Raw genomic sequence first — 57,671 nt, forward strand, 5'->3', positions numbered from 1 at the left:
TTATAGTTCATATCGGTCACCTCGAGTCAGATTTTGTGCACCTAAATCATGGCACATTGCGATGCCGAGGCCGAGGTGACCATCTCAGCAGCCATATCTTTTTGTGTTTTTTAGCTTCTTTGACTAGGCTTTAAATTATCCTGATTTTGTCTGTGTGGAGTTTGCAATGACTTCGGCCAGAAGACAGCTAATTGATGCTAATGCAACGCCCTTCTATCATGTGATAAATCGCTGTGTCAGAAGGGCGTTTTTGTGTGGTGAGGATAAGCTCTCGGGGCGTAGTTACGAGCATCGACGCGGCTGGATTGTGGATAAAATCATAGCCTTGTCCGCGATATTTTGTATCGATATTTGTGCCTAAGAAATATTAGGACAGCCATATCTTTTTGTGTTTTTTAGCTTCTTTGACTAGGCTTTAAATTATCCTGATTTTGTCTGTGTGGAGTTTGCTATGACTTCGGCCAGAAGACTGTTAATTGATGCTAATGCGACACCTTTCTACCATGTTATAAATCGTTGTGTCAGAAGGGCTTTTTTATGTGGTGAAGATAAGCTCACTGGTCGCAGTTACGAGCATCGACGTGGCTGGATTGTCGATAAAATCAAAGCCTTGTCGTCGATATTTTGTATCGATATTTGTGCCTATGCGGTGATGAGTAATCACTATCATTTAGTGCTTAAAATTGATGTCGACAAGGCTAAATCGCTAACGCAAAAAGACATTATCAGTCGTTGGTGCCAAATTACTAAAGGTCATGCAATTGCTACTAAGTATATGAATGGTGATGCATTAATCGACGCTGAACGCATGTTGCTCGATGGCTTAATTACCGAATGGCATGAGCGATTAAGCAGTATCTCCTGGTTTATGCGCTGTTTAAACGAAGAAATTGCCCGTAAGGCTAATCGTGAAGATGAGTGCAAGGGCGCCTTTTGGGAGGGGCGTTTTAAGTCGCAAGCGCTGTTAGATGAGCAAGCACTACTGGCCTGTATGATGTATGTGGATTTAAATCCAATCAGAGCAGGCATTGCCGATTCTTTGCAATCCTCTGATTTTACATCGATTCAGGAGCGAATTAACTCGCTAGATTCACCCAATCGCCCATTAGCTATCTCAACGCCACAAACTGACTCAGCAACCAATCAAGCTCATATTCTCCGCAAATCGTTGGTCCAGTTTGATGGTGCACTACACCAGAATGCGCAAGCGAGCATTCCGTTTCATTTTGCCGATTATCTCGAGCTGATTGATTGGACGAGCCGCGCCATTCGCCTTGATAAAAAAGGCTTTATTGATAATCAGCGGCCCAAACTGCTCAATGAATTAGGCATTGCGCCCGATGCGTGGCTCACGTCAGCCAAAGAATTTCGTCGTCAATACAGTGGCATAAGTGGTCGATGGGATAGCATGTGCGAGTTTAAAAAGCAGCATAACAGTGGCAAATGGTGTAAAGGAAAAGCCTCAAGCCAAGCGTTACACCCATAGGCTCATCACTGCTCAGGATTCAGCGCTGAGGATTATGTTTATTTATCCGAAATGAAGACGATTCCACGAAAAACGCAGCACGCTTTTGTCCCAAAGTGTGTTGCGTATGTCTTTAAATCTACAGATTACGCGAATGCACGAAAGGTGAGCAATGGCTCTCGTTCATAAGCTCAAAAAACCTAGGTTTCTATTCACCGTGTCGATGAGTGAATGACATGGCAAGCCTTTATGAGTGGATATCAGCAAACGATAAGCTTACAACATCAAAGTGATAGGTCATTCAGAAGATTTTTCCAACACCTATCTGTTCCCAAAGCGTTATCAAGCTCTACGCTAAAACCACTCAAAGCTGAGACCTAAATACTGATTGTTGGGATTGGATATAGAAACAAAAGGCAATAAAAAAGTGCTTTATTTTTCAATAAAGCACTCATTTTAAGCGACTCAAGCACTCGTTAACCTACTGAACAGACTGCTGATTAAAGTACCGATCAAAGTACGATGTAGAGTGGCCAGCCGAGGAGGCCGACGAGACCTTCATTGTGTTCGAATCTTTCTAAGCGTTCGGGTGAAGCGTCGCTGAGTAAGAGTTCGCGGTAGCTTTTCGCAAAGTGCAGGGTACGCAGTAGGGCGGGGACAAAGTTTTTGCCGAGATCTTTACTGATGGTTTCAGCGAGTTCTGCGGGTAATTCTGCTAACGCTTTCTGGGTTTCCAATTCGATATGCTCACGGGTAAACCACTCCTCTTTTAAGGTGATTTTACCGATACGCTTTTTTAAATCCTGTCTGACTTTGGCGCCATCAAACAACAATCGATACAGTACCGCTTCGGCTAATACACTCTCTAGATTGAGAAAATCTAGCGGGTCATAGCTCGATTGCGCGTAAAATTGCGCGAATAAAGCTCCAATTGACTGTTGGCGCTGATGCTCAAGCAGGGCATCTTGATAGGCTTCATAGCCTAACCATTCTTCTGCATCTGGCGGGCTAGACACTTGTTCAAGCAAGAACTTGTCAACATCACCGTACAGTGACTTGCCGTTGACGAGTTTATGCTTGCTGACAGTGCTGAGCATGCTCCAGCCTTTTTGAAAGCATTTGACTACGCCATCGGCGTTGAGCAATAAACGTATTGCTTGCTGCGGATTTTGGCTGGATAACTCCAGCAAGCCAAGACTGACTACGCCAATCACATCGTGCGCTGCTTGTTCGAGCAGGTGCATTTTGTATTTGTTGTAAAATTTATCGGCCAGTTTGAGGCTCATCAAAATAGCTTTGGATTTGATTTGTGACAGCTGTTCACCGCTCAGCGTGTCGTCTGCTTGGCCTTGGGCTAATACCTTGCTCAGGTAGGGCCCTTGATCTACATCACGCAGTACCAATTGCATCAAATAATTCCTTAATCCAAAAAGCTAAACATATCATCGACTTCAGCGTATTCATCCGTCACTTGGTTTTTCTCTTTGGCTTGAATAACCAGCTCGTTGACAAACTTGCTGATGATCATTTCCCAACCTGAGCTTTCGTTACGCAGCAGACTCTTAATGGCTTTTTCAACATCGGGCGCAAGTTCATGGATCAAAGCCATTAGGCTGCGTGGGTCGTCTATGCTGAGGCTGTGTGCATCTTCACTGGCTACGCGACTGTCGTAGCCGATGGTTTCAGTGTCTTCTTCGTCATCATAGAGATCGGTGTAGCCGTCTTCGTCTTCATGCTTCTCGCCTAACATCATTTCGATGAACGGGATCGATAAGTAGAAAAGGCCCGCAGGATCGTCGGCGATACATTCTAAAATGGCAGTTTGTTTTTCTTCGCTATCTTGGATACGAATTAAATAGGTCAAAAAATCAAAGGTATGCTGAATCAGTTCTTCGGCATTATTTTTGATTTTTTCTTCCCAGTACAAAGGCTGCTGACAGACGATGTCGCGAATTTGTTCTGGCGTCATGAGTTCAGACATGATCGAAGGGCAGGAGATATCATGGTGACTGTTGATTTGTGTCAGCGTGACGATATCCATGTGTTCGATCACTTCGACTAATTGCGCGTCGCTCATGGTATTGGCGATGATTTCAAAGCGTTTGCTCGCTTGTTTTGGCTCTACGTCCGCTAACTGCTTAATTTCAGCGACGGTAATCTCAATGAGACTAGTGTTCATTAGCGGTCCTCATCATCGTAGTGATCGAAGTAGCCATCTTCTTCTTCGCCTTCATCATCATCGTCGTTATCGGACGTGCCAACATAGTCGTTGTCATCATCTTCATCGTCGTCGTGATGTTTTGCTGCTGGTGTGGCTTTACCTTGAGTTTCAAGTAAATACAATACTGCGCAGCTTTCTATCAATAAAGTTTCAGAGTAACCGCGTACGGCCAACACCAGAGGTAAATCGGCATTGTTAAAGCCAATAGTGACTTTAAATTCATCCCATTCGGGTTGAGTTGCCGTGTTTATCCACTGTGCCCACTTGAGTTTGGCTTCAGCGGGAAACTTAATTCGACCGTAAAGTGCGACGGGCAGGTACTCAGGCACAGTATCGAGTATCTTAGGATCGGCTTCTAACACCTTTTTGATTTGGCTAGTAAATTGCTCTAGCGCTTTAGGTGTATCAGGATCGTCGTAGGATTCGATATTGTCGTAGGCATTATTTTTTAGCTCATTAATGCGTGAGATATTCAGTTTTTTAACCATTTGGCACTACTCTAGAAAACGCTCAAGGATAAAATTGGTCCCACAGCTCGCGCATGGCGCTGGCGGGATCGGTCACTATTACGTTATTGAAATCTTTGATAAACGCATTTCGTCGCTTAGGATCTGACAACACATCATAAGCATTTTTAACGCGTTCAAGTTGTATGGCAGCTTGCTGCTTTTCCTCTTCAGAGGCGCCTAACAACTTGTCGGGATGATATTTGTTTGACAGCCGTCGATAGGCTTTTTTAATGTCGTCTTCTTTGGCACTGGGTTTTATGCCAAGCACACTAAAGTGGTTAATCATGCTTATACCTGCAAGGCGATGGTTCTGATATCACAAGATAAAAAGGGTTTGACTCCGATTATCTTTAAATTCGTGGAATTCTATCAGTCAGCCGTGGATCATAGCAGAAATCCCTACTCAGCGGCAAACGCGCGAGCAGGAATTTATGCTTTAGTGGGAGGTAAAAATTCTTTTAACTTTAATCTGTTGCGACTCATTACTTTAGCACGCTGTTATGCCGCTTAAATCTGTTATGCAAGTTAGAATTCCCTCTAAGGCTAACTTAAGCTCGACACTAAACGTAGGTTCATCCCAAGGGTGAGCATTTGCTTTTGTTCACGCTGTAAATCTTTCATAAATAGGTTAATTTTTCGCTTATGGCTTGGTAGCACTAGCATGAGTCCATCAGGAATGACCTTAATATGATCTAAGGTCAGCGTTTTGGCGATACGACCAAGATTGAGCAATACTGCGAGTCGTAGTAAACACAGTAGTCGATTTAATGTGAGTTTATGGCTGGGCTCAAGCTCAGTGAGCATCAATGCGCGGGGCTTTTTTCTATGGTTGCTGATAAGCCGTGCTAAATCTAATTGTAATGCTTCACTAAACCCAGGTAAGTCACTGTTACTGATGATATAACCACCGTGTTTGTGCAAAGACTTTGAATTAATGTGTAGCCCAATTTCATGTAAGGTTGCGCTGTAGGCGAGTAGGCGCGCGTGCGGCCTTAATTGCCATTCATGGGCCACCTGCTCAAACAGCGCCATAGCGGTATCGCGCACCTTAGCGGCGTGGGCCATATCGATATGATAAAGCTGGGCAATACTATCAACGGTGCGGTGGCGAATATCTTGATACTGACCAATTTTTGCCAGTTCATAAAGTACGCCTTCACGTAGTGCACCTGGGCTAAATTCCAGTTTATGTATCGGTAAGCGCCTAAAAAAGCTGATTAAAATAGCTAGGCCTGCGGGCACTAAAGGCGTGCGTTTATCATCAACATGGGCAAATTTTATCTGGTTAATATGGCCACATTTTATCAACTTGACCTTGAGTTTTTTTAGCCGTGACAGTGTGATGGTTTCATCGCCGTGTTCTTCTTGAATCGCTTCGCAGATGGCTTTGACGGTACCTGAGCTGCCTAAGGTGAGCTCCCAGCCGCCGGCAAAATATTCCTTTGAGAGTGAGGCAAACTGTTTATCGGCCGCGCTTTGTGCATCACGAAACGAAGCTGAGGTAATACGGCCATCGGTAAAAAACCGTTCATTAAAACTCACGCAGCCGCAGCGCAGGCTCGATAATTGTGTTGGGGTATTTTTATGACCGATCACAACCTCGGTAGAGCCGCCGCCTATGTCTATGACTAAATTGCTTTTTCCAAGCACTTGGCTTTGGGCAATGCCATTATAAATTAAGCGCGCTTCTTCATGGCCCGAAATCACTTCTACCGGATAGGGCATAATAGCGAGCGCCGCTTGGATAAATTGTTCGCGATTTTTGGCAATTCTCAGGGTGTGGGTCGCGACTAAGCGTACTTGGGCTTGGTCGAGATTAGAAAATCTTTGATTAAAATCCCGTAGGCAGTTGAGGCCACGTTCAATGGCTGCATCGTCAAGCACATTGTGTGCATCAAGCCCCGTTGCGAGCTGAACCTGTTGTTTTTCTTTGTGCAAAATTTGCAAATTGCCATCTTGCTCGCGGGCAATAATGAGATGAAAACTGTTTGACCCCATATCAATGGCGACAAAATGGTTCGAGGCTGATTGTGTCAACATGTTAACTGGTGACTGTGTTTGCGAATGAGTAGCGCCCAATCAGATTATCCTTAAGCAATGGCAGTGAAATAAAGTCAGCATTTAGCCAACGTTGGCCTGTAACGCTTGATTTATATCGGGCGCAGCAGGGTCATCTTGCTGAGCATTCTCTTCATGGGCTTGCAGTTGTATGGCATTAAATTCTTGCTGTTGACGCTTTTCATAATTAATCAAATACTGATAAATGGCAATTTGAGAGCGTACTTTTCGCTTGTTACCGCGATTACGATAAGGATTACTTTGCTCCTTATTGATGATGCGAGCCTTAGTGTTGTCATTGAATTGTAGTGATAAAATATCCATAACCATCTGTTTTAAGTGCAGATCATAAATAGGGACACTCACTTCAACACGATTATCAATATTGCGGCTCATCCAGTCTGCGGAGCAGAGAAAGAGTTTATTTTCGCCGCCAGCATGGAATAACATCACGCGGGAATGCTCAAGGAATCGGTCTACAATACTGTAAATTTCGATATTATCGCTGATCCCCGGAATTTGAGGAATGAGCGAGCACATACCGCGAATCAGTAGCTTGATTTTGACGCCAGCCGCCGATGCTTCATACAGTTTTTGCACTAATGACTCATCGAGTAAGTTATTTAATTTTAAGGTAATCGCTGCTTTGATATGGTTTTGAGCATTAACGATTTCATTATCAATCAAACTACTGAGTTTTTGTCTGGCATCGTAGGGCGATACAATTAAATGCTGGAAGTTATCACGGCGATATGGATGCTCAATGAGATCAAATACTTGTTCAACCTCTCGGGCAATTTCTTGATTGGCGGTAAATAGCGACAAGTCGGTATATACTCGCGCCGTGCCTTCGTTAAAGTTGCCTGAGCCGACGTGACAATAGAGTTTAATTTCTCCTTGTTCTTCGCGGCCAATTAAACACAACTTAGAATGCACCTTCAAACTGGTAATCCCGTGGTGAACCTTTACGCCCGCTTCGGCCAAGATGCGTGTCCACTCAATATTAGATTGCTCATCAAACCTAGCCCTGAGCTCGATAACCGCCGTAACCTGCTTACCGTTTCTCACTGCATCGACAAGCGATTGCACTACATGGGATTTTTTTGCCACTCGGTATAAGCTAATGCGAATAAAACGTACCGCAGGATCGTATGCCGCTTGGCGTACCATTTCGGTAAAGTGCGAAAACTTATGATACGGATAGTTAAGCATAATATCGCCCATCCGAATGGCATCGAAACTGTTAGCACTGCGGCCAAAACCTGCACTATTAAGTGCGGGTAGCTTTTCATTTTCGAGATAATCGCGGCTTGGGTTGGGGAAGGCGATAAAGTCTTTAAAGCTGTGGTAGCGCCCACCGGGGATCAAGCATTCGGTTGAGCTGATATTCAAATTGTCTTTGAGCATCACCAACATATGTTCGGGCATTTCTTTGTCATAGACTAACCGTACAGGCTCGGCGGTGAGACGTTTTTTAAGGCCTCGGGTCATTTTTTCGAGCTGGGTTTGCTCTAGCTCATCGGTGATATCAAAATCTGCATCACGGGTTAATTTCATTGAATACACTTCAATGGCATCGTACTCGAAGAAGGGGCCGAAGAGTTCATCTACACAATGGCGAATAATATTGTCGAGTAAGATTAAATACTTTTTTGTCTTACTCTTTTCAGTAGGTAACTCGATAAAGCGCGGCACATTTTTAGTGGGCACTTCGACTAGAGCGTATTGGCGGCGCGCTTTAGTAAATAAGCAGACACACAGATAGGTGGCATCATCGTTGATTTGTTTAACTAAATCACGGTTATTATTGACAATAAGCGGGGCAATATGACGTTTAAAATGGTCTCTAAAATGCTTTTTTAGCCAGTTGCTGTGAAACTCGCTTAGCTGTTTTTCATTGATTAATAGAATATTACGCCGTACAAGCTCGCGCATTAAGTCCGTGTATATGCCGTCAAACCTTTCTTGCAGCGCCATCACTTTAGATTGAATTTTAGCCATTAAATGGCGGCTATTACTACGACCTTCCTGTAGGGATGAAAGCAGCATTGAGCGCCTAACCGAAGCCACACGCACCCTGAAAAATTCATCCATATTATTGGAAAATATGCCTAAAAAGCGCACTCGTTCCACTAACGGCACATTATGATCGCAGGCTTCTTGCAACACTCGCTCGTTAAAAGATAGCCAAGAGAGTTCTTTATCAATCGAAAGTTTATCGGTATTGGGGGGCACTGCACAGCTCCTTTAAGCAAGCGTCATGGCGCAATATACAATAACATTCATCCGTGTTTGTGCAATCAGCTTTAGGTGATTAAATTTGCTGTGGTATTAACGCCGTCCCTAGCTTTTGTTAGGTGAAACTTGATGTTGTTAAGTGGCTAACCGCCCATGTTAACTCCTTGGGCATTATTGCAAACTATGCTATTGTGCTCGGCTTTTTTATCGCGGGAGTAAAGGTATGTTTGTTGGATTTGATTATGGAAGTGCTAACTGCGCCGTAGGGATTATGCAAAATGATGTTGTGCAGTTATTGGCTTTATCAGAGCAATCAGCTTATTTACCTTCGACCTTGTATGCGATGGACAGAGATCTCATCGCCGAAGCGGTTTATCGCAGTCTTCCTGCTGAGTTTAAGGCCGATTACGCTAACAAACGTGCCGCTCAAATCAGTCGCGCCCGTATGGTGCGCCATGAATTAGATCTCGATGCAAATACCCAAGCCGTTTTTGTTGGTGAGCAAGCGGTAAGCGCCTATTTAGACATGCCGGAGGAAGGGTTTTATGTCCGTTCGCCAAAATCTTTTTTAGGGGCAACGGGCTTAAGACCCGAACAAGTTGCCCTGTTTGAAGATATTGTTACCCTGATGATGATGCATATTAAAGTGCGCGCCGAATCGGTATTGGTCGAAAAGGGTCTTGTTCAACCAGGCGCTGAGGCGATGATTACCCATGCAGTGATTGGTCGCCCAGTGAACTTTCAAGGTATAGGCGGCGAAGAGAGTAACCGTCAGGCAGAAACCATTCTCACCTTAGCGGCAAAACGTGCGGGTTTTATCGGCGTTGATTTTTTGTTCGAGCCGTTAGCGGCAGGAATGGATTATGAAGCGACCTTGACCGACAACAAAACTGTGTTGGTTGTTGACGTGGGCGGTGGTACAACCGACTGCTCAGTGGTCAAAATGGGGCCAGCTCACAAACATAAAGCGGATCGCAGTGAAGATTTTCTCGGCCATAGCGGCCAGCGTATCGGTGGTAATGATCTTGATATCGCCCTTGCAATGGATGCTTTTATGCCGCATTTTGGTTTAGGTTCGTTAATGACTAATGGCAAACCTATGCCCAGTAAAGCATTTTGGAATGCTGTGGCGGTCAACGATATTAGCGCCCAGCGAGAGTTCAATACGTTAAGTAGTCGTAAACTAATTGATGAATTGATTAAAGAAGCCGAGCAGCCGCAGCTATTGAGCCGACTGTTAAAAGTGCAACAGCAGCAGTTAAGCTATCAGTTAGTTCGCCAAGCAGAGCGTGCCAAAATTGCGCTGTCAGATGCTGAAAAGACCGATATTAATCTTGATTTTATTGAAGTGACGCTGCATGCGGGTGTGAGTCGCGACTTGTTTGATAATGCCATTGAGTCTTCGCTAACAAAAGTGGAAGCCTTAATGCACCAAGCGCTCGCGCAAGCGGCACACACCTTGGCGGCAAAAAATGTGGCGGCTACCAATGCGTTGCCACAGGATATAGCTACTGTAAATATTGAACAAGAATGTAAACCCGATGTCATTTACGTGACGGGTGGTACGGCGCGAAGCCCAGCTATTTACGCTAAAATTACCGGTATTTATCCTGATACTCCGGTCGTGGTTGGCGATCATTTTGGCTCAGTGACGGCGGGGCTAACCCGCTGGGCACAAAAGCTATTTGCTAAGCACTAACATATAAGCACTTATATATAAGCAGCACTAACGTAAAAGGATGTATGTATGAGAACACGACTTAAGTGTGCGTTTGCGGTAACGGTAGGTTTATTACTCGCTGGCTGCGGTGACGATGTGGGGAAGGTGAGCCTAGGGCTTTTTACCACCAAAGATGTAATTATTGATGCGAAACAAGATCCTAAAATCCCAGGCGTAACTTGTCATATTAGTCGTATTGAGGCCAATTTAGATTTTGCCGATCCCTCAGATATGAGTATTAGTTGCCGACAAACAGGGCCAATCCATGCAGCCGATCTCGCTAAGATAGATATGGGCAAACACGGCGAAGTGATTTTTACTGAATCCCTGAGTATTTTGTTTAAGTCATTAAAAGTGCGCCGGATTTATGATGCGCAAAACCAGACGCTGTTGTATTTGTCCTATTCGACTAAAGAGACTAATGGCAGTCATAAGCATGCACTCTCAACCGTGCCGCTCTATGGCTCGGCGGCGTGGATCGATCCTGCGTTAAACGTGGGTAAAGCGAATTAATCGAGGCTCATTGAATAGGTAGCTTTTTTATTAGCCTAAATATTTGCAGTAAACAGAAATAAACAAAGGGGCGGAATATTGATTCCGCCCCTTTGTTTTTATACGCGAGCACTTGCTACTAAACCGCTTCGCTACTTAGCTTTAGCCGCCAGTACCGCGTTAAAGCGTTCAAAGCCTGCACTGAGATCGGCAATTAAATCTGCCGGATCCTCTAAGCCAATATGCACACGGATTAATGGTTTGCTTGCATCCCACTTTGTTGCTGAACGGATTTTATCAATGCCGAAAATACCGAGGATTAAACTCTCGTAGCCGCCCCAAGAGAAACCCATTTTAAAGTGATGCATATTTTCAACCAGTGCGGTAACCGCATCGGCATCGCCTTGTTTTAATACAAAAGAGAACAAGCCGTTTGAGGCACTAAAGTCGCGTTTAAAAAACTCGTGGCCAGGACAGGTGTCAAAGGCGGGATGTCGTAGATGATCAACTTCTGGGCGAGTTTTCAACCAATTAGCGACTTGCAGTGCATTTTTTTCATGTTGCGCCATACGCACACCTAAGGTACGCAAACCGCGGGCAGCTAGATACACATCGTCTGGTGAGGTGGTTTGCCCCATTAAATAACTGTGTTCACGCAGTTGCTGCCAGTATTTTTCATTGGCGGTGGCGGTGCCTAACATCACATCCGAGTGACCAACGATATATTTGGTGGCCGCTTGAATAGAAATATCCACGCCCATTTCAAAGGGCTTACTATTGATGGGTGAGGCCCACGTGTTGTCTAGCATAGTAATCAGCCCATGTTCGTGGGCGATGCGGCATAAGGTTGGCACATCTTGCACTTCCATAGTGATAGAACCGGGAGACTCTAAAAATAGTACCTTAGTATTGGGGCGGATAAGATCGCCAATGCCAGCGCCAATGAGCGGATTGTAATAGGTCGTTTCAATACCAAAACCGCCGAGAATATGCGTACACAAATCTCGCGTTGGCTCATACACGCTATCGACCATTAATAGATGATCGCCCGTTTTTAAAAATGATAGCAATGCTGCGCTTATCGCCGCCGCGCCTGAAGGATAAAGCGCTGTGCCTACGCCGCCTTCTAATTCGGCAATCGCCGCTTGAAACGAAAAATGGGTTGGGGTACCGCGGCGGCCATAAAACATCTCGCCATTAGTTTTGTTTTTAGCAGCGTGGCGCATCTCTTCCATCGTTTCAAACACAATAGTCGAAGCGCGAAAGACGGGCGGATTAATCACGCCCTTGGTCCATTTTTTATCTCGACCTAAGCTGACAATTTGAGTGGCTTGATGATGTTGATCTGTCATTGGAGAATTACCTTGGCATGTAGGTTAAACGAATCATTTAGGCAAGTTTTGAAAAACACTTACGCTTAGAAAATACTTACGTTCACAGAAAAACGACTGTTCAAAGAACAGCGATCAGAGAGTGTAATCTGTTGTTATGGCGGTCATCTTAGCATTTGCGCGCAAAAATGACAGTTGGCGCAATGATGAGTTTGACTCATGTTATCGCTTCTATCGAGTGTGATTTTAAGATGAAAATCTATCTTACCTAATTAAACACAACACCCGCTTATCAGTGTTGGCATGGAAGTTTACTCCATGCACTGCCATTTTTAGCTTAGGGGCAGTGTCACAAGAATATCTACACCATTATGTTCACTTCGGTTACGGGCGAGGATTTGTCCCTGGTGAAACTCAGCAACCAGTCGGGCGATATACAGCCCTAAACCAAGATGGGGTTTGTCTTGGACTTGATTTATCCGTACCGACACCATGGAATCAAAAATCTGCTCCGACATATCAACTGGAAGTTCAGGTCCTAAATTACTGATCAGCAATGTTGCTTGCTTGCCGACTTGGGTGAGCGTGACTTCGATGGCACTGTCCTGATGGCAAAACTCAATCGCGTTGGCGATAAGCTTGTCCATCAACTGCGCTATGTATTCCGGCACGCCTTGCATCATTAGCGGCTGTTCGGGCACTTTTACACTAAAGCGCTGTTCTGGATAGGTCATTTGATAACCTTGCATACAACCACTAACGACTTGGGAGAGCGGAAATTTAGTAATGTCAGCCTGAATTAAACTCTGCTCTAAGCGCGTCGCTTCGCTCATATTATTTAAAATCATGCTTAAACGACTGACGCCTTCTTGGGCACGGTCGACATATTTTTGGGTGTCGTTATCTAAGGTCTGTAGGTTTAAATGCTCAAGGGATGAGCGCACAACGGCTACGGGTGTGCGTAGCTCATGTGACAAGCGTGATGACATATTTTCTAAATAGTGGGTGTATTGCCCTAAACGTCCAACGATGCTGGAAAAGCTGCGTGATAGATCGCCAATTTCATCCCGCGCCTTAGATGGCTTGAGGTTATTACGCACTCGACCTTGGCTGTCGATGGCATTTTCAGCTTCATCGCGCAGTTTGCGGATACGGTTTGAAATACTCGAAGCGAAGAAAAATAGCGCTAAAGTGCCCATGCTCATAATGGTTAAAATCACGTTAAACAGTTTTTCTAGCGCACGGTTACGTAGTGAGCGGATGCCGTGGGTGGTTTCTTCGGCGACAACGGCGCCCATCACATTGTTATCAATCCAAATTGGACTGGCGGCAGTGAGTACGACGGCTTTATTGTCTGGGGTTAAACGCCAAGTTGAACCTTGCTGACCCGCGAGCGCCTTTTGGATATGACTACCGTCAAGTTCGGTGGAGTCTTGCAAGGAATCGATAAAATCTTTGGGCGGTTTTGTGAGGATTTTATAATACAGTGGATGCAGGTAATCGCGTTTGAAGGTTTCCCACAAGGTTGTGCTTTTTTCATCTTCTAAAGTGCGGGTCCACACACTGTCATTAGCACGAATGTCGCCAGATTTAGCCAATACGCGGCCGTGTTTATCGACTACCCAAATACGTGAGCTGTTGTGGCTCATGCCTTTGATTATGCTTTCAATTTCAGGTGATGGTACCAATACAGTACCGAGATTATCGACCGTATCTAAAGCAGAGGTACCGACAACCGCAACCATATCGCGGTATTTACTGTCGTTCACATCGGCAATGGCAAATCCGAGCTTACTGCCGACCATGTTTAAGGGGATACGCAGCTCAACATTATAACCTACATCGGTAGTTGCCCATTGTCCTTGAATGCGCACCTCGGGGGTGACGGGCACCGTTTGTTTGGGGTTAGCGGGTAATTCAAAAGCACTGATCCAACCCGGTTGCGTGGTGGCAATAATATAACGTTTGAATTTATTGTCCGGTGACAGGGTCGCAATCGAGAGGTGATCGTTTCTATCGACACTTAAGGCATTTTTCCCACGGAAAACGACGCTTGGGTCAATGACTTGAAAAAAAGCATATAGATAGCCATCGTACTGGCCAACCATGTGAGTAAAACTTAAGGTGAGCGGCGTGTTTGGATTGGCACGCATGATTTGATGTGCCTCACCGTATTGTAGAAATCGGTGCTGATATTCCTGCCATTCGTTAAGTTTACCATCAAGTAGAATCGCCCCTGCTAATGGATAAGCATACAAATCACGGCTTTTCTCAACTTGTTTTAAAAAGCTCGCCTGTCCATCAAATAATTTGGGCCGCTCGTGCAGCGCAGTAGCCAGTGCTTGAGTTGTGCCCTCTAAGGTGCGTTCTTGGCCGTAGCGTAGATACTTCTCCATTTCCCACACATATTGATACCCCAACCAAGGTAGGCAGAGTAAGAACAGACTAAGGCCGATGACTTTAGTGCGAAGGCCAAAGGGGAAACGTATCATCATTTAGGTATCAGCATTTATAGAATCAAAGGTTATCTGTCTATCTTTATCCATTATATCAATGGTCTAAATAGTATGTGGCGTTATGCCCGAGGGCTTAGTCTATGGCAAACGAGTCTAGGCTAAGCTGTCCCAGCGATAACCCATACCATAGACAGTATCGATACAGTCAAACTCGGGCGCATTAGCAATAAATTTTTTGCGAATGCGTTTCACATGGGAGGTGATAGTGCTGTCATCGACAAAGATTTTAGCTTCTTGCATTAATTCATGGCGGCTACGTACATGGCCAGGATGTTTGGCTAACGCATGTACCATCCAAAACTCGGTAACCGTGAGCTCAATTGGCAATTGGTTCCAGTAGACCTGCATGCGGTTGGCATCAATCGTCAGTGGCCCACGCTCAAGCAGATATTCCTGTGGTGTTTGGCTTGCTGCGAGCTCAGAGCGGCGAAATAAGGCGGCTAAACGAGCGGTTAAATGAGGGAAACTCACTTCTTTACTCAAGTAATCATCGGCGCCTAAACGCAGACCACACACAGTATCAAAGTCACTGTCACGGGCGGTCAAAAAGATGATGGGCACTGTGCTCGACATCGCACGCAGTGACTGACATAGCATAAAACCGCCATCAATCTCATTGCCTAAACCGATGTCAATAATGGCTAAATCCGGTAAACGGGTGTTAAAGGCTAACATGGCCGAGGGTCTGTCGGCATAGGTTTGCACGCTATAACCGTGTTGTTGCAGCACGTCCTTGTAGTTTTCACGAATGGCCGCTTCATCTTCCACTATAGCGATACGCTTCATAGAGCCATATTCCTATTGCCTTTGGGACTTAAGTTTTCGTGACTATACAGGATTTTACCCGAGAAAAAAGACCACAAATACAATTGCCATATTGTTGCCACAATTGATAGTTGCATTGCCATTTTCTATCCCTGCTCATGCCATTCCACTTGTGTTTAATAGCCTCATTAGTTTTGCACCTGTTTTGACCTGATGTGGTTTTAAATTTGATATTTCAGGGATGAGTGCAACATCGAGAATAATCAAAAAGGAATGGATGATGAAAAAGACCCTAATTAATCTGTTGGTGTTAAGTCTATTAAGCGCGCCCGTGGCAAGTGTTTCGGCACGGGTTTCATTGAAAAACCAAGCGCTTGGGCAAGATAAAACCCTAGAGCATGATGTCAATGTTAACGATATGGCCATGGACGATGAATATACCAATGAAGATGACGAAGCTGAAACCTTAATCGGCCTAGGTGGTGGGGCATTAGTTGGCGTATTGGTTGGCGGTCCTGTGGGCGCCATTATTGGCGCTCTTGCTGGTACCTTGATTGGCAAATCCGTTGGCGATACTGATACGTTGCAAATTCAGCAAACACAGATAAGCCTGCAACAGGCCGAGTTATCAGCGTTGAGTGCAAAGCAGCAGAAAACTGAAAAACAGGCAAACGAATATGCCATGGTGCAGCAAGAGCTCAATGAACTGTTGTCAGCGCAGCGTCAATTACTCAGTGAATTAGCATTAGGGCTTAACGTGCAGTTTCGCACGGGTTCTTCTGAGGTTGAAGCGCACTTTTTACCCCAATTAGAAGATGTGGCCGAGATAATGAATCTATCGCCTGAGCTTAACTTAGAGCTTAAGGGGTATGCCGACCGCCGAGGTGACAAGAGTGATAACCAAGCGCTTTCTGAACAGCGTTTATTGGAAGTACAAGGTTACTTTATTCAGCAAGGTGTTGCTGCACAGCGTATGACCACCCAAGCCTTTGGGGCGTTATCGCCATTGCAAGCGCTGCAAGATAAAGAATCAGATGTGTTCGATCGCCGCGTAACGCTAACGCTGCAGCCCGATACGACCTTAATGGTACAGCGCACAGCCCAATAGCGGCGCATATTACGCCGTTATTCTTACATGGCTTAGGTTAAACAGCCGCCAACCTCAGTTTATATTTGTTAATAGAAGGAAGTCTTTGTGATGGCCACAGGGAAAAGGGTAAAAGAAGTCAGTGAAGCTATCGCGATACTGTTGATTAGTGCTGCAATATGTTGGTGTTTGCCCTTCGTGGCATTGGCTTCGCCTAATAGTATTGACACACTGCCTGAGCTACAGAATATGGCCTCGGCTCAGGTAGAACAAAAAACGATAGAGTCACAAGCCATTAATTTTGATGATATTACCCAAGGTATGTTGCTTTACCGTCAGCAGAGCGGTGCTTGGGCGCCATCCTTACCACTTGATACCCAAGTGGTAATGCAAGTCTCTGGATTAAGTAACCGCGTCAGCGTGAAACAAGTTTTTCGTAATAACACTGAGTTTGTATTGAATGGGCAATATTTGTTTCCGCTGCCGAATGAAGCCGCGGTAGATTCGCTGCGATTACATATAGGCCAACGAGTTATTGAAGGGCAAATTCATCCTAAGGCTGAGGCCAAGCAGATTTTTGAGCAGGCAAAATCGGAGGGTAAACGAGCCAGTTTAGTTAGCCAAGAGCGGCCGAATATGTTCACCACTGAAGTGGCAAATCTAGCACCTCAAGAGGAACTGATAGTGGAGATTAGCTATCAGGAGACCATTAAATATGAGGATGGTGTGTTTAGCCTACGTTTTCCGCTGGTGGTCGCGCCTCGTTATATTCCGGGCTTAACCTCTGACGCAAGTGGTGGCGATTCAAATGATCCTACAGCACAGAGAAGCCAATCGAGCCGAGTAACTAGCTCGCAGGTATTTGATGCCGACCGCATTATTGCGCCAGTGCGAGATGCGGCCAGTAGGCGCGATCCTGTACTTAATGCAAATATTCAAGTGCTACTGGCAAAGGGCGTCGATGAAACGTCAATTAATAGCCCTTATCACGACATCAACCTTAATCAAACCCATAGCGGTGCTGTTGATGTGTCGCTAGTTAAAAGCGTGCCCGCTAACCGTGATTTTGTGTTGCAGTGGCGGGTAAAGCAAGGCACAAGCCCCATGGCTTGGGTGTTTAATCAACAAGGTAAAACTCACCAATCCGATAGCGATACCGTGTCTCAAAATACGTTTGAGGCAAGCAAAGACAAGGAGGTAAACAAAGACAACTACAGCCTATTGATGGTGCTACCGCCTAGGGTTGAAAAAAGTAACCAGCTGAGTTTGCCCCGTGAATTAATTCTAGTGATTGATACCTCGGGCTCGATGGCGGGGGATTCTATCGTGCAAGCTAAAAATGCACTGTTGTACGCATTAAATGGACTTAAACCGGAAGACCGCTTTAACATTATCGAATTTAACTCAGAATTATCTCAGCTATCAGCAACACCACTCGCTGCGACCTCGTCTAATTTGTCCCGCGCCCGTCAGTTTGTGAGCCGTTTACAAGCCGATGGTGGCACAGAAATGGCATTGGCACTGGATGCTGCATTACCCAAATCAATGGCTAATGAAGCGACAGAATCATCGCAGCCTCTACGCCAAGTGATTTTTATGACAGATGGTTCGGTGGGTAATGAACAAGCCTTGTTTGACTTAATTCGCTACCAAATTGGTGAGAGTCGCTTATTTACTGTTGGTATAGGTTCGGCGCCCAATTCACATTTTATGCAAAGGGCGGCGGAGCTTGGCCGTGGCACTTTTACTTATATTGGTAACGTGGATGAGGTCGATGAGAAAATCAGCGCCTTGCTGAGCAAAATTCAATACCCTGTGTTAACCGATATTCAAGTACGGTTTGATGATGGCAGTGTTCCCGATTATTGGCCGTCACCGATTGCTGATTTGTACCGAGGGGAGCCTGTGCTCGTTAGCCTTAAACGCGGTGCCCGTGAGCCGCAGGAGTTGGTGATTTCAGGACGTCAAGGCCATAAAAATTGGCAACAGTCATTATCATTGCAGGATAACGCCGCAGGACTTATTACCCATCAAAGCGCGGGATTAGATTTGTTCTGGGCCCGTAAACAAATCTCTGCATTGGAGCTCAGTAAAAATGGCGCCAATGATGACAAGGTCAAACAGCAAGTCACAGCGTTATCGATGAACTATCACTTAGTCAGCGCCTACACCAGTTTAGTGGCAGTGGATTTAACGCCAATCGATGCAACTGCGACCAGCCGTGATGCTGTGGTGCGTCAACACTTGCCATTAGGGTGGCAACCGTTTGGTGTATTACCGCAAACCGCCACTTCAAGCCGTTTGGATATACTGCTTGGTGCACTTACGTTGCTACTAGCCTTAATGCTCGTAAGATCGATTCAGCGGCAAAGACAAGAAGACAAGGCCGCCTTAATGACATTGGCTTGTGAACAATGAGTTACGAGCGATGAGCAAAGCGAGAACGCAGCGATTTTTAGTGGTGGGATTATGTTTAATTGGCGCAACATTATTAGGAAAGGGACTCTATATGCAGGCTAAAGCACACTTTGCCCAGTATTTGATTGAACAGGCATGGACTAAAACATTAGCGGATGGACAATCTCATAAGCCTTGGTCATGGGCGGATACCTACCCAGTAGCAAAGCTGTCGATTTACCGCGAACAAGTGGCGGCTAACAGTGATATTGAGACCGAGTTGAATGACAGTTTATATGTCCTAGCGGGGGCTTCTGGGCGAAATCTAGCCTTTGGCCCAAGTCTAGTGTTATCCAGTGCGCCAGCAGGACAAACGGGTAACACTGTGATTGCCGGCCACAGGGATACACATTTTGCGATACTCAATGGTATGGCGGTCGGTCGCCGCTTATCATTGCAAACGCTAAAGGGAAATAACATTGTTTATGAAGTGGTTGCCACTCAAGTTGTGCATGAAACTGAAACCCAATTTATGGCGCCATCCGATGATAATCGTTTAACCTTGATCACCTGTTACCCCTTTGATGCACTTCAAGGCGGCGCCGAATTGCGGTTTGTAGTGCAAGCCATACTGGTCGATGATGAGTTGATGCAAACGCGCAATGCGGATGTATCCGCAGTAATTGGTAATGGGTTGCAAGGACGCGCCGTAAAGGTGTCCCACTTTAGGCATTAATATTAAAGGTAAACCCTAAGCCCTAGCCTAAACCTGAGCTACTTGGTTGAGGTTAGGGTAGCGGTCAGTTACTGATTGGTAATACTCGATTTCGGCCTAAGCGCTTTGCGTCATAAAGCAATTTATCTGCCGCTTCAATCAACTGCATGCCCGTTTGTTTATCCTGCCATTGGGCAACGCCAAATGAAGCACTAATATTATTAATACGCTCATCTTTGCGTCTGTCTTTCAAACTGAGTTTTTCAAGTCCACGGCGCATGCCTTCGGCTAGTTGTCTGGCGACACGTAACTGACTTTTAGGAACAATAATCGCAAACTCTTCACCGCCAAAGCGATACAGTTTCACGCCATCACGACAAGATTCCTGCAAACGTTTAGCCACGGCGCGTAATACTTGATCGCCTAGCTGGTGGCCATAGGTATCGTTAAATACTTTGAAATGGTCAATATCGGCTAAAATCACGCAGGTGCCTAATGGGGCTTGGGCCAACATACCAGCAAAATCGATGTCGAAAGCGCGGCGATTAAAGCAGCCCGTTAAGGCATCGTAGAGGACATCTTTTTCAGTTTGTTCGAGTTTTTTCTTTAGGGCATCGATTTCGGTTTGAGCTTTTTGTAATTGTCCGGTAAAGAACTCAGTGCTCGAACGAATATTGTCAGACTCTTTCACTAAACTGCGAACTAAATCGAGTACTTGTTCGACACTGTAGCCTTCATCTTCAATACGGTTTAGTTTCTCAAAATTACTATTAATACGCGATTGGAAGTCATTCGCATCCAGATTAGTGTCTTTGAGCGATTGGGATAACTCAGTCACCATAGCATCTAGACTCTGACGCATTTCTCTTACATCAAGTTCGACAGGATCAGCAACATATTGGCGGTATAAGAGTTCACTACTGACGGGAGGGCAGGTATTGTACTGGGAAATCACAGTGTCGAGTTGTTGATTTAACTCGGGATTTTGCTCTCCAACATAAGTGTACCAAAGTGCATAGTTAACCGGTGTGGTCGGAATTTTATGTTTGAGCATCAGAGGCACTGCTTTTTTGAGATTTAGCGCCGCAATTTGTAATAACTCTAACGACATATTGTTACCTTACTCAATGAAAATACACGGATATTGTAATTTCGCTATTTTATTATTTTGCTATCTATTTAAGGCTCACTACAAGAATATCCCTTCGATGAGGGTGTGAGCGCTGTTGCGTTAAGACTGCCATCATAAAATAAAGATGATATGGTAAAGTCTATCCTTAAAATCAAATAATGATAATAACTTAGGAGAAAGTTGTGAAAAATATCATCTTAGCCACGAGCCTGATGGCCACTATCTCATTTCCGGCCTTTGCAGTAACGACATTTGTACAAGGCCTCGATCTCGCGCAATACCGAACCGATGTTAAAACGCTAGCAAGCGATGCCTTTGGTGGACGCGCGCCCTTATCTGAAGGTGAGACCTTAACTTTAGACTATTTAGTTAAAGCATTTAAAGAAATGGGTCTCAAACCCGGATTTGGCGACAGTTACTTACAAGCGGTTCCTTTAGCGCAAATTAGCGCAGATCAACACATGCAGCTTGATATCGGTGGACTTAAGTTTACCAATGGCAGCGAGTTTACTGCCAGAACCCAAAGAGTCTCCGAAAAAGTCAGCTTAAATAATAGCGATATGGTGTTTGTTGGCTATGGTATTAATGCACCAGAATATGGCTGGAATGATTATCAAGGGGTAGATGTAAAAGGCAAAACCGTTATCGTGCTCGTTAACGACCCTGGCTTTGCGACTCAAGACCCTGCGGTATTCAAAGGCAATGCCATGACCTATTACGGCCGCTGGACTTATAAGTATGAAGAAGCCGCGCGACAAGGTGCAGAGGCTGTGTTTATTGTGCACGAAACAGCTCCGGCAGCCTATGGCTGGGGTGTGGTGCAAAACTCTAATACGGGGGCTAAGTTTACACTGGTTGATGCCAATAATAATCAAGGACAAGTGGGTATTATGGGCTGGGTTCAGCACGAAACTGTGCAAAAAATCTTTGCTAAAGCAGGGTTAGATTTTGATATTTTAAAACAGCAAGCAGCAAAACCAGCCTTTAAGGCAATACCGCTTAAGCTCACCGCACAACTTACATTAAACAATAAGATTGAGCGCGCACAGTCCCATAACGTTGCAGCATTATTACCGGGTAAAACTCGCCCTGATGAGGTTGTCATGATGCATGCCCACTGGGATCATCTGGGCACTGTGATTGAAAACGGAAAACCTGAGGTTTTAAATGGTGCGGTCGATAATGCCAGCGGTGTGGCGGGTGTTCTGGCATTGGCTCGATACTTTAAGCAGCAAGCGCGTGCTGCACCATTAGAACGTTCTATTCTTTTTAGTGCTTTCACAGCAGAGGAAACCGGTCTGATTGGCGCGCAGCATTTTGCTCAGCACCCCAGTGTGCCAACAAAAAATATTGTCGCCTTTTTAAATATCGATGGCATGAATATGAATCAAGGCGTGAATTACATCTTGCGTTATGGAGAGGGAGTGTCTGAGTTAGAACAATACTTAGATAAAGCCGCTAAGGCACAAGGCCGCTCGGTAAAAGCCGATCCAAGACCGCAGAATGGGTTAATGTTTAGATCCGATCACTTTGCACTGGCCCAGCAAGGTGTCCCAGGACTGTTATTTATGAGCCTTGGAGATACCGACCCCGATTATATCGCCCATAAATATCACCAAGCCGCGGATGACTATGATCCTAGTTGGTCATTAGAAGGCGTGAGTCAAGATCTTGATTTAATCGCCAGTATGCTCACCACGTTAGCTAATGGCACTGATTGGCCCCACTGGCTGGAGTCTTCAGACTTTAAAGCCAAACGTGAGCTAGAGGGTCGTAAATAGTTGAAACGTGTTTAAGTAGAATGGCGTCGAGTAGACGTCATTCTGTTATGCCGTTTTAGATATTTAATAATACACAAAGAAGAATATTCATGAATTAAAAGGTATAGCTGACTGAAAGCATAGGGCCGGTAAAGCTGTAATAGATATTATAATTAGCAACCTGAGCATATTTCGCGGGTGAGTTTTGAGCGATATCAACGTCAACTTCGTAGTAATTATAGGCCACATTCATACGCCAATTCGGAGTGATTTGTGCATCAACACCGAGTTTAATATCAACGAGATCACCTTTTACATCATTGAGTTTTATATAAAAATATTGTGCATGGCCGGTAAATTGCCAACCGGGGATAAACTCATAATTTCCATAGATACCAACATCGGGCAGAGGTGCGGTGACACTTTCGTCAACGATGCGCGGAATAGCTTGGCTACTACAGACATTATTTACTAATTCTGATGAGGCACAAACTCCGATGACCCCTTCAAATCCCATTTTGATAAACATGGTATGTAGTCCAACCGAAAGGCCTACATCATAGTTGCTACTTTGAAACACATCATAGCCATACCCTAATCGCAGCACATCGATATTTAAAGTCGAGCTCAGTCTACCTCCGGCTTTAATATCGTAAATATTGTCATTAATTTCGATCAGAAAGGGCTTAGATAATGCTTGGGTTTCGGCGTTTCTATGGAGTTGCTTCCAGTCTAGGTAGATATTGTGACGTTCGTTAAAGTGATAATTTAGCTCGATGAAAGGTAAAAACTCATTTTCGGCTAATTGTAAGTCAGATTCATAATCTAAGATGAAATTATTACCTGAAATAGCGTTTGTAACTTCCATATTAGTATCTGATTGCGAATAGAAACCACCAAACTCAATAGTAAAATCATCGGCTTGCACTTGAGTGCTCACGAGTGATGCTATGATGAGGGGTAACAAGCGGATCGACATATTAAGAAGTGACTCCAGCATTATTTTTATTATGTTTAACGATAAAATTAGATTTTTGTGCTACCAACTAAGTGTACGATAAAAATCGACAAAAGCAGTTTAACAGCAAATTTCCATATGTGAATAAAATGTTTTAAAAAGTGCGCTAATTTGTGATTCAAAGCAAAGGCTAGGGTAATTTTATTCATTTGTAGGAAAATTGAGTGAGAGGTCGCATCTGTTGATTGAGGTTTAAGGCAGGGCATCATATCCGCGGAAAATAATTGTCATAATAGCGGTAATCTTTGAGTCAGTGACATTTATGGATATGGAATAGAAGATGAATAAGTGCAGGGCAGTGATTGAACTTATAATATCTAGCGGCGTGATCCCGCTAGATACGATCCTATTTTTAGTGTTTTTCTTTCGCGGCTGACGTCGATAACGACGAACTTGATACTGTCGGCGCTACACCATCAGCCACTACTTTAGGACTACTTGGCTCATCTTTATTAAACATACCTAAGCGGATACGAATAAAGTGTAGAATTTGCGCAGCTATGTCCACATTCAAACAAGACTCTAAACCTTCAAATCCTGGGGATGAATTCGCTTCACAGATTTTATAATGGCCGTTATCGAATAATAAATCGATACCCGCAACATCAAGATCGAGAATATTAGCTGTTTGTGTGGCTAACCATTCAATTTCAGGGGTGATCTGAAATGGACGCGCCGAGCCACCCGCACTCACGTTAGCTTTAAAGCTATCTTCTTGACCGCGCCTTTCGTAGCAACCCGCAACACGACCACCAATAGTAAATACCCGTAGATCGCGGCCATGACTATTAGCAATAAACTCTTGCAAAATAATGTTAGCGTTTTTGTTGGTCGCTTCAATTAATTGCATTAAATCATCGAATTCTCGTGCTTTGTGGGATAAAAATACGCCGCTGCCCTGTGAGCCAGAAAGTGTTTTAATCACCACAGGAAAACCCAGATGACGTTCCACCAGATTAATGTCGACAGGGAATTTAACCAGCATTGTTTTAGGCGTAGGTAAATTTTTCTCGGCCAACAACTGCTGGGAGAATAGTTTGTCTTTAACAATTTCAATAGCTTTAGAGGGATTGAGGCAATACACGCCTAATCGCTCTAAGTGGCGAATAATGGCTAAAGCAAAGTAAGTCGTGCCTGAGCCCATGCGCGGAATAATAAAATCAGGCAGCTCGACAGCTTGCCCATTCAATAAAATACTCTTGTTATCTTCTCTGGTGACAGTTAAATCAAATTCATCTGGTGCGTAAACTGTCAACTCTATGTTGTCAGCTTTGGCTGCCGCCAGTAAACGATCAATTTCATACCATTCAGGTTTTAGCTGAGTCGCGGTTTCTTTATATAAAATCCAACCACGCATTTAGTAGCAAACCTTAATTATCATTCTTTATCCTCAGGTTCAGGTTCATCCTGAACATCATCTTCAATATCAAATACAGCTTCGGCTTCGAGTTCTATTTCGGGCTTGGTTGCAGGCAAATGCACTGTACCAACCACGGCATAAAAGGGCTTCCCCATGGCGAGCCTGCGATACTTTACCCAGATCTGTTCTAACAAGCTACTGGGAGCGATATTTCCTTTCGCTACTTCGATAAACTGGGCTTCTTCAGTGGTACAAGGTAAGGTTTTACCTTCGGCTAAATTCTTCATCGCATGCCCATGCAATTCAAGAAGTTCAGCTTCTTTATTGGTGAAATCACCGCTGCGTTTAAAGCCTTTGGGGAAATTAGCATCATCGTAAAAACGTTTTTGAGAGTTAAAACTTACAGTAGCTGAGCCGTTAAACGTCTCAGAACCCTTGTTAGCGCTTAGAAAAGTCTGTTCAGACATGGCAGTTACCTTCTGGTTTTTGATACACAAAGATTTGCAACTGGAGTATTGGCTAGTATTATTGATTTATAAATCAAAAAAATTTGTCTATGTTGGTCAAGAATTTTTATGGATACTGATTTACTAAAAACCTTTCTTGAAGTCTCCCGTACTCGCCATTTTGGTAAAGCGGCAGAAAACCTTTATTTAACTCGCAGTGCGGTGAGTTTTCGGGTTAAGCAACTTGAAAGTATCTTGGGTGTCGCGTTATTCGAGCGTCAACGCAATAATATTCAACCTACGCCAGCGGGCGAGCGTATGCTCGGCCACGCTGAGGCGGTACTGACGGCGTGGGAGCGGGCTAAACAAGATGTTTCCTTGAGTCAGTTACAATCGACTCAGCTTGCTATTGGCGCAGGGCCGAATATTTGGGACGCCTATCTGCAGGGTTATTTACAAGGATTGCATGTGGGGTTGCCTGGCGTTGCACTGCGCACAGAAGTCTTACCGACCAATGCGATGACGCGCCAATTAATGGATCGTACTCTTGATATCGCGATTTCATTTGATCCCCCAAAACTAGAACAATTTGAATTACAGCAACTGGGACAAATTAATCTGCTGTTAGTGTCGAGTATTAACGATCAAAGCGTCGATGCCGTTGTGGCAGGACAGTATGTGAAAGTAGATTGGGGAACGGCGTTTAATATTGTCCATGCGCAGGAGTATGCTTCATTGCCGGTGCCTACACTCCACACCAGTTCGGCGAGTATTGCTTTAGATTTTATTTTAAATAATGGCGGCTGTGCATTTTTGCCTGAGCACCTAGTACAGCATGCTTTGCGCTGCGGTGAATTACATCTTGTTAGTGGCGCGAATGCGATTTCACGTAATGTGTATGTGGCTTATTGGGCGGAAAACGATCGCTTAGCTCAAATAAAACAAGCCATCGGCTTTTTAAAGGACGATGGCTCAGTGTTTGCTCATGCGACTATCTAAACATCGGTCTAAACGTCGGTGTTAGAGCACCAAAGGCGCCAATACGACCAGCCAAGTTAATCCGCACAGCGCAAGACTCATAAAAACGGCTGCCGAGGCAATATCCTTGGCTTGGCCGCTGAGAGGATGGATTTCGCTACCAACCCTATCAACCACGGCTTCAATCGCCGAGTTGAGCAATTCCACAATCAATACGATAAATAACGTTAGAATCAGCATTAAGCGTTCAATCGTGCTGATATCGACCCACAGCGCCACAGGTAACATCATGACAGCTAAGATTAATTCCTGTCTAAAGGCGGCTTCATGTATCCAAGCCGCTTTTAAGCCTTTCATCGAAAAGCCTGTTGCTCTGACAATGCGTTTAATACCGTGATTGTTGGCTGGTTTCATAGTGTTTCCAATTAACATTAGCGCCAAAGCGCTGAGATTTTGCTCGTTCAAATAAGATCAATCAGACAAATAATACCCGTTTGTAACATTTGACCGAGTTAATAAATTGCGCCGCAGTATAGCCTGAGATCACAAGCGTATAAACACTTAACTGAGTAAATTGAAGGTTAACATTCTTTGTTAACTTAGTGGGTTAGTGATTTTAGTGGTTATTTTAATGCAATTTTAGTGGTACGACCTAAGCTTGATACTGGGAGCGAGCAAAGGAATGACTCACATGATAAAGTTACAATATTTAACATATTATCCATCGTTTAGATGGCATGTTTTTACTCTGCTACTGGGCTTATTTCATTGTTTGCCTGCTTTGCCGGCAGCGCAAGTTTCGCCGCCAATACAACAGGCAAGTGTGTTTGATGGTGATAAAGTACAACAAGATATTCATATAAAAGATTTTTTGATCAGTGAGAAACTCGACGGAGTTCGGGGCTACTGGAACGGAAAAGCATTATTCACTCGACAAGGTTATGTTATTACTGCGCCAACTTGGTTTACTGCGAATTTTCCAGATTATCCCTTAGACGGTGAATTATGGCTTGGACGAGGTCAGTTTGAAGCCATGTCGAGTTTAATTCGGCAAAGCGCTGCTAAGGAAGAAGATTGGCGCAAGGTACGGTTTATGGTGTTTGATGTGCCAAAGGCGGGTGGCGACTTTATTTCTCGTTATCAATTTGCGCTGACCGAACTGAGCGGCAAATCGAATTACCTTGAAGTTATAAAACAGTTTCAATTAGAAAGTCTTGAGGCCTTGTATCAAAAACTGGATACCCTAGTGGCTAAAGGTGCTGAAGGATTAATGCTCCATCGCAGTTCTGCAATGTATATGATTGGCCGTAACCCTAATTTGATGAAGTTAAAACCTTATTATGATGCTGAAGCTTTAGTCATTGCCCACATTCCGGGTAAAGGCCAATTTGCAGGACAGATGGGCGCATTGAGAGTACAAACACCAGATGGGCGAGTTTTTAGTATTGGCACTGGTTTTAGTCTTGCACAGCGTCAACATCCTCCCGCAGTGGGCGTGACTATTACCTATAAATATCTAGGCCTTACTGTGAACGGTTTGCCCCGTTTCGCGAGCTTTCTACGAATACGCAGTGATGTGACTACAAATAACATTCAATAGTCGAGCATAGATTACGCTCAAACGACATCTCATCACTTTATGATTACTGTACACGCGCTTTTACGGTTGAGGTATAAAAGATAATGAAGCAAGTATGCTCGATCCTTATTATGGTGGCGCAGAAGGGTATTGGATTTATTAGAAAAAAGTATGGATGCCTTGCCCAATAATCTTGTATCAAGTACACCAAAATAACGGTGAGTTAACGCTTATATATTGCTAAATATCTCGTAATAAAAAGCCAGCACATTGAATATACTGGCTTACTTACTGCTCAACTGCTCAACTGCTCAACTGCTCAACTGCTCAACTGCTCAACTGCTCAACTGCTCAACTGCTCAACTGCTCAACTGCTCATTGATTAATCGTGGCGTTTGCCTGAACGTTTAAGCCGCTCATTAGCCAGTTTAGCCTCTTTCTCTGCCTCTTTTATGGCCAAAATACGGGCGACTTCAATCTTCTCTATCTCGGCCATCGCAGGCGTTTCTAATGAGAGTAAACCGATTTTTCCTGAGCGGTATTCATGCAGTAATAATTCAGATGCTTTGTGCATATCAATACGACCACCGGGACGCAGGGCGCCACGTTTACGGCCAATCGCTTCAAGTAAAGCCACATCATCTTTGGGTAATTCGCTGAGGTTGTAACGCTCACAAATCTCTTTGGGATAGGCGGTTAAGAAATACTTCGCGGCGAACAGGGCCACATCTTCATATTCCATCGCGGTATCTTTGATAGCACCCGTGACGGCGAGGCGATAGCTACTGGCTTCGTTATCTACTTTGGGCCACAAAATACCTGGGGTGTCCGATAGCACGATACCGTTACGCAAATTGATGCGTTGTTGGGTTTTGGTCACTGCGGGCTCGTTACCGGTTTTAGCGATGACACGGCCAGCCAAGGTGTTGATGATGGTGGATTTACCTACGTTGGGAATGCCCATTATCATAGTGCGAATATCTTTTTCAGTTTTATCGCGACTTGGCACTAACTTGCGGCAAATATCAGGGATTTTTTTCACCATAGCCGCTTGCAGTGTAGTGATTGCGGTTGCCTTAACGCCTTGCTCACGCTCTAAGTATTCAATCCATTGCGCGGTGATCTCAGGATCAGCCAGATCAGATTTATTCAGCAGTTTAATACAAGGTTTGTCGCCTCTAAGCTGAGTCACCATGGGGTTTTCGCTACTGTAGGGGATACGCGCGTCCAGCACTTCGATAACAAGATCGACCTGAGGCATTGCCTCTTCAATCTCTTTGCGTGCTTTGTGCATATGCCCTGGATACCACTGAATTGCCATGATAACGCCTTGTCCTAAATAACTTAAAGAGCGGCTATTCTACCTTGAAGGTGACAAATATCATAAAAAAAGCGCCCGAGGGCGCTTCAATTGCTTAATCCTTGACTGTCTCTGGGATTAATTCAGGTTTTATAGGCACTTTTAAGGCTTAGATAACCCCGAGTTCGCGCAGTCTTTCCATCAGATAACTGTCGGCGGTATAACGCTCTGACAACACAACGGCAGGATTGGGATGCAAGAATAATGGCAGTGAAATCCGTGCTTTGGTTTTATCTGCGCCCTCTGGGTTAATTACGCGGTGTGATGTTGACGGGAAATAACCGCCAGAGGCTTCTTGTAGCATGTCGCCGATATTGATAATAATGCTGCCAAAATCACTGGGAACATCTAACCAAGTACCATCTTTAGCTTTCACTTGTAGCCCTGGCTCATTGGCTGCAGGTAGTACAGTGATAAGGTTAATATCCTCATGAGCCGCGGCGCGAATGGCGCCCATTTCTTCACTGCCCGTCATCGGTGGGTAGTGCAGAATGCGTAATAAGGTTTTTTGGCTATTGGCAATCATCTCAGGCAATGGTATCGAAAACTTAGCTTTTACATCGTCTGGTGAGTAGGTTTCAATCCACTCTAATAATTCAGCGGCCAGCGCGTTGGCTTTTTGGTAATAGGCAAGAATATTGGCGCGCAGCGAATCGGGAATTCGGCCCCAAGGATACACGTGGTAATACTCTTTAATATCTTTGATTGTGTTGCCTTTGGCAGTTTCAGAAATTGATGCAGGAAAGAAACCGTCGTGGGTTTCTTTTTTAAACATATAGTCGTGTTTAGCGTCTGAATTAAAGAAGGCTTGCCACTCGGTATAGATATCTTCAACTAAGCGTTTATCAATCGGATGATTCGATAAAACACCAAAGCCTGTTTCCCTTAGTGATTCAACAAATTGTTGAGCACTATTTTCAGCGCGGTAATCAATGGTTTCTAATTTCATTTAAATTTCTACTTATTATATATAGTTATAATTTGACCCGCAGCAAGTGTAGCCGTGCGCTGGAGTAGGTGCAAATACTCAGCGCGGGTGAGTGGTAGCAACTGCTGTATTTTTCATCGCTTATACAATCGACGACATCAAGACTTATATTAGGCCTTGCTTGAACGGCAAGATTTTAGCCGCTAAACCCGTTAGTATGGTGCATTGAATTTATTGCCATTGGCGCGCTTAACATAAGCGTTTTGAAGGCAACTGCAATAAATCTTGCTTGGAGTAGGTCTTATTTTTAACTTCCTAATGAATTTGCTCCTTAATCAAAGAGTATCGAAATAGACAACGACGTGAGTTGAAAGGGCACTAATATGAATAAACTGACCGATTTTGAACACTATGTTATCGAAGAGAAAGGCACTGAGCGCCCCTTTAGTGGTGAGTATTATGAGCATGATGCTAAGGGTTTGTATTTATGCAAAAAATGCCATGCGCCTCTGTATCGTTCCGAGCATAAATTTAATGCCCATTGTGGCTGGCCAGCTTTTGATGATGAGATAGCCGGCGCAGTGACTCGTAATATCGACGCCGACGGGCGCAGAACCGAGATTGTTTGTAGCCAGTGCGGTGGTCACTTGGGGCATGTCTTTCAAGGTGAAATGTTAACACCTAACAATATTCGTCATTGTGTTAACTCCGTTTCTATGGTTTTCAAAGGGATAGATGATGCTGTTGAACCAGCATCGAACAGCTGTGCAACTTTTGGTGCGGGTTGTTTCTGGTGCGTTGAAGCGATTTTTAACAATTTGAAAGGCGTAGTAAATGTCACCTCAGGTTATGCTGGCGGTGAAGCCCATGATGCCGATTATAAATCCGTTTGCTCGGGCCAAACTGGCCATGCAGAGGTTGTTCATATTGAGTTCAATCCAGAGGAAATTGATTTTACAACCTTGTTGCAGGTCTTTTTTGAGAGCCACGATCCGACCACACTTAACCGCCAAGGTAATGATAAAGGTCCACAATATCGTTCTGTGGTGTTTACCCACAATGCTGAGCAGATAGATCAAATCACTGCAATGCTGGCTCAGTTGGAGGCGGCAAAAGTGTTTGATGCGCCAATAGTGACTCAAGTGTCAGCATTTGATACTTTTTATCCTGCTGAAAATTATCATAACGATTACTTTGCCTTACACGGCGAGCAGCCTTATTGCCAAATGGTCGTGCGGCCTAAGGTCGAGAAAATTAAAGCGTTATTTGCGGGATTACAAAAGGCGTAAGCTATTTAGCGTATAAAATGTTAAATAAAAAAATGCCACTGCTAAAGTGGCATTTTTTTATGCGCTTTATTAATCAGAAACGTAATAAACGGCTTTCAGCTAACCACTGGGCATATTGTTTAGTGTAATAGCTAACAATTAGATCCGCCCCAGCACGCTTTAAACCAATAAAGGTTTCAGTGACCACTGCGCGCTCATCTAAAGCACCTGCAAGGGCAGCAAACTTAATGCCAGCATATTCACCGCCTACTTGATAGGCAGCGAGTGGCAGATGAGTTTCTTGTCTTAAACGGCTAAGTACATCCAAATAAGGCGTACCAGGTTTAACCATCAGGATATCGGCGCCTTCGGCTTCATCTAATGAGGCTTCTAACAAGGCTTGGCGACCGTTGGCATAATCAAGCTGATATCCCTTGCGATTACCGCTGAGTTCACAATCTACTGCGGCTCTAAAAGGGCCATAGAAGGAGGAGGCGAATTTTGCCGAGTGGGCCAGAATCGCCACATGCTCATATCCTGCGGCATCGAGTCCTTGGCGAATGGCTTTAACTTGGCCGTCCATCATGGCCGATGGCGCTAACATATCGGCGCCTGCTTTAGCTGCTGTGATTGATTGTTTGACTAAATTCTCAACGGTGAGGTCGTTACAGACCTCATTATTGTGCACCACGCCACAATGACCGTGATCAGTGTATTCACAAAAACAAATATCGGGGATCACCATCATCTCTGGTACTGCGGCTTTAATGGTACGCACCATGCGAGCGAGTAGGCCATCGTCGTTCCACGTATCGCTACCTTTATCATCTTTAGTGTGGGAAATGCCAAAGGGCATCACATAGCGGATCCCGAGAGCGTATAGTTCGCGAACTTCTTCTGCCAGTGCACTTTCAGGTAAACGGCTAATGCCAGGAAGCGTCGAAATAGGCACTGCGTGGGTGATGTGTTCTTCAATAAACAGGGGATGAATGAGATCGCTCAGTGAAATATGGGTTTCGCGCAGCAGATCGCGCATGGCTTCTGAGCTACGTAAGCGTCTTAGGCGACGTAATGGAGGTGTGTTTAACATGAGTTTTCCTTATCGAAGGCGGATAAATGCAATCGTACAATGGCAAGGGATGACTTCAATTTATACTTGTCTGCTCTGACAATCAAAGATAAAAAAGTTCCCTAAAGGAATGATATTGAGAAATGGGGTTATCGAACATAGACTTAGATCACACATATCACTCTCGCACTGGCATATCGGGGTATGTTATCCGAGCGCTATTTTAATGGGATTGTGTGCTTAGCCCTTTGTTTTCGGGCATTTGATGTTATTATTTGCGCCAGTTTATTCATGGCATATTCGCAAAGTACAGAAATAGTCCATTTGATGCGAAATTTGGCCCGCTATCCGGTTTTTAAATGACAATAACACACGAATATCCAGCTTGTATTTTGGCCTTAGATACTTGTACAGAATCTTGCTCGGCGGCACTGCAATATCAAAGCCAAATTTATGCTGAACTTGCCGATGCCCCGCGTGAACATAGTCAGCGCTTATTACCTATGGTCGATTCTGTGCTCAAAAAAGCCGGCATTAGCGTAGATAAAGTGACTGCAATTGCCTATGGTCGAGGCCCAGGCAGTTTTACGGGGATCCGTATTTGTACTAGCATGACTCAAGGTCTGGCACTGGGTTTAGATATACCTGTCATTGGTATTTCAACCTTGGCCGCAATGGCACAAATGGCGATACGTGAATATCAAGCCGAGCAAGTGTTGTGTACCATTGATGCGCGTATGGGCGAAGTGTATTGGGGTCAGTTTGTGGCCATCGACGGAATTGCCACTTTGGTTGGTAAAGAAATGGTCAGCGCGCCAACAGAGGTACAACTTCAGCTTGATACTCAAACACCCATTGTGGGTTGTGGTACCGGCTTTGACGCTTACCCAGAGTTACTCTCCCTCGGTGCGGGCATTTTAGTTCTCGATGCCGTGAAATATCCCGATGCACGCGCTATGCTGATATTGGCTGAAATAGGTATAAAAGACGGTTTGGCAACCACTGTAGATGCGCTTGAACCTGTGTATTTACGTGATACAGTCACCTGGAAAAAACTACCTGGCCGTGAGTAGACCGTGATTTTTGATTGTTTTTGGGCTAATCGGCGCGTTAGAATTTTAGCCGCATAACGCTAATGTTATTAACGATGCATGGTATAAAACTTAAGGCTTCTTGATGCAGATTAATGTGAATCAAACGAGTTTGACGAATGCCGTAGCGAGTAATAGACCCGCTATCGCTCAGGGGCTAACGGCGCCTGAATCGTCACGCCCAGTGATTGAGCAAGATGCCGTCGAAGCCGTCAGTTTAGATAAGCCTAAAAACGCTGCGGGAAATTTACAATCAAGACTTGGTGCACATCTTGAGTATGAACAAGATACCCGCGGTCACCAAGGAGCGATAGCCCAGTATTTACAAACCCAACATGCCGCCAAACGCGATGAAATTCAGCAAATGGTGGGTGTGGATTTGTATGCTTGATGATCAAAAAACGCCTCATCGTTCTGCCTCACTATTTTCCTCTTCTAAATTAATGGGTACTGCCGCTAGCGGTGTTCCTAGCCGTGGCCTGTTTGTTATCGAACTGGTTTTTGCCTTATTGATCACCCGTATTCCTTATTTAAGCGTGCCGTTTAAATGGCTCGAAAGTTATTTTCATGAATTATCCCACGGTATTGCGACTATTTTAAGTTCGGGCATTGTCAGCCATATTCAGCTATTTCCTAATGGTGCTGGCTTTTGCTTTAGCCAAGGGGGGGCGCCGCTATTGATTGGTTTTGCGGGGTATTTCGGCGCGGCTTGTTGGGGATATTTAATCTACTTACTCGCGACTTGGCCAAAGGGGATCCGTGTGAGCTTTGCCTTACTGGGCGCTTTAGTGGTGCTAAGCGGCTTACTTTGGGGCAGAGATCTTCTCACATTAGCTATTTTAGCCGTGTTGACCATCATTTTGTTATTACCGCTAAGACTCAGCCAAAACAAAATCTTGACCCAGTTTTTACGTATAATTGGTTTAATGATCATGCTCAATGCGTTGGCAAGTCCGACGGTGTTGCTAGGACTTGGTCAAGGGGATGCGGTGATGTTGGCTGAGCGTTCTTGGATCCCCGCTTGGATTTGGGTCGGTATGTGGTTATTAAGTAGCATCTGCGCTTTATATTTCGCATGGCGCCGTGTGGATAAAGCGGCTAACGGTTAGTTCTCAATGCTTATTAAAACCTTTGATATATGATGCCGTATCCATACGTTTACCACTATTCCCTCGATTCATTTACGCCAATGTTATTAAGCTCATCATGTTGAGCTTTAACAACTTAAGTGACCGAAAGCGCGGCTTCTATACTTCTATTCCTTGGATTTTAACGCATTGGCTGCTAGCTTAGGCCTTCGGTATCCATGGAGAATTAAAATGAAAAAAGTCACCTTAGTTGCCAGCTTACTTATGGCCGGTTTATGTTCCAGTGTAACCTACGCAGATGAAAGTTTAGATAAGGCTCTAAAAAGCGATTTTCGTCAGGCTAAAAATGCCAGCCGCGATGTTTATCGTCACCCCGCAGAAACCTTACGCTTTTTTGGCATTGCCCCAACACAGACAGTGATTGAACTTTGGCCTGGTAATGGCTGGTATAGCGAAATATTAGGACCTTATTTAGCCAAAGAAGGCCATTATATCGCAGCTAGTTTTGAAACTGCGCCTGCAACAGATACTCCCGGAAATCGTTATCGTGCTAATGCGGGCACTAAGTATGCAGCGTGGATGACGGCTAATAAAGATGCTCTCGGTAATGCCACAATAATTACGTTTGATCCGCCATATAAGATGGATTTAGGTGCCGATGGCAGTGCTGATCTGGTATTAACTTTCCGTAATTTGCACAACTGGGCATCTGCGGATCAGCTCGATAATGTGTTTGCTGCCTCATATAAAGTGTTAAAGGATGGCGGTATTTTTGGCGTAGTAGAACATAGAGCGAATGAAGGGATGAGCCTTAGCACGGGTTATATGAATCAAACCAGTATGATTGATTTAGCTAAGAAAGTAGGTTTTACCTTAGTTGAAACTTCAGAAATTAATGCCAATCCAAAAGATACTAAGGATTATGCTAAAGGTGTTTGGGCTTTACCGCCATCATTTGGCTTGGGTGATAGTGATAAAGAAAAATACCAAGCGATCGGTGAAAGTGACCGTATGACCCTTAAATTCGTCAAAAAATCATCTTAATCGGCTGACATTAGAGGCATTATGTGGCAATCTCTCGCCCCCCAAAATCAAATTGAATTTGTATTACCCCATATTAGGCTCTCGGGGCGATTATGGGGGGCGAAGGATAAACCGTTACTACTTGCCTTACATGGCTGGTTAGACAATGCCAACAGTTTTGAGCCTTTAGCCGCGTATTTACTTGAGTACCAAATTCTCGCGATTGATTGGCCAGGGCACGGTTTTTCGGCGCATAGGCCGGGCCATTATCCCTTGCATTGGGTTGATTATTTGTATGATTTAGATGTGTTGTTAACTGTTTTACCGCAAAAGCCCATTGCGATAATCGGACATTCACTTGGGGGAATAATAGCCTCGGCTTACACTGCCACCTTTCCTGAAAAGGTTAATAAGCTGGTATTAATTGAAGCCTTGAGTCCACTGTCTGAGCCAGCAACGCAAGCTAAGGCTCGATTGAGGAAAAGCTTCTACCAACATGAGAAATATTTAACGCAGCAGCATCGGCAAATAAAGAGTTATGACAGTATCGACATTGCAATAAAGGCGAGGGCGCATTTAACGGGATTGGCTGAGCCTTGGTGTCGTCTATTACTTGAGCGCAATATGCAGCCAGAAGGTGAAGGCGTGAGTTGGCGTAGTGATCCACGGTTGAGGTTTGATTCACCCCAGCGTATCACTTTTGCCCAAGTTGATGCCTTAATGCAGGATATCTCGGTGGATACTTTGCTGGTTTGTGGAACGCAAGGCTTTAAGCAGTTACAGAGTGCAATCCCTAAGGCTCGAACGTGGTTTAAGCATTTGTCTGAACATATTATTGAGGGCGATCACCACGTACACATGGGTAATGCAGCAAGCGTTGCTCGCTTGACCGAAGAATTCGTTTAATGCTTAACTTTTTAGTCACATAAAAAGGCACTAGGTTTTTTGTTTTTTTTATGTGATGATGATCAAAATTAAAACGCTCGTATGATTTTTGACGAGTAAATCAATAACTATAAAATGTAAGCCGGTATTTTAACTCGGTATTTATCGAGTATTGACGCTTGTATGGATATTGTTTCCACAGTTGTGGAGATTTAGGAGAGAGTAGTGGATCAGCCTTGGATTAATCATTTGCCAAAAGATGTGCCTGCTGAAATAAATGTTGAACAATACTCATCGCTCGTCGATATGTTCGAGACTGCGGTGACTAAGTATGAAGATCAACCTGCATTTATCAACATGGGTGCCACGTTAACCTATCGCAAATTGGAAGAACGTAGCCGCGCATTTGCTGCATATTTACAAAATGAATTAAAACTTGAAAAGGGCGATCGTGTTGCTTTAATGATGCCAAATTTATTGCAATATCCCATTGCACTATTTGGTGTATTGCGTGCCGGTATGGTGGTGGTTAACGTTAACCCGCTTTATACCCCACGCGAACTGAAACATCAGTTGATTGACTCGGGTGCTAAAGCCATTGTTGTCGTGTCAAACTTTGCTCGTACCCTCGAAGAAGTCGTCGATCAAACCCCAATCAAAAGTGTGATCATTACCCGTCTTGGTGACCAATTAAGTGCGCCTAAACGTACCTTAGTGAACTTTGTAGTGAAGTACATTAAAAAATTAGTGCCAAAATACGATTTACCCCACGCTTTATCGATGCGCGATACCCTATCAAGGGGGCGTCGAATGCAGTACATCAAACCTGAAGTCACTAACGCAGACTTGGCTTTTTTACAATATACAGGTGGCACTACTGGGGTCTCTAAAGGCGCTATGCTGACCCATGGCAATATCGTGGCTAACGTGTTGCAGGCTGATGGCGCTTATTCTCCAGCCTTAGACGATGGCAGCGAGTTTGTCGTTACTGCGTTGCCGCTGTATCACATATTTGCGTTGACGGTGAATTGCTTACTGTTTTTACACAAAGGCAGCCAAAATTTACTCATCACCAACCCACGCGATATTCCAGGGTTTGTGGCTGAATTAAAAAAATATCCTTTCACCGCATTGACTGGGGTAAATACCTTATTTAATGCCTTAGTCAATAGTGAGGATTTTGCTGAGCTTGATTTCACTGGCTTAAAACTGTCTATCGGCGGCGGTATGGCGGTGCAGAAAGCGGTAGCGGATAAATGGCAAGCTCTCACTAAAACTCGTTTACTCGAAGGTTATGGCCTGACGGAAGCGTCACCTTTATTAACGTGTTGCCCTTATGATTTAGCGGGTTACAACGGCTCTATCGGCTTTCCTGCGCCCTCTACACTGATCCAAATCCGTGATGACGATGGTAACGTGTTAGCGCAAGGCGAAAAAGGCGAACTGTTTGGCAAAGGCCCACAGGTAATGAAAGGCTATTGGCAACGTCCAGAAGAAACTGCCAAAGTGATAGACGTTGATGGTTGGTTAGCCACGGGCGATATCGGTTATATGGATGAAAAAGGTTTCTTCTATATTGTTGATCGTAAAAAAGACATGATCTTAGTTTCAGGCTTTAACGTATTCCCAAATGAAGTGGAAGAAGTTATCGCTATGCATCCAAAAGTTATCGAAGTGGCTGCGGTAGGTGTACCAAACGAAGCTAGCGGCGAGTTAGTTAAGGTATTTGTGGTGGCAAAAGATAAATCTTTAACTGCAGAGGACATCATTAAGCATTGCCGTATTCATTTAACGGGATATAAAGTGCCGAAGCTGGTAGAATTTAGGGACGAGTTACCTAAAACTAACGTGGGTAAAATCTTGCGACGAGAGCTTAGAGACGAAGTTAAGCACGCGTAAGATTGAAGCCGGCATTTGCCGGCTTTTGTTTTTATGGACTGTGACTGACCCACAGGATCTGGAGAAGAATTTGTCAGCGTTTCAATATGTGAGTGATGAAGCTAGCCTTAATGCCCTCGTTGCCCAATACCAACAGAGTAAAATACTCGTCTTAGACACCGAGTTTGTTCGTACCCGTACTTATTATGCCAAGTTAGGTTTAATTCAAGCCTATGACGGTAAAACCTTAGCCTTAATTGATCCGGTTGCATTACCGGATTTATCACAGTTTTGGGCGCTGTTATCAGATCCTAATATTATTAAGCTAGTGCATTCTTGTAGCGAAGATTTAGAAGTCTTTGCCCATTACGGTATATGTCAGCCCACGCCGTTATTTGATAGCCAAATAGCCGCCTCGTTATGTGGTATGGGTCATGGGGTGGGTTATGCCAAATTGGTTGAAACTTGCCTTGGTGAAATCATTGATAAAGGCGAGTCGCGTACCGATTGGATGCGCCGTCCGTTAACTGAAGCGCAGCTCAGCTATGCCGCTAATGACGTATTATATTTATATCAACTCTATCCTCAGCTTGAAGCTAAACTCAGTGATCAAGGGCGTTTAGCTTGGTTATACGAAGAAGGGGAGCGAATGACTCAGGGCAGGCTTGCTGATCCCGATCCCGACACCGCTTATTTGAAAGTTAAAAATGCTTTTCAGCTAACCGAAATTCAATTGGCCTATCTTAAAGTGCTGGCTAAATGGCGCCTTGAAAAAGCCTTAGTACGTGATTTAGCCTTAGGTTTTGTCGTTAAAGATCATGGCCTTATCGCCTTAGCTAAGAAGCAACCTAAAACATCGGCTGATTTATTTAAGCTTAATGATTTAACTGAGCAGGAAAAACGTATACACGGCAAAGACCTACTACGTGTATTACAAACCGCTGACTTAGTAAATTTACCTGAATTAGTCGATGTGTTAGCGTTAAAACCGGGTTATAAATCGGCCTTCAAAGCCATTAAAAACTGCTTAGTTGAGTTGTGTGAACAGCATGATGTACCGCAGGAAATGCTCGGTTCTAAACGTCATATTCATGAGTTTTTGCAATGGCGTTGGGATAAGCAACAAGGGGATTTACCCGCAGTATTATGCGGTTGGCGAGGTGAATTAGCCGCTGAATCTCTAGCAAAGCTTGAAGTCTAGTAGCTTAAGCGTTTGAAATGATATTTGAAAGTAACCAACAAAAGCATCATCTTCGACAGAAGATGATGCTTTTGTATTGCCGACGTATCACTTATCTGTCAGGTAAAGTGACGTTTAACTCAAGCACTGACAAGTTATCGTCGTTTTGATCTAACTGTACAGAAACTTGATCATCAGAAATCTGCACATATTTACGAATAACGGCAATAATTTCTTGTTTCATCTGCGGGAAATAATCGGGAGTGTCCCTTTGTCCACGTTGATGAGCCACGATGATCTGTAGGCGCTCTTTTGCCATTACCGCAGTGCTAGGCTTTTTCTTGCTTTTGAAATAGTCGAGTAAAGACATAATTAGCTACCAAATATCCGTTGTAAGAAACCTTTCTTTTCTTCCGTAATAAAGCGTACTGGAATATGTTCGCCCAGTAAACGCGCGACTGTGTCACTGTAGGCTAAGCCGGCATCACTTTCTTGATCGATAATCACAGGCACGCCTGAGTTAGAGGCCTTCAGTACCGATTGTGACTCTGGGATAACACCAAGTAATTCAATCGCTAGGATCTCTTGAACATCATCCACACTTAACATTTCACCGGATTTTACACGGCTAGGCGAATAACGAGTCAGCAGTAAGTATTCTTTTATTGGCTCGAGATTTTGCTCTGCGCGGCGTGATTTACTTTGCAGCATACCTAAAATACGGTCTGAGTCGCGCACTGAACTGACTTCTGGGTTGGTGGTCACAATGGCAATATCGGCAAAATACAGTGCCATCATCGCGCCTTGTTCAATCCCCGCTGGTGAGTCACATATAATAAATTCAAAATCTTTGGCCAAATCGTCTAAAACGCGACCCACGCCTTCTTTAGTTAATGCTTCTTTATCGCGGGTTTGCGACGCGGGTAAAATAAATAATTTATCGCAACGTTTATCTTTAATCAGTGCTTGGTTTAAATTGGCTTCGCCATTGATAACATTGACGAAGTCATAAACCACACGCCGCTCGCACCCCATGATCAAGTCTAAATTTCGTAAGCCGATATCGAAATCGATAACTACGGTTTTGTGTCCTTGCATAGCAAGACCAGTGGCAATCGCAGCACTCGATGTGGTTTTACCTACGCCGCCTTTTCCTGAAGTGACAACAATAATTTGTGCCATGTTTCTCTCTGTCCTTTGTTCTGCCATATTAGAGGGGCAATGATTCAACCATAAGCGACTCACCGTTTAGGCGAATGCAGCCGCTTTTATCTGAGCTATGTTGTTGTAGATTTTCAGCGAGCCAATATTGTCCAGCTATTGAAACGAGTTCGGCCTCTAGAGAGTGGGCAATGATAACGGCGCTGGTATCGCCCGCCGCGCCCGCCATGGCTTTTCCTCGTAATGCGCCGTAGATATGAATGCTACCATCTGCGATGACTTCTGCGCCATTGCCTACCGCACCAAATATGATTAAATCACCGTTTTTTGCATAGACTTGTTGGCCTGAACGAATATTTTGCTTCACTATTTTAGTTTGACGCGGCGCTGGTGGGGGAGTACTGCTTTGTTTCCCTGCTTTAACGATGGCGAGGCCTAAATCTTTGGCCTGTTTACTGATCACGGTTGTCGCACCCGTTATGCCAACAATGACTAATTGACGTGAGATCAGTAGATCTTTTAAATCTCTCAAATTTAAGCTGTCGTGTTGAATGGCGCTTAGATTAACAACCAGAGGTGCACCCAGAAAAAACTGAGGAGCCTGTGCTAATTTGCTGTCCAACTCATGCATCACAGCCTGTAAATCGCTGCTATTAATATGAAGCACTGAAAGAGTAAAAGAAGCGCCTTTTAACTCTACGCTAGGTTTTGACATCCCGGCACTATTCTCCAGAAATCATCAGCCGGTTCGCTGATTTTACAATTAAATTACTAGGCGACCATGTTATAGTGTGCCCCAGTGACTGGCAAGTTTGAACTATTGGATATTTGTACTCTTATGCTATGTGCCGTTTATAAAAGTAGTCGAAAGGCTGATACTTATTTATTTGTGAAGAAAAGAGATTTTTTTGACGATGTTCCCGCGCCTTTAATGGAAATGTTCGGCCTACCTAAGCTGGTGATGGTGTTTCCTATAGCTAAACGTGATGCGTTAGGTATGGCTGATATTGAAAAGGTTAGGGCTGCAATGGCCGAGAATGGTTTTTATCTACAAATTCCACCCCCTCAAATCAACTTATTGACCGAGCATAAACTCAGTCTTGGCATTAAAGATTAAGCCAATATGAGTACATTGTTTTTTGAACTTGTCAGTTGCTGAAAACTCGTTACGTAGAGTAAAGCTATCTAAACCTAAAATTAGTGTAAAATAGCCTGCATTACGCGGGTTTTTATTAAGAAGATATCGTTAATCATGGCATTTTGGCAAAGTAAGACATTAGCGCAAATGAGTGCAACCGAGTGGGAATCCCTGTGTGATGGCTGTGGTAAATGTTGTTTAAACAAGTTGATTGATGATGAAACCGAAGACTTGTATTACACCAATGCGGCCTGTCTTTTACTCGATCATCAAAGCGCAAGTTGCCAGCAGTACAATGACCGTTTCAGCTATGTGCCTCAATGTACTGTGATTACGATTGATAATATTCATGAGTTGACTTGGCTGCCCGACAGCTGTGCTTATCGCCGCCTAGCGGCAGGACGTGAGCTACCGAGCTGGCATCCGCTGCTCACAGGCTCCAAAGAAGCAATGCATTTAGCGGGCATGTCTATTCAAGGCAAGGTGATTGACGAAAGACGCGTGAAAGATATTGAAGATCATATCGTGCTATGGCCGCTCAAAGATGTGGATTAATTGCTTTGCAGTCAGTTTGCTGATTAAAGAGTAATAAATAAGGGAGCGATTATCGCTCCCTTATTTATTATGGGCTTTAGATTAAAAGTGGCAAAATGATTGTTAGATTTTTAACCCTATCATTAGCTCATCAAGTTGTCCTGCCGTTGCTTGTAGCTCATCACAACCCGAAACCGATTGGTTGGCTGATTGTTCCACATCGTGAGACTGGTTACGAATTTCCATTAGGTTGGTGGCAATTTCGTTAGCTACTGCCGATTGTTCGTCGGCAGAGGTTGCAATGAGCACACTCATTTCAAACACTTTATTGCTGTGGTGAGCAATCGCATCGAGATCTTTACCTGTTTGCAATACGTGCAGCTTACCCTCATTGGCCTGAGTCACTGTACGTGACATCACTTGGGTCAGGTTGCGTGTGCCAGATTGCAGCGATTCGATCATGGTTTTGATTTCTACCGTGGCTGTTTGAGTACGTCCCGCCAGTGTACGCACTTCATCAGCCACTACCGCAAAGCCACGCCCCTGTTCACCCGCGCGCGCCGCTTCAATTGCCGCATTGAGGGCAAGCAAGTTGGTTTGCTGGGAAATGGCATTAATGGTTGAAACCACTTCATCAATTTTGCTGGCATTATCATTGAGAATACCAACCGCATTGGAAGCGGCAGATATTTCATCCGATAACAAATCGATAGCTTTAACTGTGGTTTCAATGTCTTTCCCGCCTGCGCTAACTTGTTGATTAGCTTCTTGGGTTTCGGCGGATGATTGCTCGGCATTGCGGGCGACTTCCTTTACTGCGGCAGTCATTTCCTCCATTGCTGTGGCTAAAGAGTCCAGATGTTGTCTCTGGTTAACCGCTAAGGATTGACCTTGCTGCGCCGTGCTACGAAAAGATGATACGACTTCACGGATTTTAGTGGTCGATTCGGCAATTTGTTTTACTAAAGTGTGTTGACGTTCTACTAAGGCATCAATACTGATGGCTAAGATACTGAACTCATCTTTTACTTCAAAAAAGTTTAATCGCCCGGTTAAATCGCCCGATGCCGCTCGTTTTAATGCCATCACCGTAGTGTAGAGCGCGCCGCCAACGAAGGTTGAAATGTAATAGCTGAATAAAAATAATATCAATAATAATACTGCTATCAGGCCGTAAACCAATAAGTTATCTTTGGCGAGAATGGCATCAATTTCATTGTTATCTAAGGGAATAATCGTAATCAGGTTTTGACTATTAACGGAGCTTACGGCTCTAGCTTGATGGTTACTGTCATCAATCCCACCGCCACTACGAGCAATCGCTTGTATTTTACTGTCGGCTTCATTGATTGAAATAATACTGACATTAACTTTGTTATCGCGACTGAGCTGACTCAACACATTTTGGCGTTCTTGCTCAGACAGTCTGTTATATAAACTGCCCGTCACTTGATTTATTTGTTGTGCCACGTTTTGTAAACTATTAAGTTGCCCTTGCCGTAAAGTTTGCTGCGTTTGGTGGTTTAAGAAAAGTGCCATCCCTATAATCATTAGCATAGGGACAATGGAGAGAATAGCGAACTTAGTTTTTAAGGTCATGTGAATAAGATATTGATCTATCCAGCGAAATTTAACTTCTTTCATTAGCGCCTCGATAAAATTGGCCGAAAACCGAATATAAATCGGTTAGGTTGCCATAAGCTTTACGTTGTCTGCCTTGTAAGCAAATACGTGTGTTGACGTTACTTTTTTGCAGTCATTATGGTTTTGTTTGCTGCAATTTTGGCAGGGTACAGGCGTGAGTTTACAGTTTAGTTACATGATGGGCTAGAGGGGGCAAAGCGGATGTTCTTGCGGTAAAAACTATCCTTTGGTTTCTACTGGCATAAAACCCGCGCTTAGATTTGGGGTAACACATGAATTTACATAATAAAAAGCCTTAATAAGCCCTAGTAATATGCCGTCCGCTCGCGTAAAATTTCTATCCTTTTATTTCGTTATAGCTAGCAAAGCGTCTGGCATTAACGCCCGATAACCTGAGCACCCAAATAGCCTGAAAGTTTGGCGCCCATAGCACTTGTTTATCAAGCGCGACTATGCAGTGGAAGAGAAAATGCAGCAGTTAACTGAGATCGTAGAACAAGCCTTAGTCATTATTGACCAGGCCAGTGATCTAAAAGCACTGGATGATATCCGTGTCGATTACCTTGGTAAGAAAGGTAAAATAACTGACATGATGAAAATGATGGGCAGCTTAAGCCCTGAAGAAAAGCCAGCCTTTGGCCAAGCGGTCAATGATGCTAAACAGGCGATTCAACAAAAATTAACTGAGCGCATCGATGGTCTGAAGAGTTCGGAACTGGAAGCTAAATTAATCGCCGAAAAGATTGATGTGACTTTACCAGGCCGTACCCAAGAGATTGGTGGCTTACATCCAGTTACTCGCACCATTGAACGTATTGAAACTTTCTTTGGGGAATTAGGGTTCTCAGTAAAGCATGGACCTGAAATTGAAGATGACTTTCACAATTTCGACGCACTGAATATCTCTGAGCACCATCCCGCGCGTGCTGATCATGATACCTTTTATTTCAATCCTAAACTGATGTTGCGTACCCAAACCTCTGGCGTGCAAATCCGTACCATGGAAACTGAAAAGCCGCCTTTACGCATTATTTCTCCGGGCCGTGTTTATCGTAACGATTACGACCAAACTCACACGCCAATGTTCCACCAAGTGGAAGGGCTGTTGGTGGATGAACATGTAAACTTTGCCGAATTGAAGGGCATTTTGCATGACTTCCTACGTAACTTCTTCGAAGAAGATCTGCAAGTGCGTTTTCGTCCGTCTTACTTCCCCTTCACTGAGCCTTCAGCAGAAGTTGATGTGATGGGTAAAAACGGTAAATGGCTAGAAGTGTTAGGCTGCGGCATGGTGCATCCAAATGTGCTGCGCAGTGTGGGCATCGATCCAGAAAAATATTCTGGTTTTGCTTTTGGTATGGGTGTCGAGCGTTTAACCATGTTGCGTTACGGCGTAAGTGATTTACGTGCGTTTTTCGAAAACGACCTACGCTTCCTGAAGCAATTTAAATAACGGAGCTGTAATAGCATGAAATTTAGCGAATCTTGGCTTCGTGAATGGATTAACCCTTCTATTAGCCGTGAAGCATTATCCCACCAGATCACTATGGCTGGTCTTGAAGTCGATGGCGTTGAAGCCGTGGCTGCCGACTTTAGCGGTGTCGTGATTGGTGAAGTGGTTGAGTGTGGTCAGCATCCCGATGCCGATAAACTGCGCGTCACTAAAATTAACGTCGGTGGCCCAGAGCTGATTGATATCGTCTGCGGAGCACCAAATTGCCGTCAGGGTCTTAAAGTGGCCGTGGCTATGGTTGGCGCCGTATTACCGGGCGATTTCAAAATCAAGAAAGCCAAGCTGCGTGGCATGCCATCAGAAGGCATGTTGTGTTCATACAGCGAACTGGGTATTAACGTCGAAAGTGATGGCATTATCGAGTTGCCATTGGACGCGCCATTAGGCACTGACATCCGCGACTATCTGCAACTTAATGATGCCGTTATCGATGTGGATTTAACCGCCAACCGTGCCGATTGCTTAGGCATGGCAGGTCTTGCCCGAGAAGTGGGCGTGTTAAACCGCCAAGCTGTGGCTGAGCCGCAGTGGCAGTCAGTAACGCCAACTACAGATTCACAGGTGACGATTAACGTTAAGGTTCCTGCTGCTTGCCCGCGTTATTTAGGCCGTGTGGTTAAAAACGTCAATGTGAAAGCGCCTACGCCATTATGGATGCAGGAAAAACTGCGCCGTAGCGGTATTCGCTCAATCGATCCTATCGTTGATATCACAAACTTCGTGTTGATTGAATTTGGCCAACCTATGCACGCCTTCGATCTTGCCAAGTTAACCGGCGATATCCAAGTGCGTTTAGGTACAGGCGAAGAGAAAATTACCCTGCTCGATGGCAGTGAAGTGACGATTCCAAGCGATACCTTAGTGATTGCCGATGACGCGCGTCCATTAGCCCTTGCAGGTGTGTTTGGCGGCGAATACTCAGGCGTGACTGACACCACGCAAGACATATTGCTTGAATGTGCGTTCTTCGCGCCGCTTGCCATTATGGGGAAATCACGTCGTTTAGGCTTGCACACTGATTCATCACACCGCTTTGAACGTGGTGTTGACCCAGAGATGCAGCACAAAGTTATCGACCGTGCTACCCGTTTAGTGCTCGATATCTGTGGCGGTGAAGCGGGTCCAGTGGTTGAAGCTAAATCAGATGCTGATTTACCAAAACCTACACAAATTATTTTACGTCGCAGCAAGTTAGATAGAATTTTAGGTCACCATGTGCCAGACACTGATGTGATTGAAATTCTACAACGCTTAGGTTTTGGGGTTGTTGTTAACCAAGATAGCTGGCAGGTCACGACTGCGACTTACCGTTTCGATATGGCGATTGAAGAAGATCTCATTGAAGAAGTGGCGCGGATTTACGGTTATGACAATATCCCTAATACGGCGCCCGTTGCTGCGCTACGTATGTCTGACCATAAAGAATCAAACTTAAGCCTAAAACGCGTGCGTGCCTTATTGGTCGCTCGCGGTTTCCAAGAAGCGGTAACCTACAGCTTTGTGGATCCAAAACTACAAAATCTAGTTCACCCAGCTGTAGAGGCGATGGTGTTACCTAACCCTATTTCCAGTGAAATGTCAGCCATGCGCCTGTCAATGTTCACCGGTTTATTGGCCGCAGTGGGTTACAACCAAAGTCGTCAACAGAGTCGTGTGAGACTTTTTGAAACAGGCCTGCGCTTTGTTCCTGATATCAATGCAGAATCCGGTGTAAGGCAGCAAGCAATGCTTGCGGGTGTCATTACTGGACTCCAAAATGATGAACATTGGTCGATGGAATCGAAAACTGTTGATTTTTTTGACCTTAAAGGTGATTTAGAGGCTATTATCGGCTTGACAGTTTCCGTCTCAGAATTTAGCTTTAGAGGGGCGACGCATTCTGCTCTCCATCCGGGGCAATGTGCTGAAATATTGAGAAATGATCGCGTAATCGGTCATATAGGTGCAATCCATCCTAGTTTGGAGAAGCCTTTTGGACTCAATGGTAAAACCATCGTTTTTGAGTTGGAATTGGATGCTTTATTGCATACCAGTTTACCGCTAGCCCAAGCTGTATCTAAGTTTCCTGCTAATCGTCGTGATATCGCAGTCGTAGTAGATGAGAGTGTGTCTGCAGGCGATGTGATGAAATTGATAAGAAAAGTTGGCGAAAATCAGTTGGTTGGCATAAACTTGTTCGATGTATACTTAGGTAAAGGTGTTGAACCTGGCAAGAAGAGCCTGGCGATAGCACTTACATTACAAGACACTACTCGTACGCTTGAGGAAAAAGAGATTGCTGAGACGGTTGCTTCAGTTGTTTCTGCCCTTAAGTCCGAGTTCAACGCATCGTTGAGGGATTAAAGTATGGCACTTACCAAAGCCGAAATGGCAGAACATCTTTTTGAAACACTCGGAATGAACAAACGTGTCGCCAAAGAGATGGTTGAGTCGTTCTTTGAAGAAATTCGGGGCGCCCTCGAAAGTGGTGAGCAGGTCAAGTTATCTGGCTTTGGCAACTTCGACCTTAGGGATAAGAATCAAAGACCGGGAAGGAACCCAAAAACAGGCGAAGATATCCCTATTTCTGCTCGTCGTGTCGTGACTTTCCGTCCTGGCCAAAAGCTGAAAACTCGTGTAGAAGCAGCAAACACGGGTAAGTAATTTCGTTTGTTTGATGGGAAGGCCACTCCTTTGAGAGTGGCTTTCCTGTTTATTTTTTTAGTGCAATATTTTCATTATTCTTATTCACTGTCTGAGGTGATATCTTTGTCAAGACAGCCTAAACATTTCGACCGTCGTTTTAAACTCGCCTTATTACACCCTAAATACTGGGCCACTTGGTTGGCGATTGGTCTATTAGTCATTTTTGGACTCATGCCTGCATGGCTGCGTGATCCTATTGCAAGATTATTAGCAAAAATGGTGATGCCGATTGCTAAAAAGCCCATTCGCATTGCTCGAGCTAACTTAAACGCGTGTTTTCCTGATAAATCTACCGCTGAAATCGAAGCGTTAATTCAACAAAATGTGCAAAATTTTGTGCTAGTGCTGTTAGCCCAAGGCGAATTACTCGTACGATCAAATGCGCATTTACGTCGTAGAGTTAATCTGCTCGGCTTTGAGCACGTGCTCAAAGCACAAGCAGCGGGGCAGCCGATTATTTTTGTTATGCCCCATGTTTGGCCCATCGATTATGCTGGTTTACGCTTAAATGTTGAGTTACCCATGGTGACAATGGCTAAGGCCCATAAAAACGGCTTATTTAATTGGTTTAGTAATCGTGTTCGCAGCAGTTGTGGTGGCCATGTATATATGCGCGAGGCGGGTATTCGGGCGTTATTAGCCGAGCTTAAACGCGGTAACAGTTTCTTTTATCTTCCCGATGAAGATTTAGGCCCAGAACAAAGTGTATTCGCGCCTTTTTTAGGCACAGTTAAAGCAACATTACCTGTCGTTGGGCGTTTAGCGCAGGCGGGTAATGCCCAAGTGCTGCCGGTTAAGATTGGTTATAACCAAGTGACTCGTCGGTTTGATCTGACTGTGATGGCGGCTATTGCACCTGAAGATATGCAGGGTAAGGAAAACGAAGCTCTGGCACTGAATAAAGTAGTTGAGCAAGTGATTCTAGCGTATCCAGAGCAGTATATGTGGTTTTTACGTGTACTTAAAACACGGCCAGAGGGTGAAGTCTCTATCTACGGTTGATGAGTGATCGGCAGACCCGTTGACCGGTTTGTGTTGCAAAAATGGCTTTGAGCACTCAGTGCTCAAAGCCATTTTTTGAGGGTTCCTAAAACGATGACACATCTACAGCAATAGCACTTTTTATCAATACAGCCTTCACTAGAAATACAGATAACGAATATTGTATCTAATCTCCATCTTGCTCCATTTCAAGCTGCATCAATAACATCTCTTCACCATCAAGCACGCGGGTGCAATAGCTTTGGCAGGCAGGGCAAATAATCGTGCGTTCACTCAAAATAGATTCGCTCTGGCAGTCATTGCAAAGTATTACCAAAGGCTGAATTTGCATATTTAGCTGCGCATTATGGCAAAGGCTATCTTGCTTAAAGGTATCAAATGCCGTTTTTAGTAATGCGGGCTCAACGCCGCTCATCACGCCAATTTTGATGTTCACCCGAGTGATGTGAGTCGCCTGATTTGCTAAGGCATGTTGTTCACATTGCTCAATCAGCGCACTCACAATCGAATATTCGTGCATCAGCAAATCCTTGGTAGCAGTTCCCCTTGGGGGAGATCGAGATAACGCTTGGTATTCCAAGGGGTTTTTAGGATAACTTTTCCGGCAGAATCATCACTTACTGTACCGATAATGGCCGCGTGCTCACAGTGGCCAAAACGCTGCATAATTTCTAAAGCGCCTAAGGCGATATGATTGGGTACGGCTAAAATGAAGGTGCCTTCGTTAGCCAGATCCATAGCCTCGAAACCATAAAGTTCACACAGCCCTTTAACCTCATCACTAACCGGAACACAAGCTTCATCGACTGTGATGCCAACATTAGAAGCGACGGCCCATTCATTGAGTACGGCTGATAAGCCACCGCGGGTCGCATCACGCATTGCATGGATTTGTATATTTGCGGCAATGAGCTGCTCGACCACAGGCCAAAGTGTTGCGCAATCACTTTGCAATGCCGATTCGAGTGTTAATCCTTCGCGTGCCATTAAAATTGCTGCGCCGTGGCAGCCAATATCGCGAGAAACAATAATCGCATCACCTGCGGTAAGATTTGCCGCCGAGATATTAGGGCGTAAAATACGGCCAATGCCCGAGGTGTTAATAAATAAACCGTCGGCGCAGCCCTTAGGTACCACTTTCGTGTCGCCGCAAACAATCCGCGCGCCGCTTTGTTTTAACTCCTTTGCCATGCTGCGGACAATGGTGGTTAATTCATTAATAGAAAAACCTTCTTCTATGATCACGCTACAGCTTAAATATTGAGGTTCTGCGCCCATCATGGCTAAATCGTTTACTGTGCCTGCGATGGCGAGTTTGCCGATATCACCGCCCGCAAAAAACAGTGGCGATACGGTAAATGAGTCAGTGGTAAAGGCGTTGGCGCCGTGCAAATCGAGTTTTGCAGCGTCTTCTTCGCTACGCAAAATGGGGTTATCAAACTCGGCAAAAAAGAGATCGCGAATGAGTGTATTCATTTCTTTGCCGCCACCGCCGTGGCTGAGTTGAATAGATTTATCTTTTGGCGTATCAGCCATGATGTGGCTCCTTAATATCAACACCTTGATAGCGATAATAGGCATTACAAGCACCTTCGGAGCTGACCATGCAACTGCCTAAAGGCGTTTCGGGATTACAGCCGCGGCCAAAAACTTTGCAGTCTTTAGGTTTAGCGAGACCGCGAAGAATATCACCGCACTGGCAAGCTTTATGATCGTCAATTTCTTTTACCGGTAAACATGCTTTAAAGCGCAGCTCGGCGTCTCTATGGGCATATTCAGGTTTAAGTTGCAGTGCCGAATGTGGAATTGGACCTAGACCGCGCCAGCGAAATTGCGGCCGAATATCAAAAGCTTGATTAACTTTAGCTTGTGCTGTGAGGTTACCGTTTTCAGATACCGCGCGGCTATATTGAATATCTAGCTCTGCTTTGCCGGCCGCTTTTTGGCGCACAATGCGTAAAATAGACTCCATCACATCAACAGGTTCAAACCCTGAAACCACCACGGGCGTAGCATAGTTTTCGACTGTGCTGCGATAAATTTTAGCGCCGCTAATTACGCTCACGTGCGCTGGGCCAATAAAAGCATTAACCCTGACGTTAGGGTCTTGCATCACAGCATCAATAGCCGGTGGTACCATTACATGGTTAATGTGAAATAGCAGATTATCGAGCCTTTCTTGTTCGGCCAGTTGCAATAAAATGGCCGTCATTGGCGTTGACGTTTCAAAACCGATGGCAAAAAACACCACGGTTTTATTAGGATTATCGCGGGCAATTTTTAATGTATCTAAGGGATCATAAATTGGGCGAATATCGCAGCCTTTAGCTCTAAAACTGGCTAAGGAACCTTGGGAGCCGGGCACTCGGATCATATCGCCTAGCGTCACAAGAATGACATTATCTTGGGAGGCAAGCGCCGCCGCTTGATCAATACGCTCTTTGGGCATAATACACACAGGGCAGCCTGGGCCGTGGATAAACTCAATATTATCAGGCAGTAAATCTAGCAGGCCGTATTTCATAATCGTGTGAGTATGGCCGCCGCACACCTCCATGATATTGATTTGTTGCTTGACTGATTTAGCGGTTAGTTGAATATCCCGAGCCAAATTCGCAATCGTATCGGGATTGCGAAAACCTTGATAGAGGTGTTTTAGTTCAAGCATGCGCTTTCCTTGGTGTACTTGATGTCAGATATGAATCTGTTTTTAAACTTAAGCGTGTTAGGTTGAAGATATGGGCATTGCTGCATCTTCAAGTTCGAGCTTAGTCACGATTTCGCGATACAGTTCAATGCTGTGTAGTGCATCTTCCTTGTCGATTTTGTTCATCACAAAACCGATGTGGATCAACACATAGTCACCAAGTTCTAAAGGTTCTTCCATCAAATGGCTACTGACATCGCGGCGTACTCCTAGGGTATCTACGGTAACGCTTTGGCGTTCATTATCGATGGCGACAATTTGTGATGGTATGGATAAACACATTATTGCGTTCCTCGCATATTATCTTTAAGCCAATGGGCTACAGCGCGCATGGAATCACTATCTTTAATTGATACTTCAAGCAGTTGAATATCAGGATTGAGCTTTTTAAGCTGTGCTCTGGCTTCATCCATTTTGAAATCAAAATGAGGTAGTAGATCGCACTTAGTCACCAATACCACATCAGCACGGCGGAACATCACCGGATATTTTTCAATTTTATCATCACCCTCTGGCACGGATAACAGCACAATATTTTTGTGGGTGCCGACGTCATAACTGGCCGGACAAACAAGATTACCGACGTTTTCGATAAAGCAAATATCGAGCCCTTCAAGTGGCAGATGGTGCAGGGCGCCGTGCACCATAAAGGCATCAAGGTGACAGGCTGAACCGGTTTGAATTTGATAGGCTTTAATGCCTTTAGCAATTAAGCGGTCAGCATCGCGTGAGGTTTCTAAGTCACCTTCAATCACTGCATAGTTGAGCTGTGTATATTCTTTTAGTTGCTCTAATAGCGTAGTTTTGCCGCTGCCGGGGCTACTCATAATATTAAAGGCAGTAATATTATGCGCCTCAAAATGGGCGCGGTTATGGCCGGCTTCGACATCATTTTTATCTAAAATCTTGTGGATCACTGATAAGGTTTTCTTATCATTTAGCTGAGGATTGGTATGTAACTCTTGATGTCCATGGCTATGGGAGTGCCCGTGTTCATGTTCATGACTGTGCCCGTGCGCATGGCTATGGTCATTATGATGTGTGTGCTCGCCTAAATGATCATGGTCGTGGCGGGTGAGGGAGCAGCCGCAGTCTTTACACATTTTATCTCTCCTTGGATTGGCACCGTTCGAGAACCTTGCCTGGCAAATCGTAAATGTAGCTATAGGATCGTTAATTTGGTTACGCTAATGTTGAGTGTGATACAAATTACGCTGTAGATCTTTGATGCCCGTCAGATTTATGGGGATAAAAAATAATCACAGGATGCTTATTAGCTCTTTTGTCGATTATTGTTATTTTTTGAATAAAATCAGCTAAATCACTACGTATTGATCGTGTGTTGATGCATGCCATACCAAAGTTGACCTAGGGCAATTCCGCCATCATTAATTGGGATGAGTTTACTGGGTAAAATGTGATTTCCTTGGGCGGTAAGTTTGCTAAGGCAGTATTCCAAAAGGTATTTATTTTGAAATACGCCGCCGCAGAGCACAGTTGGAATATTTTTGTACTGAGCGGCATAATCACAGATAGTATCACCTAATGTGTGTAAAAAGGCGCGGGCGATGGCATCGCGTCTGTTGTCTGTTAGCGGTTTTTCTGTAATTAATTCAACTATCTGCTTGAACATTTCACTACTTTTCCACTGGTTGACATCAAGAGGTAAGTTAAGCTGTATGACGTCAAGGGCTAATGCATCGGCGCGATTAGCCGCGGCTTCTATTGCCATGCCGGCTTGACCTTCAAATTGGGTGGTTTCAATTAAGCCTAATGCGCAGGCGAGGGCATCAAAAAGTCTTCCAACAGATGAGCTTTTAAGGGCATGGTCGTTCTGCCAGATTTTATACAAATTAGTTAGGGTATTTGGGCTTAGGCTGCTGAGTATGGGCAAGTTCAGTGCAAGCACAGCATTCAAGTTCATTTGCTTGAACAATAATGCCAATAATAACCTCACTGGTTGTTTAATTGCTTGCTCGCCGCCCAATAGGGATATTGGCTCAAAGTAAGCTAATCGCTGCGCTTTATCGAGCGTAGTTAATAACGCTTCTCCACCCCATAAACTGCCATCGTCGCCAAGCCCGGTGCCATCAAAACTAAAACCTAATACGGTATCTTTATATTTGTTAGCCGCCATTACGCTGAGTACATGGGCATGGTGGTGCTGCACCGCTAGACATGCAATTTTGTGAGTGTTATCTAGCTCTACATTTGAGTTTGAGTGCGTCTCTGCCCAACGTGAAGGGGCATAATCAGGATGTTTATCGCGGATGATTAGCTGTGGTTCAAAGTGATAAAGCCGCGAAAAAGTGGCTAAAGTGCGCTCAAAATACTGTTCTGCACCGACACTAAATAAATCGCCAATATGGGGACTTAAAAAAACATTGCTGCCAAAGCCTAGGGCAATAGCATTTTTTTGCTGCGCGCCTACCGCCAGAATTGATTGGCTGAGCGGCGTATCGAGTGAAAAACTTAACGGTGCATAACCGCGCGCTAAGCGCAGCATTTGTATTTGCGTCTTAGTACCCAATTGAGTATTTGTTTGGATAACCTGCACCACACTGTCATCGCAACCATTAATAATGGGCCGATTATGATCCACTATCGCATCCACCACATGGCTTAAGCTATTAATCAACTCATCGCAATCTGTGATGATAGGCTCACCAGAAACATTAGCGCTGGTCGCAACCAAAGGCCCTTTAAAAAGACTTAGCAGTAAATGATGCAGCGGCGTATAGGGTAAAAATACTCCGAGCTTATTCAGATTGGGGGCGACAGCAAAGCTAAGATCGTGTTCAGCGCGACTACTCATTAGCACTATGGGCCGCTCTTGCGATCTAAGCACTTGCCACTCAGCATCTGTGCCTGTGACATACTGCTGCGCCATGGTGATATCTGCCATCATCACCGCCAGCGGTTTGGCTTGGCGCTGCTTTCGTAGCCTAAGTGCGTTGACGGCATTGCCGTTTTTGGCATCGCAGATTAAGTGAAATCCACCAAGCCCTTTAATCGCCAGAATTTGCCCTTGTTGTAATCTGTCTGCTGCGGCTTGAAGCACCGCAAGGTCCGTACTCAATTCAGGTGCGCTGACATCTGAGGCATTGGGAAGGATGTATTCCCGTTGCGGCGTTTTTAAACTGAGTATGGGGCCACATGCTGGGCAACTTACTGGCTGGGCATGGTAGCGACGGTCGAGAGGATCTTGATATGCTTTGGCGCAGTCGGGGCACATGTCAAAATCGGCCATAGCCGTATTGTGGCGATCATAAGGCAAGGCATTGATAATGGTGTATCTTGGGCCACAGTTAGTGCAGTTGGTGAAGGCATAGCCAAAGTGACGGTCATCAGGATTTTGCATATCATTTAAACAATCTTGGCAGATACTTTTATCGGCAGATACCGCCACTTGTGCGCTTATTGATGAACTTAAATAATTGTCTTCATTGCTGTCACTTTTTATAATTTCAAATGCCGTTTCGCTTAGCAAAATCGGCAGCGGTGTTTGGGTTATATTGTCGATACGGGCCAGTGGCGGCGGGGTGGTATTGAGCGTTGTAATAAATTGTGTGAGATTGTCTTCTGTGCCTTGCAGCTCAATAGTGACGCCATTAACATTGTTGAGCACTGTGCCTGTTAGTTGATACTCAAGAGCATAACGATAGACAAAAGGCCGAAACCCCACCCCTTGCACTATGCCAGTGATGTGCAACTGGCACCGCTTAAGCGCGGCGCCTTTATGAGTAAGGTATTCCAATGCCAGCCGGCGTTTTATGTGTAAATCACTGTGCTTTTTGTGCCGACTATGATGCTTATGCGATTTTATACTTTTAAACTTCACTTTTGCTGCCCTAAGCATGGGAATTAAGTCGTCGCTGCTTAACGTAAAGCGCGCCAACGGCTAAGTTATTACCGTCTACATCGAGACTGCGATTAATCACCAAGGGAAAGTTTTTACCTAGCCGTAAACTGATGCGCTTACATAAGGTTTCGTTCACCAATTCGTTGCCGGCTAAGGCAATATTATGCACACCGATATTTAAATCGATATGCTCTAGCCAGTTGGCAAGATAATCAGCCAGAGAGTCTTGCATCGCAAAGGCCAGTTGACTGGGGTCATCATTACCGGCAATACGAAAACTTAATAGTGAACCTAAAGTTTTGCACCAGTTCAGGCTACGGTGCGCTTCACCTTTGGTCAGCGGGTAATCAATACGCGGGGCATTGGCACCGTGGTAACGCATGGCGGCGGCCATCAGAGCATCGCTGAGCCATTCTTGGCTTTGGGTTTCCTCTTGGGGATTAAGGCCCATTAAAATGGCGGCAATCGCCCACAGGCTTTGTAAATTATCGCGCCTGCCATGCAGTTTTAGGCTCAAAAGTGCTAAATAGTCGCTTGGGAATAGGTGCTTAAATTTTTGTGCTACAGCATTTTGCGGGCTGTTATCCAGTTGATGGAAGATTTCGTAACCGTTATCGGGCAGTTCGGGTAGGGCGAAAAAAAGTTCAGTGTCACCCTTATTATCGCAGGTGACGATTTGACTTGCGTGACTATGACTTAGGTAAATCACGGCGGCATTTTTTGCTGGTTTGTGGCTGGTAAATTTACCGTTTAACAGTGCACTGAATAACGCTGCATCCGCTATGATGTGATTTTCTGTATCGTTATCGTCAAAATCGGTAATCTCTTTGACGACAGCGCTTTCAAAATCATTACTTTCAATATTATTACTTTCAAAATAGTCACTCTCAACAGTAAAGCCTTCTACTGTTGGTTTGTGAGATAAGGCGGCGACACTCAGCTCTCCTTGCTGTAAACGTGAGCGAGAACGTTTAGATGCTTGCCACTTTGCTTGATATCCATGAAAAATAACAGTTTCTCTTAAGGGTTCAGGTGCGATAAGGTTTTGAACGGCAACAGAATCGACTCCTTCACTGCAAATCTGCGCCCATGCGCCATCGATCCACGCTAGTTGTGGCCGCTGATACTGCCCTTGAATATAAATCCAATCGATGCCTTTTTGTCGCAGTACTTCGGCGAGCACTAACGTCACTCGACTATAAGCAAAGCAAATTTCGTAGAGCGGCGCGTTGAGTTTATCGTGCTCTTGCGTTGGTCTGGCGCAAATAAGCGGTTTTTCAATGCTGGATAGTGCGAGGACTTGTGCATCATTCAAACAAAAATGGGCGTTCAACGTATTGGGGTTACAAATTAACAGCTGTGGCCGTCCGCCTAAGGATTCATTAAAGGGAGTCAGGCTGAGTTGCAGGTTATCGGCAGCTGCTAACGTTAATGTGACTTGTGTGGGTAAATCCTGTGTTGGTAAATTTTGTGTCGATAAACCCTGCGTTAGTAAATCCTGCACCATGGCGTGAATATCGGATAGCGTTAACGCTTTTTGCGCGGGTGTTAATAGCGTTTCACCTTTGCAGCAAGGGCAGGCTAAACCTAGCGTGCCAAACTTAGCCGACTGATTATCGCCAATCAAGGGATAACATTGCTGGCAAAAGGGCGTGAGTGCTTGGTTGCAATCAGATTGTGGATAATTGAGTAAGGTTTTACCCCCTTGATGCTCATCGATAACCTTAATGCTGGAGTCAATCAGCCACGCGGAAATTAAAAAGTCTGTGGCTATGGCATCGGCTAATTGTTCTAGCTGAGCTTGTTCACCTAAAGCCTCGATAAAGTAGTTGTGTTGGCCAACATTATTTTGCCCATCACAGCCTATG

Annotated in this window: 51 protein-coding genes (1 of these 51 running past the window's edge); 23 read left to right on the top strand and 28 right to left on the bottom strand. The window is 44.6% G+C overall.

Annotated elements, in window-relative coordinates:
• Positions 1-451 precede the first annotated feature (451 nt).
• On the top strand, positions 452-1,486 hold the full coding sequence (locus L2717_RS11155) for a transposase (protein WP_220773742.1): 1,035 nt from the start codon (positions 452-454) through the stop codon (positions 1,484-1,486).
• 491 nt (positions 1,487-1,977) lie between these two features.
• On the opposite strand, the gene atcC is transcribed toward L2717_RS11155, so the two are convergent.
• The 6 genes from atcC to ppk1 all read right to left on the bottom strand — a co-directional run bounded on the left by atcC (position 1,978) and on the right by ppk1 (position 8,488).
• Positions 1,978-2,874, bottom strand: coding sequence for a cold adaptation protein AtcC (gene atcC / locus L2717_RS11160; RefSeq protein WP_220773743.1), 897 nt, complete (start codon positions 2,872-2,874; stop codon positions 1,978-1,980).
• Positions 2,875-2,885: 11 nt separating this feature from the next.
• The gene (atcB, locus tag L2717_RS11165; RefSeq protein WP_220732764.1) at positions 2,886-3,644 is read right to left on the bottom strand and encodes a cold adaptation protein AtcB; all 759 of its coding nucleotides are present in this window, start codon (positions 3,642-3,644) and stop codon (positions 2,886-2,888) included.
• Positions 3,644-4,174: a cold adaptation protein AtcA gene (atcA, locus tag L2717_RS11170; RefSeq protein WP_220773744.1), complete on the bottom strand. Its 531-nt coding sequence runs from the start codon at positions 4,172-4,174 to the stop codon at positions 3,644-3,646. The genes atcB and atcA overlap by 1 nt, the downstream gene beginning before the upstream one ends.
• A gap of 22 nt (positions 4,175-4,196) precedes the next feature.
• On the bottom strand, positions 4,197-4,481 hold the full coding sequence (gene atcJ, locus L2717_RS11175) for a cold adaptation protein ActJcold adaptation protein ActJ (RefSeq protein ID WP_076500256.1): 285 nt from the start codon (positions 4,479-4,481) through the stop codon (positions 4,197-4,199).
• Between the two features lie 257 nt (positions 4,482-4,738).
• Positions 4,739-6,274, bottom strand: coding sequence for an exopolyphosphatase (gene ppx, locus L2717_RS11180; protein ID WP_373316154.1), 1,536 nt, complete (start codon positions 6,272-6,274; stop codon positions 4,739-4,741).
• A gap of 42 nt (positions 6,275-6,316) precedes the next feature.
• Positions 6,317-8,488, bottom strand: a complete 2,172-nt coding sequence (gene ppk1, locus L2717_RS11185) for a polyphosphate kinase 1 (protein ID WP_246611765.1) — start codon at positions 8,486-8,488, stop codon at positions 6,317-6,319.
• 226 nt (positions 8,489-8,714) lie between these two features.
• Here ppk1 and yegD point away from each other — a divergent pair, with 226 nt between their 5' ends.
• Both yegD and L2717_RS11195 read left to right on the top strand, forming a co-directional pair.
• The gene (gene yegD / locus L2717_RS11190; RefSeq protein ID WP_220773746.1) at positions 8,715-10,190 is read left to right on the top strand and encodes a molecular chaperone; all 1,476 of its coding nucleotides are present in this window, start codon (positions 8,715-8,717) and stop codon (positions 10,188-10,190) included.
• A gap of 48 nt (positions 10,191-10,238) precedes the next feature.
• Positions 10,239-10,724 (top strand): CreA family protein, encoded by a 486-nt coding sequence (locus L2717_RS11195; protein WP_220773747.1) that lies wholly within the window; start codon positions 10,239-10,241, stop codon positions 10,722-10,724.
• Between the two features lie 131 nt (positions 10,725-10,855).
• On the opposite strand, the gene L2717_RS11200 is transcribed toward L2717_RS11195, so the two are convergent.
• From L2717_RS11200 to pdsR, 3 genes are all read right to left on the bottom strand, one after another.
• A complete protein-coding gene (locus tag L2717_RS11200; RefSeq protein ID WP_220773748.1) occupies positions 10,856-12,055 on the bottom strand; it encodes a cystathionine beta-lyase in 1,200 nt (399 codons plus the stop codon).
• Between the two features lie 311 nt (positions 12,056-12,366).
• On the bottom strand, positions 12,367-14,526 hold the full coding sequence (gene pdsS / locus L2717_RS11205) for a proteobacterial dedicated sortase system histidine kinase (protein WP_220773754.1): 2,160 nt from the start codon (positions 14,524-14,526) through the stop codon (positions 12,367-12,369).
• A gap of 117 nt (positions 14,527-14,643) precedes the next feature.
• On the bottom strand, positions 14,644-15,336 hold the full coding sequence (gene pdsR / locus L2717_RS11210) for a proteobacterial dedicated sortase system response regulator (protein WP_220773749.1): 693 nt from the start codon (positions 15,334-15,336) through the stop codon (positions 14,644-14,646).
• A 256-nt stretch (positions 15,337-15,592) separates the two neighbouring features.
• Between pdsR and pdsO the strand changes: the two genes are divergently transcribed.
• The 3 genes from pdsO (at position 15,593) to L2717_RS11225 (ending at position 19,535) form a co-directional block, all read left to right on the top strand.
• Complete coding sequence (gene pdsO / locus L2717_RS11215; RefSeq protein WP_220773750.1) at positions 15,593-16,423, top strand: sortase-associated OmpA-like protein PdsO; 831 nt, start codon at positions 15,593-15,595, stop codon at positions 16,421-16,423.
• A gap of 90 nt (positions 16,424-16,513) precedes the next feature.
• Positions 16,514-18,820 (top strand): marine proteobacterial sortase target protein, encoded by a 2,307-nt coding sequence (locus L2717_RS11220; RefSeq protein ID WP_220773751.1) that lies wholly within the window; start codon positions 16,514-16,516, stop codon positions 18,818-18,820.
• Between the two features lie 10 nt (positions 18,821-18,830).
• Positions 18,831-19,535 (top strand): class GN sortase, encoded by a 705-nt coding sequence (locus L2717_RS11225; RefSeq protein WP_220773752.1) that lies wholly within the window; start codon positions 18,831-18,833, stop codon positions 19,533-19,535.
• Between the two features lie 64 nt (positions 19,536-19,599).
• Here L2717_RS11225 and L2717_RS11230 read toward each other — a convergent pair whose 3' ends face one another.
• The gene (locus L2717_RS11230; RefSeq protein WP_220773753.1) at positions 19,600-20,625 is read right to left on the bottom strand and encodes a GGDEF domain-containing protein; all 1,026 of its coding nucleotides are present in this window, start codon (positions 20,623-20,625) and stop codon (positions 19,600-19,602) included.
• Positions 20,626-20,828: 203 nt separating this feature from the next.
• Between L2717_RS11230 and L2717_RS11235 the strand changes: the two genes are divergently transcribed.
• Positions 20,829-22,427, top strand: coding sequence for a M28 family metallopeptidase (locus L2717_RS11235; protein ID WP_248938047.1), 1,599 nt, complete (start codon positions 20,829-20,831; stop codon positions 22,425-22,427).
• Between the two features lie 94 nt (positions 22,428-22,521).
• On the opposite strand, the gene L2717_RS11240 is transcribed toward L2717_RS11235, so the two are convergent.
• The 3 genes from L2717_RS11240 to L2717_RS11250 form a co-directional block, all read right to left on the bottom strand.
• Positions 22,522-23,385 carry a hypothetical protein gene (locus L2717_RS11240; RefSeq protein ID WP_248938048.1) on the bottom strand — a complete coding sequence of 288 codons (864 nt, stop codon included), beginning with the start codon at positions 23,383-23,385 and terminating at the stop codon, positions 22,522-22,524.
• A gap of 391 nt (positions 23,386-23,776) precedes the next feature.
• Positions 23,777-24,781, bottom strand: coding sequence for an ATP-grasp domain-containing protein (locus L2717_RS11245; RefSeq protein ID WP_220775147.1), 1,005 nt, complete (start codon positions 24,779-24,781; stop codon positions 23,777-23,779).
• 20 nt (positions 24,782-24,801) lie between these two features.
• The gene (locus L2717_RS11250) at positions 24,802-25,251 is read right to left on the bottom strand and encodes a MaoP family protein (protein WP_220775146.1); all 450 of its coding nucleotides are present in this window, start codon (positions 25,249-25,251) and stop codon (positions 24,802-24,804) included.
• Positions 25,252-25,359: 108 nt separating this feature from the next.
• Here L2717_RS11250 and hdfR point away from each other — a divergent pair, with 108 nt between their 5' ends.
• Positions 25,360-26,229 (top strand): HTH-type transcriptional regulator HdfR, encoded by an 870-nt coding sequence (gene hdfR / locus L2717_RS11255; RefSeq protein WP_107882679.1) that lies wholly within the window; start codon positions 25,360-25,362, stop codon positions 26,227-26,229.
• A gap of 21 nt (positions 26,230-26,250) precedes the next feature.
• Here the strand turns inward: hdfR and L2717_RS11260 are convergent, their stop codons facing one another.
• A complete protein-coding gene (locus tag L2717_RS11260) occupies positions 26,251-26,622 on the bottom strand; it encodes a diacylglycerol kinase (protein ID WP_220775156.1) in 372 nt (123 codons plus the stop codon).
• A 268-nt stretch (positions 26,623-26,890) separates the two neighbouring features.
• On the opposite strand from L2717_RS11260, the gene L2717_RS11265 reads away from it, so the two are divergent.
• Positions 26,891-27,808, top strand: coding sequence for a DNA ligase (locus L2717_RS11265; RefSeq protein ID WP_248938049.1), 918 nt, complete (start codon positions 26,891-26,893; stop codon positions 27,806-27,808).
• Between the two features lie 361 nt (positions 27,809-28,169).
• On the opposite strand, the gene ylqF is transcribed toward L2717_RS11265, so the two are convergent.
• Complete coding sequence (ylqF, locus tag L2717_RS11270) at positions 28,170-29,108, bottom strand: ribosome biogenesis GTPase YlqF (protein WP_220772859.1); 939 nt, start codon at positions 29,106-29,108, stop codon at positions 28,170-28,172.
• A gap of 148 nt (positions 29,109-29,256) precedes the next feature.
• Complete coding sequence (locus L2717_RS11275; RefSeq protein WP_076500228.1) at positions 29,257-30,096, bottom strand: isopenicillin N synthase family dioxygenase; 840 nt, start codon at positions 30,094-30,096, stop codon at positions 29,257-29,259.
• Between the two features lie 362 nt (positions 30,097-30,458).
• Between L2717_RS11275 and L2717_RS11280 the strand changes: the two genes are divergently transcribed.
• Positions 30,459-31,364: a bifunctional methionine sulfoxide reductase B/A protein gene (locus L2717_RS11280; protein WP_220772858.1), complete on the top strand. Its 906-nt coding sequence runs from the start codon at positions 30,459-30,461 to the stop codon at positions 31,362-31,364.
• 73 nt (positions 31,365-31,437) lie between these two features.
• On the opposite strand, the gene hemB is transcribed toward L2717_RS11280, so the two are convergent.
• The gene (gene hemB, locus L2717_RS11285) at positions 31,438-32,433 is read right to left on the bottom strand and encodes a porphobilinogen synthase (protein WP_220772857.1); all 996 of its coding nucleotides are present in this window, start codon (positions 32,431-32,433) and stop codon (positions 31,438-31,440) included.
• Between the two features lie 338 nt (positions 32,434-32,771).
• Between hemB and tsaB the strand changes: the two genes are divergently transcribed.
• From tsaB to rnd, 7 genes are all read left to right on the top strand, one after another.
• Positions 32,772-33,485: a tRNA (adenosine(37)-N6)-threonylcarbamoyltransferase complex dimerization subunit type 1 TsaB gene (gene tsaB / locus L2717_RS11290; RefSeq protein ID WP_220772856.1), complete on the top strand. Its 714-nt coding sequence runs from the start codon at positions 32,772-32,774 to the stop codon at positions 33,483-33,485.
• A 103-nt stretch (positions 33,486-33,588) separates the two neighbouring features.
• Entirely contained in the window at positions 33,589-33,894 is a 306-nt protein-coding gene (locus L2717_RS11295) for a hypothetical protein (RefSeq protein ID WP_107882695.1), read from the top strand.
• Between the two features lie 52 nt (positions 33,895-33,946).
• Entirely contained in the window at positions 33,947-34,612 is a 666-nt protein-coding gene (locus L2717_RS11300; RefSeq protein ID WP_373316148.1) for a M50 family metallopeptidase, read from the top strand.
• A 210-nt stretch (positions 34,613-34,822) separates the two neighbouring features.
• Positions 34,823-35,635 (top strand): class I SAM-dependent methyltransferase, encoded by an 813-nt coding sequence (locus L2717_RS11305; RefSeq protein ID WP_220772854.1) that lies wholly within the window; start codon positions 34,823-34,825, stop codon positions 35,633-35,635.
• 21 nt (positions 35,636-35,656) lie between these two features.
• The gene (locus tag L2717_RS11310) at positions 35,657-36,520 is read left to right on the top strand and encodes an alpha/beta fold hydrolase (protein WP_220772853.1); all 864 of its coding nucleotides are present in this window, start codon (positions 35,657-35,659) and stop codon (positions 36,518-36,520) included.
• Positions 36,521-36,724: 204 nt separating this feature from the next.
• Positions 36,725-38,398: a long-chain-fatty-acid--CoA ligase FadD gene (fadD, locus tag L2717_RS11315; RefSeq protein WP_220772852.1), complete on the top strand. Its 1,674-nt coding sequence runs from the start codon at positions 36,725-36,727 to the stop codon at positions 38,396-38,398.
• A 70-nt stretch (positions 38,399-38,468) separates the two neighbouring features.
• A complete protein-coding gene (rnd, locus tag L2717_RS11320; RefSeq protein WP_220772851.1) occupies positions 38,469-39,578 on the top strand; it encodes a ribonuclease D in 1,110 nt (369 codons plus the stop codon).
• A gap of 91 nt (positions 39,579-39,669) precedes the next feature.
• Here rnd and minE read toward each other — a convergent pair whose 3' ends face one another.
• Genes minE through minC form a run of 3 tightly spaced genes read right to left on the bottom strand, consistent with a single transcriptional unit; the run spans position 39,670 to position 41,433 of the window.
• Positions 39,670-39,927, bottom strand: coding sequence for a cell division topological specificity factor MinE (minE, locus tag L2717_RS11325; RefSeq protein WP_007648439.1), 258 nt, complete (start codon positions 39,925-39,927; stop codon positions 39,670-39,672).
• A 2-nt stretch (positions 39,928-39,929) separates the two neighbouring features.
• Positions 39,930-40,739, bottom strand: coding sequence for a septum site-determining protein MinD (gene minD, locus L2717_RS11330; RefSeq protein WP_220772850.1), 810 nt, complete (start codon positions 40,737-40,739; stop codon positions 39,930-39,932).
• 28 nt (positions 40,740-40,767) lie between these two features.
• Positions 40,768-41,433, bottom strand: a complete 666-nt coding sequence (minC, locus tag L2717_RS11335) for a septum site-determining protein MinC (RefSeq protein ID WP_220772849.1) — start codon at positions 41,431-41,433, stop codon at positions 40,768-40,770.
• A 123-nt stretch (positions 41,434-41,556) separates the two neighbouring features.
• On the opposite strand from minC, the gene L2717_RS11340 reads away from it, so the two are divergent.
• Together L2717_RS11340 and L2717_RS11345 are read left to right on the top strand one after the other, a co-directional pair.
• On the top strand, positions 41,557-41,835 hold the full coding sequence (locus L2717_RS11340) for a YcgL domain-containing protein (RefSeq protein ID WP_220772848.1): 279 nt from the start codon (positions 41,557-41,559) through the stop codon (positions 41,833-41,835).
• A gap of 135 nt (positions 41,836-41,970) precedes the next feature.
• Positions 41,971-42,411 carry a YcgN family cysteine cluster protein gene (locus L2717_RS11345; RefSeq protein WP_220772847.1) on the top strand — a complete coding sequence of 147 codons (441 nt, stop codon included), beginning with the start codon at positions 41,971-41,973 and terminating at the stop codon, positions 42,409-42,411.
• 102 nt (positions 42,412-42,513) lie between these two features.
• Here the strand turns inward: L2717_RS11345 and L2717_RS11350 are convergent, their stop codons facing one another.
• The gene (locus L2717_RS11350; protein WP_220772846.1) at positions 42,514-44,034 is read right to left on the bottom strand and encodes a methyl-accepting chemotaxis protein; all 1,521 of its coding nucleotides are present in this window, start codon (positions 44,032-44,034) and stop codon (positions 42,514-42,516) included.
• A gap of 469 nt (positions 44,035-44,503) precedes the next feature.
• Here L2717_RS11350 and pheS point away from each other — a divergent pair, with 469 nt between their 5' ends.
• The 4 genes from pheS (at position 44,504) to lpxM (ending at position 49,234) form a co-directional block, all read left to right on the top strand.
• The gene (gene pheS, locus L2717_RS11355) at positions 44,504-45,487 is read left to right on the top strand and encodes a phenylalanine--tRNA ligase subunit alpha (RefSeq protein ID WP_220772845.1); all 984 of its coding nucleotides are present in this window, start codon (positions 44,504-44,506) and stop codon (positions 45,485-45,487) included.
• A 15-nt stretch (positions 45,488-45,502) separates the two neighbouring features.
• On the top strand, positions 45,503-47,890 hold the full coding sequence (pheT, locus tag L2717_RS11360) for a phenylalanine--tRNA ligase subunit beta (RefSeq protein WP_220772844.1): 2,388 nt from the start codon (positions 45,503-45,505) through the stop codon (positions 47,888-47,890).
• A gap of 3 nt (positions 47,891-47,893) precedes the next feature.
• The gene (ihfA, locus tag L2717_RS11365; protein ID WP_006081370.1) at positions 47,894-48,190 is read left to right on the top strand and encodes an integration host factor subunit alpha; all 297 of its coding nucleotides are present in this window, start codon (positions 47,894-47,896) and stop codon (positions 48,188-48,190) included.
• A gap of 105 nt (positions 48,191-48,295) precedes the next feature.
• Entirely contained in the window at positions 48,296-49,234 is a 939-nt protein-coding gene (lpxM, locus tag L2717_RS11370) for a lauroyl-Kdo(2)-lipid IV(A) myristoyltransferase (RefSeq protein ID WP_220772843.1), read from the top strand.
• A gap of 166 nt (positions 49,235-49,400) precedes the next feature.
• Here the strand turns inward: lpxM and hypA are convergent, their stop codons facing one another.
• The 7 genes from hypA to L2717_RS11405 form a co-directional block, all read right to left on the bottom strand.
• Positions 49,401-49,754, bottom strand: coding sequence for a hydrogenase maturation nickel metallochaperone HypA (hypA, locus tag L2717_RS11375; protein WP_220772842.1), 354 nt, complete (start codon positions 49,752-49,754; stop codon positions 49,401-49,403).
• Positions 49,754-50,770, bottom strand: a complete 1,017-nt coding sequence (gene hypE, locus L2717_RS11380) for a hydrogenase expression/formation protein HypE (protein ID WP_220772841.1) — start codon at positions 50,768-50,770, stop codon at positions 49,754-49,756. The genes hypA and hypE overlap by 1 nt, the downstream gene beginning before the upstream one ends.
• Positions 50,763-51,902, bottom strand: a complete 1,140-nt coding sequence (gene hypD, locus L2717_RS11385; protein ID WP_220772840.1) for a hydrogenase formation protein HypD — start codon at positions 51,900-51,902, stop codon at positions 50,763-50,765. Before hypD ends, hypE begins: the two co-directional genes overlap by 8 nt.
• 57 nt (positions 51,903-51,959) lie before the next feature.
• Positions 51,960-52,223 carry a HypC/HybG/HupF family hydrogenase formation chaperone gene (locus L2717_RS11390; protein WP_220772839.1) on the bottom strand — a complete coding sequence of 88 codons (264 nt, stop codon included), beginning with the start codon at positions 52,221-52,223 and terminating at the stop codon, positions 51,960-51,962.
• Positions 52,223-53,044: a hydrogenase nickel incorporation protein HypB gene (hypB, locus tag L2717_RS11395; protein ID WP_220772838.1), complete on the bottom strand. Its 822-nt coding sequence runs from the start codon at positions 53,042-53,044 to the stop codon at positions 52,223-52,225. The genes L2717_RS11390 and hypB overlap by 1 nt, the downstream gene beginning before the upstream one ends.
• Before the next feature lie 221 nt (positions 53,045-53,265).
• The gene (gene hypF / locus L2717_RS11400) at positions 53,266-55,800 is read right to left on the bottom strand and encodes a carbamoyltransferase HypF (RefSeq protein WP_220772837.1); all 2,535 of its coding nucleotides are present in this window, start codon (positions 55,798-55,800) and stop codon (positions 53,266-53,268) included.
• On the bottom strand, positions 55,793-57,671 hold the 3' portion of the coding sequence (locus L2717_RS11405; protein WP_220772836.1) for a NiFe hydrogenase. Its footprint extends 98 nt past the window's final position; 1,879 of the gene's 1,977 nt are visible here — the last part of the coding sequence; its start codon lies off the right edge, out of view; the stop codon is at positions 55,793-55,795. Before L2717_RS11405 ends, hypF begins: the two co-directional genes overlap by 8 nt.

Source organism: Shewanella glacialipiscicola (assembly GCF_023283485.1).
Classification (GTDB): Bacteria; Pseudomonadota; Gammaproteobacteria; order Enterobacterales; family Shewanellaceae; genus Shewanella; species Shewanella glacialipiscicola.

Excerpts from the sequence above, each read along its gene's own strand:
- L2717_RS11155 (WP_220773742.1), top strand. The coding sequence starts at position 452 with ATGACTTCGGCCAGAAGACTGTTAATTGATGCTAATGCGACACCTTTC.
- atcC (WP_220773743.1), bottom strand. The coding sequence starts at position 2,874 with ATGCAATTGGTACTGCGTGATGTAGATCAAGGGCCCTACCTGAGCAAG.
- atcB (WP_220732764.1), bottom strand. The coding sequence starts at position 3,644 with ATGAACACTAGTCTCATTGAGATTACCGTCGCTGAAATTAAGCAGTTA.
- atcA (WP_220773744.1), bottom strand. The coding sequence starts at position 4,174 with ATGGTTAAAAAACTGAATATCTCACGCATTAATGAGCTAAAAAATAAT.
- atcJ (WP_076500256.1), bottom strand. The coding sequence starts at position 4,481 with ATGATTAACCACTTTAGTGTGCTTGGCATAAAACCCAGTGCCAAAGAA.
- yegD (WP_220773746.1), top strand. The coding sequence starts at position 8,715 with ATGTTTGTTGGATTTGATTATGGAAGTGCTAACTGCGCCGTAGGGATT.
- L2717_RS11195 (WP_220773747.1), top strand. The coding sequence starts at position 10,239 with ATGAGAACACGACTTAAGTGTGCGTTTGCGGTAACGGTAGGTTTATTA.
- L2717_RS11200 (WP_220773748.1), bottom strand. The coding sequence starts at position 12,055 with ATGACAGATCAACATCATCAAGCCACTCAAATTGTCAGCTTAGGTCGA.
- pdsS (WP_220773754.1), bottom strand. The coding sequence starts at position 14,526 with ATGATACGTTTCCCCTTTGGCCTTCGCACTAAAGTCATCGGCCTTAGT.
- pdsR (WP_220773749.1), bottom strand. The coding sequence starts at position 15,336 with ATGAAGCGTATCGCTATAGTGGAAGATGAAGCGGCCATTCGTGAAAAC.
- pdsO (WP_220773750.1), top strand. The coding sequence starts at position 15,593 with ATGATGAAAAAGACCCTAATTAATCTGTTGGTGTTAAGTCTATTAAGC.
- L2717_RS11220 (WP_220773751.1), top strand. The coding sequence starts at position 16,514 with ATGGCCACAGGGAAAAGGGTAAAAGAAGTCAGTGAAGCTATCGCGATA.
- L2717_RS11225 (WP_220773752.1), top strand. The coding sequence starts at position 18,831 with ATGAGCAAAGCGAGAACGCAGCGATTTTTAGTGGTGGGATTATGTTTA.
- L2717_RS11230 (WP_220773753.1), bottom strand. The coding sequence starts at position 20,625 with ATGTCGTTAGAGTTATTACAAATTGCGGCGCTAAATCTCAAAAAAGCA.
- L2717_RS11240 (WP_248938048.1), bottom strand. The coding sequence starts at position 23,385 with ATGTCGATCCGCTTGTTACCCCTCATCATAGCATCACTCGTGAGCACT.
- L2717_RS11245 (WP_220775147.1), bottom strand. The coding sequence starts at position 24,781 with ATGCGTGGTTGGATTTTATATAAAGAAACCGCGACTCAGCTAAAACCT.
- L2717_RS11250 (WP_220775146.1), bottom strand. The coding sequence starts at position 25,251 with ATGTCTGAACAGACTTTTCTAAGCGCTAACAAGGGTTCTGAGACGTTT.
- hdfR (WP_107882679.1), top strand. The coding sequence starts at position 25,360 with ATGGATACTGATTTACTAAAAACCTTTCTTGAAGTCTCCCGTACTCGC.
- L2717_RS11260 (WP_220775156.1), bottom strand. The coding sequence starts at position 26,622 with ATGAAACCAGCCAACAATCACGGTATTAAACGCATTGTCAGAGCAACA.
- L2717_RS11265 (WP_248938049.1), top strand. The coding sequence starts at position 26,891 with ATGACTCACATGATAAAGTTACAATATTTAACATATTATCCATCGTTT.
- ylqF (WP_220772859.1), bottom strand. The coding sequence starts at position 29,108 with ATGGCAATTCAGTGGTATCCAGGGCATATGCACAAAGCACGCAAAGAG.
- L2717_RS11275 (WP_076500228.1), bottom strand. The coding sequence starts at position 30,096 with ATGAAATTAGAAACCATTGATTACCGCGCTGAAAATAGTGCTCAACAA.
- L2717_RS11280 (WP_220772858.1), top strand. The coding sequence starts at position 30,459 with ATGAATAAACTGACCGATTTTGAACACTATGTTATCGAAGAGAAAGGC.
- hemB (WP_220772857.1), bottom strand. The coding sequence starts at position 32,433 with ATGTTAAACACACCTCCATTACGTCGCCTAAGACGCTTACGTAGCTCA.
- tsaB (WP_220772856.1), top strand. The coding sequence starts at position 32,772 with ATGACAATAACACACGAATATCCAGCTTGTATTTTGGCCTTAGATACT.
- L2717_RS11295 (WP_107882695.1), top strand. The coding sequence starts at position 33,589 with ATGCAGATTAATGTGAATCAAACGAGTTTGACGAATGCCGTAGCGAGT.
- L2717_RS11300 (WP_373316148.1), top strand. The coding sequence starts at position 33,947 with ATGGGTACTGCCGCTAGCGGTGTTCCTAGCCGTGGCCTGTTTGTTATC.
- L2717_RS11305 (WP_220772854.1), top strand. The coding sequence starts at position 34,823 with ATGAAAAAAGTCACCTTAGTTGCCAGCTTACTTATGGCCGGTTTATGT.
- L2717_RS11310 (WP_220772853.1), top strand. The coding sequence starts at position 35,657 with ATGTGGCAATCTCTCGCCCCCCAAAATCAAATTGAATTTGTATTACCC.
- minE (WP_007648439.1), bottom strand. The coding sequence starts at position 39,927 with ATGTCTTTACTCGACTATTTCAAAAGCAAGAAAAAGCCTAGCACTGCG.
- minD (WP_220772850.1), bottom strand. The coding sequence starts at position 40,739 with ATGGCACAAATTATTGTTGTCACTTCAGGAAAAGGCGGCGTAGGTAAA.
- minC (WP_220772849.1), bottom strand. The coding sequence starts at position 41,433 with ATGTCAAAACCTAGCGTAGAGTTAAAAGGCGCTTCTTTTACTCTTTCA.
- L2717_RS11340 (WP_220772848.1), top strand. The coding sequence starts at position 41,557 with ATGCTATGTGCCGTTTATAAAAGTAGTCGAAAGGCTGATACTTATTTA.
- L2717_RS11345 (WP_220772847.1), top strand. The coding sequence starts at position 41,971 with ATGGCATTTTGGCAAAGTAAGACATTAGCGCAAATGAGTGCAACCGAG.
- L2717_RS11350 (WP_220772846.1), bottom strand. The coding sequence starts at position 44,034 with ATGAAAGAAGTTAAATTTCGCTGGATAGATCAATATCTTATTCACATG.
- pheS (WP_220772845.1), top strand. The coding sequence starts at position 44,504 with ATGCAGCAGTTAACTGAGATCGTAGAACAAGCCTTAGTCATTATTGAC.
- pheT (WP_220772844.1), top strand. The coding sequence starts at position 45,503 with ATGAAATTTAGCGAATCTTGGCTTCGTGAATGGATTAACCCTTCTATT.
- ihfA (WP_006081370.1), top strand. The coding sequence starts at position 47,894 with ATGGCACTTACCAAAGCCGAAATGGCAGAACATCTTTTTGAAACACTC.
- hypA (WP_220772842.1), bottom strand. The coding sequence starts at position 49,754 with ATGCACGAATATTCGATTGTGAGTGCGCTGATTGAGCAATGTGAACAA.
- hypE (WP_220772841.1), bottom strand. The coding sequence starts at position 50,770 with ATGGCTGATACGCCAAAAGATAAATCTATTCAACTCAGCCACGGCGGT.
- hypD (WP_220772840.1), bottom strand. The coding sequence starts at position 51,902 with ATGCTTGAACTAAAACACCTCTATCAAGGTTTTCGCAATCCCGATACG.
- L2717_RS11390 (WP_220772839.1), bottom strand. The coding sequence starts at position 52,223 with ATGTGTTTATCCATACCATCACAAATTGTCGCCATCGATAATGAACGC.
- hypB (WP_220772838.1), bottom strand. The coding sequence starts at position 53,044 with ATGTGTAAAGACTGCGGCTGCTCCCTCACCCGCCACGACCATGATCAT.
- hypF (WP_220772837.1), bottom strand. The coding sequence starts at position 55,800 with ATGCTTAGGGCAGCAAAAGTGAAGTTTAAAAGTATAAAATCGCATAAG.